This window comes from Actinomyces oris, from assembly GCF_006546825.1.
Lineage (GTDB): Bacteria > Actinomycetota > Actinomycetes > Actinomycetales > Actinomycetaceae > Actinomyces > Actinomyces oris.
Window position 1 is genome coordinate 121,260 of record NZ_VICC01000001.1, and the last position, 57,671, is coordinate 178,930.

Below are 57,671 nucleotides of genomic sequence, written 5' to 3' on the forward strand. Positions count from 1 at the left end.
TCCGCAGCCACTCCTCCCGGTGGCCACAGCCGGCAGCAGTATGGCGTCGCGGGCACAGCCGGCCCCCACGGCATGCAGAACCGCTTCAGCAGGCAGCACCGCTCCCAGTCGCAGTGGGGGAGCGGGTACTGATCCCGCCCCACCACCGCAGGGTCGGCACACGACATCACCTCGGTCATCGACACCGACCGACAGGTCAAGCACAATGCCGATATGCGGCAGCCACCTCAACCTCAGAGCAGCTCCACACCGACGCCGTCGGGCACTGACGGATACGGCCCGGCGACGCCATACGGCGTGATGCCACACGGGCCGCACGCCCCCGCGTCGCCACCGCATGCGGCCCTCACGCCGGGCCACGGCCCCCAGAGCGGGCAGCAGGTCGACTACCCCTATCTTTTCCAGGCCCAGACCGCTCCTCCGACGCAGCCGGTGGCGCCGCACCTGTCCAGCATCGGCCAGCCGGCCAGCAGTATCGTCACCAACGGCGCTGATATCGACCCCTATTCGGCCGGGCCCACTGCCAGCTTTCCCAGGTTCGCCCCCGCTCCAACCCCTAGCCCCCTCCCCATGACCCCACAGCCTTTCGCGCCGACAGCACTGGTCGGTGCGCCACCGCTCGGCGTCACCCGCACGACCGCCTTGCCCTCACCCACCCGCTGGAGGCGAGACCGGGTCATCGCCCTCGTCACAGCCCTGATCGCTTGCGGAACTCAGGTCGCATGGGTCCTCTACGACCTCCACAGGCAACCCAGATTCACCGCCCCTCCGGGTTTCACACTGAACTTCATCCTGTACTTGATGTTCTACGCGCTCGGAACGCCGGGTGTTTGGTGGTTCGTCCTTCACTTTTCGTCACTGAAGACTATCTTTGAGAATCGCCCCACCTCAGTCATGGTCGCCGCGACGTTTCAGATACTGCTCATCGACATCTTCATATTCAACGACAGCATCATTGTCACTCCGATGCCGATTCTGTGCCTCCTGACGACCGGCAGCGCCGCAATCGCCGCAACCATCATGAATCAACACACACCCACTGCGCGACCGTGGTTCGTCACACTTGGATCAGCAGTCAACCTCTTCATTCTCGTCATGGCGCTTCACCAGCTGGCGACTTCTGTGCGCTACATGATGAGCGGCATCAACGCAAGTGAGCGAACGATCAACCTCTGGATGTCGGTCTCAGCCGCACCCAACTACCGAGGAGCACCTCTCGTCAGCGGTATCATCCTCATGATCGTCACAGCCTTCATCGCAACCACCAGCCTCTACCTGGGTTCTCAGAACCATCACCGAGTGGCGTTCTCACGCATCGTCGGCGTTGCTCCATTCATCATGGCTCTCACGAACATGTACATCCTCCTCGCATATGGCATTTCCGCTACCTCCATCGGCTCGGCGCTCGGGCTGAGCAGCATGGGACAGTCGTTCCCGTATGTCCTTTTCCGAGCGTGGGCTGCATCGATCCTGCTGGGAGCCATCGCCGTCGGGATTATCGTGCTACTACACCGACACACGTCCGCCATGAAGCACACGACGCATCAGTTCACACCAGTGGCCACAAGCAGGAAACAACCCCAGTACGTGAGCTACCGGCCCTACCTGTAGGAGAAACCTCCGCCCACCACTACCTACAGTGAGCAGAGTCACTCACTTATCCCCATCCGCAGACCCATCGGTTCCGAACTCCTGGTGACGGTGCACTACGTCGGTGCACCACCACTCACCTGGCCACGTCGCCAGCCCATGTCACCAAGGAGTTCTCCCATGCGTACTCGCAAGATCGTGTCAGCCGCCCTGCTCGTTGCCGCCCTCACCGTCGGCACCGCCGCCTGCGGCTCCATGAATGCCGACAAGGACAAGATGGAGCAGACCTCCACCCCGAACGGCACCATGAGCGACGGCAAGATGTCTGATGGAAAGATGAGCGATGGAAAGACCGAGGACGGGAAGATGTCGGATGACAAGATGTCCGACAGCCCCACCTCCGGCAGCATGTCGGACGGCAAGATGAGCGACGACAAGATGTCGGCCGCCCCCTCGGCCAGCGCCATGAGCGACGGCAAGTAGACCTCACCATGACCCGAACGGGCTCCGGTCCACATTCACTCAATGAGTGCGGACCGGAGCCTTTCTGATGCCTACCCCACGAAGGTGGCGATCATGACAGGTCGGCGTACTCCTGCGGTACGTCAGCAACAGCCTGGGCTATGGGGGTGTCGCCGTCGTAGAAGGGGATGACCTTACCGATACTGGCCGGCTCGGCGAGCACGGCGGTGATAACGCGGGCGACGTTCCCACGCGACGTCGGCGCCTTCGAGGTCGGGGTGCCCTTGGGGACGCGAGCCACGGTGATGGCACCGGTGGGTTCATCCAGGGTCAGCAGGCCCGGCCCCAAGATCGTCCAGGCCAGGTCGGTGGTCTGCAGGTGTCGGTCTGCCGCGATCTTGGCAATGGCGTAGGCGCGCAGCGGGTGGTCGTCGGGAACCTCGCCGTAGGCGGTGAGGAAGGAGACCATGACGTAGCGCGTGACCCCGGCTGCGGCGGCGGCCTCCATGGAGCGGATGGCGGCGGCGCGGTCGACGGCGTCGGTACGCTCCGGGCCTCCCTTGCCGCCGGCCCCGGCGGACCAGACGATCGCGTCAGCACCGGCGAAGACCCGGGTGAGCTCAGCGACGTCGGCTTCCTCGACGGACAGGACCAGCGGGGTGGCTCCGGTGGCGGCGACGTCGGCGGAGTGGTCAGGGTTGCGGATGAGGGAGACGACCTCGTGGCCGGCGTCCACGAGCAGCGGGGCGGCCAGCAGCGCGACCTTGCCGTGACCTCCGATCATGACGATGCGGGACATAAGCGAGCCCTTTCTGTACGTTCCTGGAGCATTCGGGGCCGATCAGACACATCGCCCCGGGTGATGCCCCACTATCCACCCCACTTGCACCGTACGCGCCCCCTTCTCGCGCTGCGCGAACTGGGGCATCGCGCCGACAGCGCGCCCGTCAGTCGCGGGCGTGGACGGACACGAAGTTGGCCAGGAGCTTCCAGGAGTCGGAGACGTCGTCGAGGCGCACGCGGGCCTGGAGGTCGGCGAGCTCGTCGTCGGCGAAGTAGCCGTGACCGGCGTAGAAGCCGAGCCGGTGGGCGAGGTAGTCGCCGTCGAGCTCGGGGTGGAACTGGGTGGCGTACAGGTTGGACCCGATCCGGAACATCTGGACCGGGCAGGCCTCACCGGTTCCCAGGACGACGGCGTGGGGCGGCAGCGTCGTGACCGCCTCCTTGTGGGCGACGAAGGCCTGGAAGACCTTCGGGACGCCCGCGCAGATGGGGTCGGCCAGGCCGGCCTCGGTGAGAGTGACGTCGGGAGCGGTGACGGCCTCGCCGTAGGTGGTGTCGACGACGGCGCCCTGGTGGCAGGCGAGCGTGCCCACGCCGTAGCAGGCGCCGAAGAAGGGGAAGTCGGCCGCGACGACGCGGTCGAGCAGGCCGGAGAGCTCGGCCTCGACCCGCTTCTGGGTGGCGGACTTCTTCTCCGCCGGGGTGGAGGCGTTGAAGGGGGAGCCACCCACGAGGATGCCGGACCAGTCGTCCAGGTCGACCTGGGGCAGGGACTGAGACTCCAGGCGCAGGCGGCGGAGCGTGGACTCGTCCAGGCCGGTGCGCTTGAGGAACGCCTCGTACTCGGCGTCGGCGGGCTCATCGTCGCTGCGGGTGGCCAGGAAGAGGAAGGGTTTCACGAGATGACCTTAACGGGGGCCGGCAGCCTGGGCAGCATCCTTTTCCACGCCGTTCCCAGAATCACGTTCAGGAACCGGCCCGCAGGCTTCTGAGGATCTCCTCGACGGCGGCCAGGGTGACTCCGGAGGCCTGCCTCAAGGAGAGCTGCGCCCGCCCGAGGTTCCCACCGGCGGCCGGGGCATCGAGGTAGGTCAGGGCGGAGACCGCCACTCCCCTCGAGGCCAGGACCATGGCTTCGGCCACGGAGTCGGTCACGGCGGCGTCGGCGCCCAAGGAGACCAGAGCGCGAGACTCGGCCGGGCTCGGGCGCAGTGGCCCGGGCACGAGGGCGACAACGGAGCTGCCGCTCACGCCGCGCAGGCTCCCCAGGCGCTCGGTGAGCGTCGCGTCCCAGCCTGCCGAGACCATGCCGGGGGCCGGGAAGAGGGAACCACCCGAGACATTGAGGTGGTCGGCGACGACGCGCACCTGTCCCGGCGCCGAGCCGCCGGCCACATCACCGGAGCCGCGCAGCGGGGTGGCGCGGGTGACGAGCAGGGCGGCGCGCAGGCGGGCCCCGCTGGCGATCCGGGCCAGCGCCGTCGCACCGCGCGCGGCCCCACCCTCGTACATGCTGGTGCGACCACGGGCGACGAGGACACCGAGTCCACCGCGCTCGTAGGACACGAGCGCGTCCTCGTGACCGGGGGCGCTGGGGGCCTCAACACCGGGCAGGAAGGACAGGCGCACTCGCGCCGACGGACGCCCCCAGGCCTGGTCGAGGTCGCGCAGGAAGGCGGGCTCGGCGACGACAAGGAGGTCGTGGCGGGCGCGGCCCGTGGCCAGGAGGATGGAGGCGCCGTCGGGGTCCTCGTCCCAGATTCCTGGTGGGGCGGACTGCTGGACCATGGATTCTCCTCGGGTGCGCCCGGGGCGGGCGGTGGGACAGGGAACGATGGCCGGCGCGGGGCGCCGGTCAGGGTGGAGCGAAGTCTACGCGAAGACGCCGGTGGTCGCCGCCCGCACCCATCCCACGCTCACCAACCAAAACTTCAGAATCGACGCGGCTCCGGGTCGATTATGAAGATTTTGTCGATCTGTGTGCGGGCCAGGCGGTGCACCGAGCGGGCGGCAGGCTCGGGCGCACCTCCACGATCTACATCGTGCGGTTGAAGTAGATGCTTCCTCCGATGAAACTGACCAGCTGCAGCCACAGGACGACAACAATACCCAGCTTCATCGACCCTCCGAAGGCACCCACAGTGCAAACGACAACATTGCCGACGAGCCCGACGACGCCAGTGAGCGCCCAGGCCCGCTGCGAGGCGGCCCTGTCCCGCTCGTCCCCCCGCTTCTCAAGCTCACGGACAACGAAGGTCTCGTATCCGCGCCTCTTGGCGACGATCAGGGCGACGTAGACGAGCATCATGGCTGACGCTCCACTGGCGCCACCATAGAGAAAGCCGTTGGACATCGGGATCGTCAACGCCGCCACCCACAGAAGGGTCACGACGGCGACAACGTAGACCATGCGCCCGACGACGGGCGGCCGCGGCTTGGCGTCCTTCAGGCCCGCCCGAGCACTCGGCGTCGAGTCGGAGGAGGACGAACCGGCGGCCGCAGCGGAGGAAGGGGTGGGCGTGGGCGGCGTGAGCGGCGTGGGCTCTGACTCAGACATGGAAGATCTCCTCAACAGTGGTCTCGAAGTAGCGGGCGATGGCGATGGCCAAGGGAAGGGAGGGGTCGTACTTGCCCTTCTCGATGGAGTTGATGCTCTGTCTGGAGACACCCAGGGCGACTCCGAACTGGGCCTGGGTGAGACCACGAGCCTCGCGCAGGCTGCGCACGTCGTTATCCACGGTCTTCACCGCCCGGGGCGCGGCGAGACAACCGGCTCACGCCGCAGCCGCGTTCCGGACGGCACGCAGTCGCGGGGACAGCCACGCGACACCGACGATGGAGACACCGATCATGGCGGCGCCCATGAGGTGAACGACCAGCGGAAGTGGTCCGGCCGAGAGATGACTGGTCGCCGGGAACACGAAGCTCACCATGATGCCGGTGGGGAGGGCGCAGACGAAACTGGTTTGCTGCTGTCCGAGCTTCTTGAGGAGCTCGGACGCCTCCTCGGCACGGACCTCGGGCAGATGGCGAGCCGAGTACCGGTAGACGAGCAGGTAGAGGACGATCCCGGCGACGATGCCACCGACCACCCCGGCAACGAAGGTGACAGCGGAGGAGGTCGACGACGTGGCGGCCAGGACAGAAGGAGCGGAGACGGCGGAGAGCATGGCGATCATCCCTTGATTAGCCAATCACCCCGAGAGAGGGTGTCATGTTTGCTTGACATGTCTAGTGTGCTTGACAGGGCCGACCATGTCAAGCGTGCTTCACTCGAAGAGTCCGGGTCCCCCTGACACCCCACCCCATACGAACTCATCAACAAAAAATTCAGAATCGACGCGGCTCCGGGTCGATTCTGAAGATTTTGTCGATCTGCTTGCGAGCCAGGCGGTGCACCGGGCGCACGCAGGCTAGCAGCGCGCCACCTTCACGCAAACGTTATTGCACACAATGTGCAAGAACAAAGGAGTATCGCTTAGCATCCCACCATGGCTGAGCGCACGTACACCATTAATGCACCAATCGATCAAGTTCGATCAATCGTTACCGAGTTCTTCACTCAGGAGGGCTGGACCGTCGCGCCCTTCTCCACCGATACCCTCCAGATCACCCGCGGCAAGAAGGGCATGTCCATCGCCTTCGGCGCACTCATGGGCAGCAACTTCTATCTTTCGCAGAACCTTCAGTTCGGGACCGGCCCGCACGGTGAGACCCTGGTGCGCTACCTGTCCTCGACGGGGTCGGCCATCATCGGCGGCGCCCTGGGCATGCGCAAGGCCGTCAAGACGCACGCCGAGTACGCCGAGAAGCTCGCCGACGCCCTGCAGGCCCGAGACATCCTCATGAGCATCCGGTAGCCGCCGGCTCCTGCGCGTCTCCCCTCGTCCCTATCCCCCCACTGCGCCTCCGGTCCTCCACTGCCCGGGGGCCACCTGCTGCGCAGCCCCCTCCCCCGATCCGACGTCTGCCCCGTCCACTCCCCCACCGGGCACAATCGGGGCATGACTCGCACCGGGCCGCAGGGCCACACGCAGCCCCCGCAGACCGACCCCATCAGGGCGCTGCTCGCCTCGCCGCCGGACCTGCCTGTGGTCGAGGTGCTGCCCGAGCTGCGGGAGCTCCTCTGCCCCAGCCTTTCCGCCTCCAACGACGCCGGCGCCTGCCTGGTCCTCACCGCCCCACCCGGCACCGGTAAGACGACGCTCGTCCCGCCGCTTCTGGCCGACGTCCTTACCGACGTCCCTGCCGGCACCCCGGGGCGCGCCCAGGAACGCCGGCCGGGCCGCGTCGTCGTCACCCAGCCGCGACGCATCGCCGCCCGCGCGGCCGCCCGCCACCTGGCCGACCTCCTGGGAGAGGAGGTCGGCGGCATCGTCGGATACGCGGTGCGCGGGGAGCGGCGCGCCGGCCCGGACACGCGGATCGAGGTCGTCACCGCCGGGCTCCTCCTGCGCCGTCTCCAGCGGGACCCGGAGCTGAGCGGCGTCGACGCCGTCATCCTCGATGAGGTCCACGAGCGCTCCTTGGACAGCGACCTGCTCCTGGCCCTCCTGGCGGACGCGCGCGCCGCCCTGCGCGAGGACCTCACCCTCGTGGCCATGTCCGCCACGCTCGACGCCGACCGCCTGCGCCGCATCCTGGGCGGCTCGTCGGGCAGTTCCTCGGGCGGTGCCGCCCCACTGGTGGAGGTGCCCGGGCGCCTCCACCCCCTTGAGGAGGTGTGGGCGCCGCCGGAGCGCACCGGTCGCCTGGGGCCGCGCGGGGTGCCGCGGGAGTTCCTCGCCCACATCGCCGCCACCGTGGAGCGGGCCCTGGACGAACGCTCCGGTGACATGCTGGTCTTCCTGCCCGGGGCCCGCGAAGTCGACGACGTCGTCTCCCGTCTGCGCGGTGCGGCTCCCGAGGGCGTGGACGTCCTGCCGCTGCACGGTCGCCTGCCCGCGAGCGCCCAGGATGCGGCCCTGGCCCCGAGCCCGGCGGGGCGGCGGCGCGTCGTGGTGGCCACGAACGTGGCCGAGTCCTCGCTGACGGTGCCCGGGGTGCGGGTGGTGGTGGACTCCACGCTGGCGCGCGAGCCGCGCCTGGACGTGGCCCGCTCCATGAGCGGCCTGGTGACGGTGGGGGTCTCGCGGGCGGCCGGGGTGCAGCGGGCCGGGCGGGCGGGGCGCGAGGGGCCCGGCGTCGTCTACCGCTGCTGCTCGCCCACGGACTGGGCGCGCTCGCCGCTGGCTCCAACCCCGGAGATCCTCTCGGCCGACCTCACCGGTGCGGCCCTGGAGCTGGCCGTGTGGGGAGTTCCCGACGGCGCGGGACTGGCCTGGGTCGATGAGCCGCCGGCTGCGGCGCTGGCGGCAGCACGGGAAGCGTTGGAGCACCTGGGCCTGGCCGGCGCCGATGGCGTGACGCCCCTGGGGCGGGCGGTGGCCGGGCTGCCCGCGGGCGTGCGTGAGGCGCGGGCCCTGCTGGCGACGACGCCGGTCCTGGGGGCGCGGCGGGCGGCGCGGGCGACGGCGCTGCTGACCGCCGACCTGCGCGCGCCCGGCGGGGACCTGACAGCCCTGGCCCGACAGGTGCGCGGTGGCGGTGCCGGGTCGGGGGCGTGGAAGGCGGAGGCACGCCGACTGGAGCAGGCCTGCCGGCGCGCCACCTCAGAGCAGTCCGGGGCCCCCGAGGACCCGGGCTCCGCGAGCAGTGGACCACAGGCTCCGGGCGCAACAGAGGCAGCCGGTTCGCCGGGCACGGGCCGAGACCGGGAGACTCCCGGACGGCCCGAGGATCCGGCCGCCGCGAGCAGTGGACCGCAGGCACCTGACGCGTTGGGGATCTCCGGCTCGCCGGCCACGGGCCGGGAGGATGCGGGCCGGCCCGGAGGCGTCGGCGGGGATGCTCCCGGGAGCAGCGAGGGCGCCGGGGCGCACGACCTGGAGTCGGCGGTGGCACTGGTGGCCGGGACGGCGCAGCCGCAGTGGATCGCGCGACGTCGGGGGCCGGCCCCGCAGGCGGGCAAGGAGGCGCACTACGCGAGCGTCGCCGGGACCGGGCTGCGCCTGCCGGCGGGCTCGGCGCTGGCGGAGTCCGAGTGGCTGGCGGTGGCGGGCGTGGACCTGACCAGTGGGCGCGGCGACGCACTCATCCGGGCCTCGGCTCCCCTCGATGAGCAGACGGCCCTGGAGCTGGCCGGGGCCTGGCTGACCGAGGAGGAGCGCACCATCTGGGAGGGCGGACGCCTGCGCACGGAGCGCCTGCGCCGCCTGGGGGCCATCACGCTCACCACCACCCCGGGGCCGCCGCCGGGTCCGGCGCAGGTGGCGGAGGCCGTCGTCGCACGGGTGCGCGCCGCCGGGGCCGATGCCGGCCTGGCCGTGCTGCCCTGGGATGAGGAGGCCCTCGGCCTGCGCGCCCGCCTGGCCCTGCTGCACGAGCACCTGGGCGAGCCCTGGCCGGATGTGAGTGGTGCGGCCCTGGTGGAGCGGGCCGAGGAGTGGCTGGCCCCGACGGTGACGAGCCTGGCCGGGCAGGCCGGAGGGTCAGGCGGGTCGGGTAGGCCCGGTGAGTCGGCGGCGTCGGGCCCGGGGAGTCGCCGTTTCAGCCTGGAGCAGCTGGACGTGGCCCAGGCGCTGCGGGCGCTGCTGCCGTGGCCGCAGGCGGCACGCCTGGACGAGCTGGTGCCCGAACGCATCGAGGTCCCCTCCGGCTCACAGGTGCGGGTGGACTACACGGGGGTGGCCGGCAGGGCGGCCGGGACAGCTGGCTCGGTGGGTTCAGCAGGCCCGGCCGAAGCCGGGCAGGTGGGTCGGCCGGTGCTGGCGGTGCGGGTCCAGGAGTGCTTCGGCTGGGAGGCCACGCCGCGGATCGTGGAGGGCCGGGTGGCGGTGCTGCTGCACCTGCTCTCTCCGGCGCGCCGGCCGGTGGCGGTCACCGACGACCTGGCCTCCTTCTGGGAGCAGGGCTACCCGCAGGTCCGCGCCGAGATGCGGGGCCGCTACCCCAAGCACGCCTGGCCGGAGGACCCGTGGAACGCGCCCGCCACGAGGGGGACTGGACGGCGTCGGTAGGCGGGGGCGAAGCTCACCCCGGGCCGTCCGGGGACGGTGGGCGACGAGTGCCGCAACGGGAAACGAGTACCGCGGCGGACCGGGGCTACCGGTCCTGTCAGTCCTGCCAGCACCACTGGGGCCCGCCGAAGGGCCCCGACCCCGGGGCCGTTCACGAACCGCCCCGGCCGGCTCACCAGCCCGGAGGGCAACCAGCCGGGCAGGGGCCTCACCAGGTGGAGGCGTCCAGGCGGCTGAAGCGGAAGCCGGTGGGGTTGCGCTCGGTGTCGGGGTCGGCGTCGGGCACCACGTATCCGACGATCTGGAGGTTCCAGGTGCCGCGCCCACCCCACAGGGTGGCCGTGGTGCGGGTGCGGCCGCGCACCACCGGGAAGCCGGCGATGGTGTCGGGCTGGACGGAGACCACCTCGTGGTCGTGGTAGCGCATGGCGCCGTTGGCGATGTCGCCGAGCCACTCGACCTTGGGCTGGGGGTAGCCGGTCATGTGGGTCAGGACGCAGTAGTCGGTGAGCAGGGCATCAATCGCCTTGGTATCAGCGGCGACCATGGCGTCGCACAGGAGCGAATAGAGGTCAGCGGCCGCACGCGGCGCGATCTCGGAGGCGTGGGGGTGCGGGGCCTGAATGCGGGAACGGGACAGGGTTCGGGATTCGTGGGGACGGCGACTCATAGGCCAAGAGTACGGCCCGACGTCGAATACATGAGGGACCAAGAGCTCCGGCGGCCGGGTCGGGGCACGGGGCCGCAGCGAGCGGCAACGGGCCGCATGAGGCGGCGACTCCACGAGGGTGAGGATCTACTGGCCGGGGGTTGTGCGTACTGGACGAGCCCCCGACCCCCGTGGAGTACACCCGCCCCTCCCCCAGTGACCCCGGCCCTCGTGCAGTACAGGCGTCTCACGACGTCGAGCAGCCACCGGCCATCAACACGGGCAGCGCCGCAACCGGCAACGCGAAGGGCCCGCCGTACAGCTCCTGGCTGCTCGGCGGGCCCTCCCGTGGCGGTAGCGCTGGGATTCGAACCCAGGGTGGCTATGAACCACGTAGTAGCAGAGGGTTGCAGCACGGTCCACCCCTTTCGCTTTTCGGCACTATCTCAACGTTTCTGCTACAGCGAAGCACTAGGTAACTGCGAGTAGTTGGCGAGAGTTGTGGGCAATATGTGGGCACGGTCTATGCTCTTGGCGTGGACGAGACGTTCTGGGCTGCCGCCGGAGTCGTTGTGGCGCTGGTCGTGGGCCTTGGCGGCATCGGCTTGTCGTTGTGGAGCATCATCACTGCACGTACGGCGAACAGGACCGCCGAGGAAGCAAGCGGTGCTGCGGCTGAGGCGAACCGGCTCGCAGCGAAGGTGCATGCAGACAACCTCAAGCTGCAAGCGCCAATCCTTGTTGTGAAGACCTTCGCCCCTGGAGACACCGGAGTGCAGGTCGTGGTGCACAACTACGGCTCCGGCCCGGCAGTCTCGGTAAGCATCCGCTTCGATGACGACGACACTAACGACCGCTTCCCGCCGTTCGCACCAGGCACGATGCGGGTGATTGAGGCTGGCGGGGACGGCGTGTTCTGGGCCCCCGTCAGGAGCGATGAGTATCTCGCTCGCGTGGGTCCCGACGGCCGTATACGCATCAGGTGGGCGAATCAGCTTGGGCAGTATCAGGAGGAACGATCTGCCACGCGAGCGGCCGCCAGGGGACTCTTCAACGCGATGCTTCGTCGCAGCATGCAACAGCTTCGTGAGTCGGATGACTCTCAACACCTCGAGTCGGACGAGCACGGCCAGGACGGCACCAAGCAGAGCAGCGCGGGAGAGAGCACAGGCAACGGGACTCAGGATGTCACGGAAACTGACCACGACTCCGTCGAATCCGGAGAGACCTCATCATCCGCTCCGGCGCCGCAAGACGGGATTCCCCCTCAGCCCCTTCCTCAGTGATTCCAAGGGATTATCCGTTTCCGAGGAATCGCGAAGAGCGCGAACTGACCACCACCCCACTTCCCGACCACACGGAAGCACCTCCAGTTTTCCGCAGCATCACAGGCAAAAGTCCAAGTCTGGAGATTGCCAGACCCGTACACAGAAAAAACAACAGCATCTCACGGTAGTGGGGCGGGGTGGGGTACGGGGTCCCCACCCCGCCCACTTCCTCGAGTCGAACGTCTGTGCGACGGTTACGAGCGAGATGGCGCGCGGTGGTGTCAGCGGTAGATCTGTTCGAGGTCGCGCCAAGCGCTCTTGATCTCTTGCAACCGCTCGACGGTGAGCTCGACGCCGTCGTCCATGGTGATCCTGCCGCCGTTGGGCACGAGGCTCTGGCCGGATTCGGAGAAGGCTGGCTCTTTGACCAGGACGTTCACGGGCAAGTCGATCCCGTTATGTCCGTGCTGGACGCCGGTGTAGGCAGGCAGATCCTCGCGCACCCGTATGAGTGTGCGCTGGCGCTCGAGCAGGGCGTGTTGCTTGGACAGGTCGAGCTCGGGAACCGCGATCTGCTCGGGGACGAATCCCATGGCCCTGTTCCGGGTTTGAAGCGCCGTGATGAGACGGGGCAGCCCGACGTTGGCGTCGAACTGCGCAGCAGCGTTCCTGCACTGCGTCTCTGCCGAGTTCAGAGCTTCCTGATACGCATCGGCTGCGGACTGGAACTCAGCTCTTGCGTTGGCGATGATCTTGTCGGCGTGCTCGATCATCAGGTCGCAGAGGCGGCGGTAGCTCTCCTCGAGGGCGGCGTGGGTGGCGGTGGCGGTAATGGAGGCGGCGTGGTTCTCCCGGTGGGCCCGGTCCACATTCGGGGTGGCGTCGAGTCCCTCGGTATCGCCGGCCAGGATCTTGTTCTTGAGGGCTTGGGCGTCAAGGAGCTCGGCGCTCTTCAGGTTCTGTTCACACGCCTCCTTGCTGGCGGCGACGTGGGTCTCCTCCCACTGGATCTCGAGGGCGTCGATCTTCCTGGCCAGGGCGACGACGTCAGCCGGGAAGATCCGTTCGTCGGTGGGGAGCACGGAGATGTTCTGGCGGTCGATGGCGGTGCTGTTGCGCTGCATGGTTCTCCTCACAGGGTTGGCATGGCCGCGGCTAGGTCAGAGGCCGTGGCGGTGGTGTTCGGGGACGTGAGGCGCTTGGCAACCTGCACCGCTCCGGAGTAGGCCGAGAAGATGCGGTTGTTGGCGGCATTGACGTCCTTGGCCGTGTAACCCTCTGCGAGGAGGGCGCGGCTCACCTGGCGGGCGTAGTCGGTGACGGCTTCGTCTCCGCTTGCGAGCAGGTCGGTGGTGGTGGGGCGTCTGATGTCTGCGGCGATCTCTTCCAGGTGCCGCTGAGTGAATCGGAGTGTGGGCGGTGGTGTCATGGTGTGTTTCCTTTCAGCCGTGCTGCGGTACGGGCAGCGGGGTTGTGTGGGATCGGACGGTGTCGGTCCCCGGCATGGTCCGGGGAGCCGGCACCTACTTGGTGGTGACGTCGAGCAGCGCCGTCGTGGCGTCCTGCTCGGTGACGGCGGGGCGGGCCGCGGTGCCGGCGGCCCACATTGCTGCGGCCGTGCTGAAGCCGTCTGGGGCGCTGGCGGAGGCGGCGTTGGCGAGGGCCTCGGCGCCCAGGGAGGCCAGGGCGTCGAACTCTGCTGCGGCCTTGACGCGCTCGTTCCGGGTGGCGGTGAGGGCGTCGAGCATCTCCGTGCGTAGCCGGCGCCTGTCGGCGGGGTCGAGGTCGGCCAGGTCGGCGGCGAGCGTGGCCACGGCTGGGGCCTCGGAGATGAGTGTGAGGCCGGCGCAGCCCGTGGCTGCGAGGACGTCGAGCTGATGGCGGTGGGTGCCGCCGGTGAGGTCGTCTATGGCGTCTCGAAGGTGGGTGAAGGCAGGGGTGTTGGGTCGCACGGTGGGGGTTCCTTCCTGGTGTTGTTGGTCAGGCCCGGGCGAGAGCTCGGGCAGGTGCGCGTCGGGGTGGCGTGGCCACGGCGGCGATCTCATCGGCCCGGCAAGCGGGGCACACGCCGCTGCGGGTCAGGGGGCGGTCATGGGTCGGGCAGTACCGGTCCGGGCTGCGGTTGCGGGACGGTGGCGGCGTGGCCACGGCGGCCCGTAGCGCGCGCACCAGCAGCCCAGGACCGGCGTCGGGTGGCAGGTCACTCAGGAGCAGCTGGATGTCCCGGGCACGCCATCCCCGAGCGGTGAGCGGAGCCACCAGCATCGCCACGTCGACGCGCAGCCCGATAGCGCACCGATGGCGACGGACGACGTCGACGGCGTCCCGACTCTCGCCCGGATCCCCCGCGCTCGCGGCCCCGGCGGAGCCGGCGGCCGTTGAGGTGCTCTCCTCCCGCCCGCCGTCGTCGAGCTCGTGCCCGCGCTCCGGTTGGTTGAGGGGGGTAGGGGGGAGGGGGATTGTTTGATCTTGGTCTGATCGGAGGACATGGTGTCCTCCCTGGAGTGCAGATTTGTCCTCCCTGGAGCACTCAGAGGGGACATGGTGTCCGCCCTGGGTGGGGTTATCCACAAGCGCCGCTGGGTTCAGGGAGGACATGGTGTCCTCTCTGGCGTGGTTATCCACAGGGCTCGTGGTGGTCGGAGACGCTGTTGTGGTGTCCTCGGGGCGATCGGTACTGGCACCGATGGGGATGGTCTCACCACTGGCGGTGAGGACCTGGACGTCATCGGCACTGGCACCGATAACGGGTGGGATGGTGAGGGTGTAGCGGGGTGCGCGGTGCTGGGAGGCCTTGGCGGTGAGGGCGAGGAATCCGGTGGCCTCGAGCCGGCCCATCGCTCGCCGTACGTTGCGCCGGCTCATCCCGGTGGCTTCGGCGAGGCGCTGCTGGGGCGCCCAGGCGTCGCGCACGTCGCCGGCTCGGCGAGCCAGGACGCACGCGACGTGCCGGGCGGAGGGCTCCAGCGGGCTTGTGGGCGCCTCGACGGCGTCCAGCCACTCCCACTTGCTCGCAGCGATCGCAAGGTTCCTGCCGGAACTGCGGCGGCCACTGGCGGCTACCGCAGCAGGCCCCATCGGCAGGGCCGCGAGCGCGGGGGTGGTGGTCATGCGTCGTGCTCCTCGAGGTCTCGAGGGTCGTCGGGCATGAGGATGGGGGCGTAGACGGCGATGGTGGCCGGGGTTGTGGTGAAGGTAGGGGCGCCGTGGGTGAGGGTATGGAGTGCGGCTGTGGCTATTCGTGGGAGCTCGTCGGCGGGTAGGTCGGCGGCGGCGAGTGCCTCGATGCGGTCTGCGGTGTGGAGGTTGATGGTGCCGATGCGGCGGCGGATGCCTTCGGGGGCGTTGTCGTCCTCGACGTAGCGGATGGGCTGGGTGTCCCGCTCGATGGTGATGGCGGGCGTTGCCAGGGCGTGGGCAAGGTCGTCACGGGTGGTGGTGTCGACGGTCAGGCCGACGGCCGGCGCGACCACGTGGCATGTGGGGCGGAGAGTGGTGGGGCCTGCGGTGGCTGGTGGCCGTGGAGCGGCTGTGGGGAGGTCGAACATGGGTACGTCCTCCCATGGGGCGGGGGCTGGTCTGCGGCGTCTCATAAGGTCGCCATCTCCTGGTGGGTGGTCGCTGCTGGCTGCGTGGCGGCGGTGAGTGCTTCGAGCTCTTCGTCGAGGCGGGCGGTAGCTGGGATGGCGACACCGATGACCTGGCAGTCCTGGTGGTCTAGGTGTGGGCACTGCATGGCGACTGTCGTCCACTGGTCGGCGTGGGCGGCGACGTCGAAGGCGCATACGGCGATGGCGGGCAGGTCGGAGATCAGTAGGTCGGGGGCGACGCGCAGGAGGACTGCGTGGCCGTGCTGGATGTGGATGGTGGCGACGTCACGGAGCGCTCGCTGCTTGTGGTTGGGGAGCTCGTCGAGGAAGTACTCGGTGCTCTGCTGGCGCACGCCGAACTTGATGCCGAGGGCGTCGAGCGTGGCCATGCTGTCGACGGTGGGGCAGGCGGTGGTGGGGGTGGCGTAGTAGTGCAGGCTCATAGGGGTTGCCTCCTGGTGCGGGTTGAGGGGTTCTCCAAGGCGGGTGGGGATGGGGTGGTTGGGAACTCCGTGGGTGCCGGCCGTCGGGCCGGAGTGTTCAGCCCTGCTGCTCGCGGTTGGGGCCGCGAGCGCGGGGGTGGTGAGGGTCATCGTGGTGTCCACGTCCCTGCGGTCTGGTAGGCCTCGAGGGCACGGGTGTAGGTATCCAGGGCTGTGCGTAGGTGCTGGGCTGCCTCGGGTGAGTCGATGACGACGTCGGGGATCACGAGGACGGGGGCGTCGAGGTTGCAGATCGCGGTGATTCTCACGGGTGTGTTGACGCCGGTGCCGGGGACGGGGCCGAGGTCGGCGATGTGCTGGCCGGGGAGGCAGGCGGTGGGGTGGCACCACGGCAGGTGGCCGGTGGGGGATGAAGCCGTTGGCGTGGGCTCGGCGTCGTCGGGGTTGCCCCATCGTCCGCGGCCGTGGTCGTCGTTCGTGGTCACGGAGCTTGTCGTGGCCACGGGCGAGTCGAGTCGTCCTGAACCGGCGAGGACGTCCGGGCGGGCGCCTTCGGGGTGGGAGTAGCTGGGTGTGCTGGCGGGGGTGCAGGTGGTTGGGGGTAGCATTGTGGTGATCCGATCTACTGGCTTGGGTCAGGCCCCCGCGTTGCTGACTGGCGCGGGGGTCGTCTTGTTGGTTGTCCTGCTGCGGCTTCGGCTGCGGTGCGAGCGCGGGACGGCTGCGGTGGTGGGTTCTGGTGCTGTGCGGCCGTGGTTGAGGCGGGCGCGGATGGTGTCGAAGCCGGTGCGGCGGATCCGCCAGTGGCCGTTGTCGGGCAGCTGGTAGGCAGGGAGGAGCCCGGTGCGGCACATGGCTTCTACGGCTTGGCGGTTGGTGCGCATGATGCGGGCGGCCTCGGCGGTGGTCAGGTCGCAGCCTCGGGCGGCCTCGAGGGCGCGGGCGGCTGCGGCGTTGAGGGCGGGGGTGTCGAGCTCGTAGGCGTTGGTCAGGCCCAGAAGTGCCAGAGCCGTACGCGCATCGACGGGGTTGACGGCTGGGGCGAGGTCGGCCGGTGTTGGTGCGGTTGGGGCCGCGAGCGCGGGGGTGGTGCCGGTGGTCATCGTGGTGCGCCTGTCGGGTCAGGCGTCGGCCAGGACGCTGGCGGGGTCGGTGACGCACTCGGCGAGGTAGTTGTCGAGGTCCTCGAGGCGGTAGCGGATCTTGCCGCGTTTGCCGCCTCCGAGCTTGAGGTAGCGGGGGCCTCGGCCCTGGAAGCGCCAGCCGGCGAGTGTCTGGGGTGCGTAGCCGAGGTAGTCGGCGGCTTCCTTGGGTGACAGGGTGCCCGACAGGCCGGACAGCGGGGCAGCGGGATCAGGCATGGCAACCTCCATATCGAATGACCTGATTCGAGATCAGTGTCATACTAACACGTTTTTCGTGTTGCTCTAACATTGATATCGTGTTGTCTATGCGGTATTGCAGTCAACAGTTACGATTGCAGGGTGGCTAAGGTGGATGACGAACGCATCGGCGCGCTTGTTGCTCGCGCGCGAGCGGAAGCAGGACTGTCACAGTCGGCTTTGGCTGAACGTGTGTCCTCGACTGATGGCATGGCGTGGACCCAGACCACGGTGTGGAACATCGAGCACGGGGAGCGGGCCTTACGTGCTTCAGAGCTCCCAACTTTGGCTGTGGCACTAGGAGTGACCGTCGACCTACTCCTGCGCGGAGTCGGTGGTCCTTACACGGCTCGCGCAGCGATCCGAGACCTCAAACGGGCGCACGAAGAGCTGGGGTGGAGGCTTGCCGACTTCGCAACTGCGCGAACAGAGGTAGCAGACCTTGATGCCGAGGATGCCGAAACCCTTGGCGACCTAGATCCTGAGGATGCGAGCGCAGCGCTAGCCTCTTACACACTCCGAAGCGCCGCCGAAGTAGCAGCAACCAGTGTTTCTGAACTGTGGGCCGAAGAGAGGGCGGGTAACGCCCCTCTGACCGGTGAGGACATCTTGAACATGTGAGTCCTGCTGGCGGGGTGAACTGGGTTGTGGGCTCCCGCTGCGGGTGGTGGGGCGTGTCGTGCGCGTCCTGCTAGTGGGGGCGTGCTCGCACGTCTCCGTGAGAGGCCCACCGTCGGCCGCCGGCCCCGCTACAGGCATGGGGGCGTGGCCACGGGCGGTCCTCTCGGGTGAGGTGGCCGGCGGCTGCCTCACAGCGCCGGAGGCGGGTGGTCGGTCCCCCGCCACGGCCCGGGACTACGGCGCACGCCGCCAGGCCCGGAAGGTGCCCCGGCGCAGTCCCGGGCACCCCGCATCCCCTACCGCACGACGGCCACCCCAGTAGGCGGCTGACGAAGCTGGTGGGGCAGTCAGGAAGGGCCGACAGTGGCGACCATAGAGGCGTACAGGACAGCGAAGGGCGAGAAGCGGTGGAGGGTGCGCTACCGCACTCCGGAGCGCCGTCAGACCGACAAGCGCGGTTTCAGGAGGAAGGCGGACGCGGCGGCCTTCGCGGCGTCCGTCGAGGTATCCAAGTCCATGGGGGCCTACGTGCCCGCGAGCGCGGGGCGGGTGACGGTCGGTGACCTGTCCGGGCCGTGGCTTGAGCGGAGGCGTGGCGTGGTCAAGCCGAAGACGGCGGTGATGGATGAGTCTGCGGTGCGGGTGCACGTGCTGCCGCGCTGGGGTGGTGTGGCCGTGGGTGATGTGCGGGCCTCGGCGGTGCAGGCGTGGGTCAGTGAGCTCGTGGCCGGCGGGGCGGGGTCGTCGACAGTGCAGGCGGCGCATGGGGCGCTGCGGAAGATCTTGCAGGATGCGGTGACGGATCGGCAGATCGTCGTGAACCCGGCTGCCGGTGTGCGCCTGCCGAAGGTGGTGCGGCGTCGTCGGACGTACCTCGACGTCGAGCAGCTGGCGCGGTTGGCCGTGTGCGCCGGGGAGCTGGGGCCGGTGTTCCTGGTCCTGGGGTGGACGGGGCTGCGGTTCGGTGAGCTGGCCGGCTTGCGCGTGGAGGACGTCGACGTGCTGCGGAGGCGGCTGACGGTGCGTAGGACGGTGTCGGAGGTGGCCGGGCGGCTTGTGGAGGGGACGCCTAAGACGGCGCAGGGAATCAGGTCGGTGCCGTTCCCGGCGTTCCTGGCGCCGGTGGTTGGGGCGCAGCTGGCGGGGAAGGCACCGGATCGTGAGGCCTTCTCCTCGCCCCTGGGCGGGCCTCTGCGGGGCAACTACATCCGTCGGCGGTTCTTGGCGCCCGCCCGGGCGCTCGCGGGTACCGCTGTGGAGCGTGTGCAGGCTGCGGTGGGCGTGGCCACGAGTGCGCGGGGGCCTGTCTACGGGGAGGCGACGGTAGCGGCTGTGAGGGCCTGGCAGGCCCGTCACGGGCTGGCGGCCACGGGTGCGGTGGACGTGGCGACGTGGGAGGCGCTGGAGGCCGCTGAGGGGCTGGAGGGGCCGGCGCTGGTGCTTGAGGAGGGGGCCAGGGACTTCGGGGCTCTGACGCTGCACGATCTGCGGCACACGGCGGCGTCGTTGGCGATCAGCTCGGGTGCGAACGTGAAGGCGGTTCAGACGATGTTGGGGCACCGGTCGGCGGCGATGACGCTCGACGTCTACGCAGACCTGTTCCCTGATGACCTGGACGCCGTGGCCGGTGCTCTTGATGCTTTGGGTAGCGCCACGACGTCGGAGATTGTGGGCAATATGTGGGCAATTCGGCCCGTGGCGGTGTGATCGGCCGGGAACTAGGAAGGCCCGTCACCGCGACTTTTCGTTGCGGCGACGGGCCTTTCCCGTGGTGGCGGTAGCGCTGGGATTCGAACCCAGGGTGGCTATGAACCACACAGACTTTCGAGATCTGCACCTTCGGCCGCTCGGACACGCTACCTCGCCCACGAGGTTACACGGACGTTGCCCCGCTCCCCAACGCGACGTCCTGCGGTATCAGTCACGACCGACGTCGCTCCCGGCCGGCCCAGCGACCCCACCGAGCCCGGCAGGCCCAGCCGGCGGGGCCCCGTCAGCGGCGGTCGGCGAAGAAGGCGGTCAGGAGGTCCTGGGACTCCTGGGCGCGCAGGCCGGCGCGCACCTCAACCTGGTGGTTGGCGCGGGTGTCGCGCACGACGTCGCGCACCGAGCCGCAGGCCCCGGTCCTCGGCTCCCAGGCCCCCAGGACAAGTCGGGCCACCCGGGCCAGGACAATGGCGCCGGCGCACATGGTGCACGGCTCGAGGGTGACCACGAGGGTGCAGCCGTCCAGGTGGGAGTCGCCCAGAGCGGCGCCGGCGGCACGCAGGGCGCGAATCTCGGCGTGCGCCGTCGGGTCGTGCTCGGCCTCGCGGGCGTTGGCGGCCTCGGCCAGGACCGCCCCCTCCGGCGAGAGCACGACGGCACCCACCGGCACCTCCCCAGCCTCACCAGCCGCCCGGGCCAGTTCCAGGGCGCGCAGCATGGCGGCGTCGATGACCGGGCCGGCGGCCGGGCTGAGGGTCGGCTTGATGACCGTGCCGCCACCCCGCCCCGCGGCGACGCCCGCCCACCCGCCGGGCGCGCCGGCGTCGGAGCCCGGGCTGAACGGGCTCGGCGGCTGCGCAGAAGAAGGTGAAGACGTCACGAATTCATTATCTCGTTATAGGCTCCCGACGACATGCCCGGGCTCGGACAGTCGCCTGCCCCCGCGGCCCCCGGCGGCCCCGGCGCCGCACCCCGGGCCAGCACCCCAAGCCCCGCCACGATCCCATAGAAGCCCCCGCGAAGACCCCACGAAGAACGGAGCAGGTCGGTGAGCCGGTCCCCCGAATCGAGCGATGAGAGCGAGTCCGCGCCAGACGGCCCCTCCAAGGACTCAACCCGGCCGGCCCCGTCGTCGGACCGCTTCTCAGTGCTGCGGCTCCCCGGCGGGTCCCTCCCCGGCGCCCTGCTCGGCAAGCTGCCCGGCAAGGAGCCCCTCAACCCGGTGGTGTTCTTCGTGTCGGCCACCATCATCGCGATCGTCGCTCTGGCCGCGCTCGTCGCCCCCAACCTCGTCAAGAGCGCCTTCGGGGCGGCCGTGACCTGGACGAGCCGTTGGTTCGGCTCCTTCTACATCCTGCTCATCACGGCTGCGCTCGTCTTCATCCTGGGCCTGGCCTTCTCCCGCTTCGGGCGCATCCGCCTGGGCCCGGACAACTCGACGCCCGACTTCTCCACCTTCGCCTGGACGGCCATGCTCTTCGCCGCCGGCATCGGCACCGAGATCCTGTTCTTCGCCGTCGCCGAGCCGGTCGACCAGTACGTGCACCCGCCCACCGGCGACGCCCAGGCCATCCCCCCGGCCGCCCGCGCCCGCGAGGCCATCGTCCTGTCCCTGTTCCACTACGGCATCTCCGGCTGGGGCCTGTACGCCCTGGTGGGCCTGGCCATGGCCTACTTCGCCTACCGACGCCGCGACACCCTCACGCTGCGCTCCACCCTGCGCCCGCTGCTGGGGCGGCACACCGAGGGCGTCATCGGTGACATCGTCGACGCCGCGGCCCTGGTCGGCGGGGTCTTCGGCATCGCGGCCTCGCTGGGGGTCGGCGTCGTCCAGCTGAACGTGGCCCTCAACATCCTGTTCGGGCTGCCGCAGGGCTTCCCCACCCAGATCGGGCTGACCGCCCTGGCCGTCATCATGGCCACCGTCTCGGCCGTCTCCGGCGTCGACCGGGGCGTGCGCGTCCTGTCCACCATCAACGTGCTGCTGGCCATCGGCCTGGCCCTGTGGGTGCTCGTCACTGGTGACGCAGCCTTCCTCATCGACGCGCTCATCGGCTCCATCGGCGACTTCTTCACCCGCTTCCCGCAGCTGACGCTGGAGACCTACGCCTACAACCGCCCCGAGGACTGGCTCAACGCCTGGACCCTGTTCTTCTGGGCATGGTGGATCGCCTGGGCGGCCTTCGTGGGCATGTTCCTGGCCCGCATCTCACGCGGGCGCACCATCCGGCAGTTCGTGCTCGGCAGCCTCCTGCTGCCCTTCAGCTACATCCTCATGTGGGTGGCGATCTTCGGCAACCACGCCCTGGACCTGGTCATCCGCGGCAACGGCGAGTTCCGGGACATCACCCTGGAGCGCCCCGAGCAGGGGCTGTACTGGATCCTGGAGCACCTGCCGGGCCAGAAGATCCTCATCGCCCTGGCGCTGTTCGTGGGGATCCTCTTCTACGTCACCAGCGCCGACTCCGGCGCCCTGGTCATGGCCAACCTCTCCAGCCGCATCCGCTCGGCGCGCCAGGACGCCGCCGCCTGGCTGCGGATCTTCTGGGCAGCCCTGACCGGGATCCTCACCATCGCGATGCTCGTGGCCGGCGGCATCCCCATCCTGCAGCAGGCCACCATCGTCATGGCGCTACCCTTCTCCGGGGTCCTCATCCTCATCATGTACACCCTGTGGCGCTCCCTGAGCACCGAGGACACCTACAACCAGGCCCTGAGCCGGGCCGACCGCAACCGGGCCCTGGGCTTCAACGGCTCGGCCGCGGGGCTGGAGCAGACGCCCTGGCGCGAGCGCCTGACGCACACCCTCAACTCGGTCTCCCCCGACGAGGCCGGCAACGCCATGGAGCGGCGCATCGTGCCGGCTCTGGAGGCGGTGGCCACCGAGCTGCGCAAGGAGAACGTCTCCGCCGAAGTCTTCGTCGAGGGCCCCGAGGCGCAGGACCCCGACGACGAGCGCACCTTCCTGGGGCGCGCCAGCCTGGTGGTCTCCTCCCACCCGGCCACCGACAGCGGCGAGGAGCAGTCCAGCTCCATCGACTCCTTCCGCTACGTGGTGCGCATGGTGGTCACGCCGGTGCCCGCCTACGGCTTCGCAGTCCACGAGGCCGACGACCTCACGGTGCGCCTTGAGGTGCGCCCGCACAGCGGCGGCCAGGGCTACGACGTCGTCGACTGGAACTCCGACCAGGTGGCCCACGACGTCCTCGACCACTACGAGCGTTGGCTGGAGTACGTGGGCACCTCCGAGAAGAGCGAGTCCCGGTTCTCCCGCCGGCTCTGAGGCGCGCGCCGGCGCCCGCTGTCGGGGCTGCCCCGGCCCCGCTCGCCGTCTCCCGGCAGCCCCGGCCCACCGCCGTCTCTCAGTGCACCCCCAACACTGGCGGGGACATTCGACGCGGCCGGGTGCGTGTCGTTCCGGGCGGGTACGTTCGACGCCGTCAGGGACAGGAATCCCGTCCCCGCACGCGCAGGATGCCCCCGCCCGGGAGAAAAGGTCCCCGCCGGATGCGGCCGCCGGTAGCCAGATGCGGCCACCAGCGGCCCGAGGTCAGTCCGCCTCGACCGTGTAGGAGGCGAGGCGCTCCTGGAAGGCGGGGTCGTAGTGGTTGACGACGCCCTGCCCCTCGTCGAGGGCGGCGATGGCCCGCATGTCGGCGTCGTCGAGCTGGAAGTCGGTGACGTCGAGGTTGGTGACCATGCGCTCGCGGTGGACCGTCTTGGGGATGACGATGATGTCGAGCTGGATGAGGTAGCGCAGGGCCACCTGGGCGGCAGTCTTGCCGTGCTTCTCGCCGACGGCGGTGAGCACCGGGTGGGTGAAGATGTTGCTGCGGCCCTGGGCCAGCGGGCCCCACGACTCCAGGGCGGTGCCGTACTTGGTGTACCAAGCGCGGTTGTCGGCCTGCTGGTTGAAGACGTGGGTCTCCATCTGGTTGACGGCCGGCGGCACCTCGACGTGCTGCGCCAGGTCCACGAACCGGTCGGGGAAGAAGTTGGAGACGCCAATGGCGCGGACCTTGCCTGCGGCCAGGGCCTTCTCCATGGCGCGGTAGGTGCCGTAGTAGTCGCCGAAGGGCTGGTGGACGAGCAGCAGGTCGATGTAGTCGGTGCCCAAGCGGCGCAGGGAGCCGTCAATGGAGCGGGCGGCACGCTCCTCCCCGGCGTTGGAGATCCACACTTTGGTGGTCAGGAAGATGTCCTCGCGGGGCAGTCCGCTGGCGGCGACGGCCGCGCCCACGCCCTCCTCATTGCGGTAGGCCTGGGCGGTGTCGACGTGGCGGTAGCCGACCTCGAAGGCCTCGAGCACGGCCCGCTCGGTCTCCTCCGGCGGGGTCAGGAAGACGCCGTAGCCGATCTGCGGGATGTCGACGCCGTTGTTGAGAGTGATGGTGGGGGCGGAGCCGTTGGCCATGAGTTCTCCTTCGATGCGGTCGGTGTCAGCAACCTAGCCCCGCAGGCGGGCGCGATGTCGTCCCTTTCGCGCCGGGCCCAACTGGCACGTGTGGGCCGCCCGACGTGCGCGTGGCGCCCTGGCCCGGCCACCGACGGGGACATCCTGCACGGCCGGGGACTCTTCCTTCCCACCGGGGGCATCTCACGCGTGCGGGGACCGGAATCCAGTCCCCGGCGGCGTCGAATGCCCCGACCGGAGCAGACCGCACCCAGCCGCGCGGAATGTCCCTGGCCGCACAGCACGGGATGGGGCCTGCGGGCGGACCCGCCACCCGCGCGAGAGACGTTAGGTGTATGGCCCAGGTTTGGTCGGGGTATGCATCGGGATGCGGCGGCGCGCGGTGGCCGAAACGGCACCTACAGCGGGCCCGATGTCCAAATCGGATACAAAGAACTTGGCTGGAGTGAAACGGGCGAAACGAAACCGCATGATTCCGCGGTTCTGTTGCAGGCCCGAAGAACGCGAAGCGTCCTTTGTATCCGATTTGGACACATGCAGTCACCGCAGCGCGACTCCGGCGGCAACTCCGACGCCAGCGGTGAAGGTCAGTCGCGGGCGCGCAGCACCTGCCCCAGGCTCTGCTCGCCCGCAAGTGCCCCGGCTCGGGCGGAGACGACGACGGCCAGGCAGGTGGTCGCCAGGGTCGCCGCGCACACGAGGCCCAGCGTCGCCCAGGGGAACCCCACCACGATGCTGGCCAGCGGCCTGTGCATGGCCTCCGCCACCAGAACGGCCGTGGACAGGGTGACGAACAGGCCGAGGACGGTCGCGGCGGCGGCATGGAGAACTCCCTCGAGGACCTCAATGGCCAGGACATCGCGCTCCATGGCCCCGGCTGCGCGCAGAAGCGCGGCGTCACGGCGACGTCGGCCCGCGCTCATAGCGATGACGGCCACGCCCCCGGTCCAGGACACGAGGAAGGGCAACCCGAACACGGAGGTGAAGCCCGTGACGGTGATCTCGGAGGAGGCCGATGCCGGGCCGAAGGCGATGGCGACCAGCCCGATCGTCACCACGAAGGGCAGGACGGTGGCCGCCGAGCGGCGCGACTCCAGGGCGCAGGTGCGTCCGGCGACGTGCCAGGCGACACCGGGATCCGGAATGAGAGCAGCGAGCAGGCGCTCCAGGGCCGGGCTGATCCAGCCGCACAGGAGGCACACGAACATCAACCCACACAGGACGCCGCCGAAAAGGCTCATGAAGACGTCCTGATTCTCCCCACTGCGGATGACGAGGAACTCGGCGACCCACCCAGCCGCGGCGGCAGCAGCCCAGAACAACCGCAGGAGACCCTTGAGGACTCGTCCCGCACTCCACTGTGCTCTCTGCCCACCCGACCCGAGCAGGAGCAGGGCCTCTGGAGTGTGTGAGGCCCGTTTGGCGGCAGCTCGACCACCTATGACGAGGGTGCCGGCGCTGATGATCGCGGTCCAGATGAGGTCGGCGGGTTTCCACTGAGGCACCGCGCCGGGCAGGGCGGCCCCGTCGGAGATGAGCCGGTGCATCATGAACCGGCTGATGGGCAGGCTCAACGGCACCGCGACAAGAGAGGCAAGCGTCCCAAGGGCGAAGAGCTGGCCCTGGATGACCAGGCGAACCATGGAGGGGCTCATACCCAGGGCCTTCCACAGCCCGTGGTCGCGCTCACGCTGGGAGACCGCGAGGCTGCTGGTAGAGGACAGAACAGTCACGGCAGCAAAGACGACCCCAATGATGATAATGCCTGAGACGGATTCGGCCCCATCAATCATCATGGGGTCTCCAGCAGCCTCCGCAGCGGCGAAGGCTCCATGGGCGACCCGGAACTGACCGGCGATGGCAGAGGCGGCCACGACGGCGACGACAGCGGTCCACGCCCAGGAGCCGGCGTGGCGGCGAAGGTCGGACAGGAGCAGGCGGATCATCGGGAACCTCCGGCACCGCGGGCGGACAGGACAGCGTCGGAGACGGCAGCGGGGTCGCCCCCGGGGAGAGAGGCGACGAGGAGGCCGGCGTCCATGACAAGGACGTGCTGAGCCCGGGCGGCGGCTGCGGCATCGTGCGTCACCATGAGGACGGTGGCCGGCTTCGGGGCAGAAGCTGCGGGCACGACGCCAGGCACAGCACCGGGGCCTCCGGCGAGCTCGGCGAGCCAGTCGAGAACGGTCGCGGCGGCGACGACGTCGAGGGCGGCCGTGGGCTCATCCGCGAAGACGATGTCGGGGCGGGAGGCCAGAACGCGGGCGATGGCCACACGCTGACGCTCACCACCACTCATCTGATGAGGCAGGTGGCGGGCCTGCTCGCTCAAACCCACACGCTCGAGGGCATCGTCGACGGCGCTGCGGCTCAGGGGTTTGCGACGCAGGCGGCCGGGCAGGGACACGTTGTCGCGCGCGGACAGGGAGGTGACGAGGTTGTCATCCTGGAAGACGAAGCCGACGTGCCGAGCCCGGAAGCGGGCAGCGGGCCGGGGACGTAGCGAACTCGTCCGGGTACCGAGGAGCTGGACGGTGCCGTCGGTGGGGGCATCGAGCCCGGCGATGCACTGCAGGAGGGTGGACTTGCCACAGCCGGAGGCGCCGACCAGAGCGGTGAAGCTGCCGACGGGCAGGGAGAGGTCAACACCGTTGAGCGCGATGACATCGGCGTTGCGGCGGCCCTGGACGCGGAAGACTCGGGTGAGTCCGGCTACCTCGATGGCCGGCGGTACCTGCGGCCCCTGATGGTCGGCACTGACTGCGGCGGGATGGCCCTGACGACGGATCATGACAGCCCCCAAACCCCTGCGACCGCAAGGACGATCCAGATGAGGACGGATACCGCTCGGCTTCCCACCAGGGCGCCCAGCCCCCATCGCACGGCCGGACGCCTCAGCCAGGGCCCCACGATAATCAGCAGCGCGACCAGGACCGATGGCAGCCAGGTCCGCACCTCGGCGTCGCTCATCCTGGCCAGCGGGTCGTGCATCCAGATCGTCACCACCCCAAGCACCTCGGTGCGAGCGAGCCCTTGGAAACGGGCCGGTACCGGCGAGAGAAGGCCTGCGACGTCGACGGCGCAGGGATAGGACAGGGGCGAACGAAACAGGTCAAGGCTCATGCTCACCAGTTCACTCATCACCGGTCGCTGGCGCACTGGTACCCGCTCCCGTCTTCAAGTCGGGCCGACTCCACCTCACCCCCGGTCGAGCGCGCACCACCTCGGGAGTGCCAGCACCACCCCGGGGCGCACATGCGGCAAGTACTGGGGAGCCAGCACGAGTGCACCCCCAGGGCCGGGCCCGTTAGCGTCGTCGGCATGACCTCAGCATCATCACTCGACCCCCTCTTCCCCGACCTTCCTACGACCGCACCCATAGGGGGCCCGGAGGACAGGACCATCCCCGTTCCATCTGCTGCCGACACATCCGCAACCGTCCCATCCGCGGCAGGCCCGCAGCCCGCCCCTTCCTCGCCGGAGCGCCATCCGAGCCAGAGCCTCCGGTGGATCAGCATCATCGGCTGGGAGTTCCTGCACGCCGCACTGTGGATGCCAATGGCTGTTCTCCTCGTGCCCTCCATCCTGCTGTTCCACCTGACAGTCCCCCTGGGGGCGTCGCTGGAGCGCGCCGTTGCACGCAGACTGGGAACCGACGCTCCGTCAGGCCGCAAGGAGAACCGGCGTAGGAGCCCGTGGCTGCTGGCACGCGTCGCTCACGTGGAGTTCTGGCGCCAGGACCTGCCCCTGTGCGTGGGAGGCATGGCGTTGAGCACGGCGTCGTTCTTCCTGACCGCGCTCCTTGGAGCCCTGCTCACCGTCAGCGTGCTGGCGCCCTTCATGTCATCCTCTGAGGCCCCCATCAGGGTGGACCTCGGCGGCTCCGAGATAGCGGTATCCGGATTGCAGTCCGCCCCGCTGCTGCTACCAGTCGGCCTGATCGCCCTCAGCCTCCTTCTCGGCGCGCTCTGGGGACTGGGGAGACTACGGCTGCTGCTGGTCAAGGCGCTGTCGGGTGAACGCGAGACGCAGCGTCTCGAGCAGCTGACCGCCGAGGTCGGCCACCTCACGGCCAGCCGAGCCACCCTCATGGACGCCTTCGAGGCCGAACGCACTCGCATCGAGCGAGACCTGCACGACGGCACCCAGCAGGAGCTCGTCGCCCTCGCCATGAACCTGGGCAGTCTGCGCCTGGCCGCTGAGTCCCTGCCCGAGGACGACGCCGCCTCCACGTCCCGGACCGCGCTGCTGGAGGGGATCGATACCGCGCAGGACCGCGCGGAGTCCGCCCTGAAGGACCTGCGTGAAACGGTGCGCGGCATCCGACCGGCGGTGCTGTCCGAGCGCGGACTGGCACCGGCTCTGAAGGACCTGGCGGGACGGGCCCCGCTGCCGACCAGCGTCGTCGTCGAGGCGGAGAAGGCCGACCTGGCCCTGATCTCGCAGCCGGTGCGGACAGTCGTCTACTTCGCGGTGGCCGAGGCACTGACGAACACCTCCAAGCACGCCCGGGCCTCGCGCGCCACAGTCGCGCTGCGCTGCACGAGCGCCGGACTGAGCACCGTCATCACCGATGACGGGCGTGGCGGGGCCGACCCGGAGCGAGAGAACGCCACCGGCCTGCGCGGTATGGCGCAGCGGGTGGAATCCATCGGCGGGCGGCTGGAGGTGAGTTCTCCCGAAGGCGCCGGGACGCAGGTGACGATCACAGCACCGCTGACGCCTCCGTGGGGCACGGAGAACTCGCAGGACGGGCGGACGGACGAGCCGCAGGACGACCATCCGGCCGGGTGAGGCAGGATGTGTCCATGAGGATCCTGCTCGCCGACGACGCCGCCCTCCTGCGCGAGGGATTGGCCGGACTGCTGACCACGGCCGGGCACGAGGTCGTGGCACAGGTGGCCGACGCCGACGCCCTGCGCACCGAGGTCGGTCGTCTGGCCGCCGCCGGGGAGCTGCCCGACGTCGTCGTCACCGATGTGCGTATGCCGCCGACTGGCACGGATGACGGGCTGCGTGCGGCGATCGACCTGCGCCGGACCTACTCGGGGCTGCCGGTGGTGGTGCTGAGCGCCTATGTGGCCGGCCCCTACGTGCAGGATCTGCTCGAGGAGACCGAGTCGCCGACCTCCCCGGCCGGGCCGGGAGCTCCCAGTGCTAGCAGCGGGGGCGCTGTGGGCTACCTGCTCAAGGAGCGCGTGGGGCGGGTGGCCGACTTCCTGCACTCGCTCGACATCGTCGTGGGCGGCGGGGTGGTCATCGACCCGGAGGTGGTCTCCCACCTCATCAAGGCGGCCCGGGCCACCGGTTCCACGCAGGAGACCACACAGGTGGTGACCGGTTGCGGGACTGGTGAGGATGTGGGGGCGATGGTGGGTGCAGGATCGAGCGCGGCACCGACAGCGTCTGGTGCACGGGGGCCGGTGCCGGCCGCAGCAGCCTCATCGTCGACTCCCTCGGGTGGGATCGCGAGTGCGGCGCCGGGTGGAGCGGGCCTCGACCGGCTGACGCGGCGCGAGCAGGAGGTGCTCGAACTCATGGCGCAAGGGCTGTCGAACGCGCAGATCGCCGAACGACTGGTGGTCTCCGACGGGGCGGTGGCCAAGCATGTGGCGAACATCTTCCGGGGGCTTGACCTGCAGCCCGGCGAGGAGAACCGGCGTGTGCGAGCTGTCCTGGCCTGGCTGCGCGCCCGAGCCTGAACCTGGTCGCTCTCAGGCCTGAGCTCAGCCGTACACCCCGGGCCTGCGCCCGGCCGCCGACGGGGACATCCTGCGCGGCCGGTGACTTTTCCTTCCAGCCGGGGGCATCTCACGCGTCGGGGGACCGGATTCCTGTCCCCGGCGGCGTCGAATGCCCCCGCCCGGTGCGGACTGCACCCGGCCGCGCGGAATGTCCCCGACCGTGCAACGCGGGACGGGGCCTGCGGGCGGACCCGCCACCCATGAGAGAGACGTTGGGTGTCTGGGACCGGTTGGGGCGGGGTTGTGCATCGGGATGCGGCGGCGCGCGGTGGCCGAAACGGCCCCTACAGCGGGCCCGATGTCCAAATTGGATACAAAGGGCTTTGCCGGACTGAAACGGGCGAAATGAAACCGCATGATTCCGGGGTTCTGTTGCAGGCCTGAAGAACGCGAAGCGTCCTTTGTGTCCGATTTGGACATAACACAGTCAGCACCGCGAGATCTCAGCGGCGCCTCCGACGCCAGCGCTGCTTCCAGCCCGTCGGAGCGACATGACCCCGCCGTGGCGCGCACGAGACCAGCACGCGTTGTGACGGTGCGAACCCGGCTGCGGCATTAGGCTGTCCCCATGCGCCTCCACGTTGCCGACCACCCCCTCATCGACCACAAGCTCTCCGTCCTGCGTGACGAGAGGACACCGTCGGCGGTCTTCCGCCAGCTGGTGGACGAGCTCGTCACCCTGCTCGCCTACGAGGCCACCCGCGAGGTGCGCACCGAGGAGGTCGAGATCCGCACCCCCGTGGCGCTGGCCCAGTGCCGCCGCCTGGCCGACCCGCGGCCGATCGTGGTGCCGATCCTGCGCGCGGGCCTGGGGATGCTGGAGGGCATGACCCGCCTGCTGCCCACGGCGGAGGTCGGCTTCCTGGGGATGAAGCGCGACGAGGACACCCTGGAGGTGGAGACCTACGCCAACCGCCTGCCCGACGACCTCTCGGGCCGCCAGTGCTTCGTCGTCGACCCCATGCTCGCCACCGGTCACACCCTCGTGGCCGCCATCGACTATCTGCTGGAGCGCGGGGCGCGCGACGTCACCGCGCTGTGCCTCATCGCCGCGCCCGAGGGGGTCAAGACGCTGGAGGATGCGGTCGGCGAGCGCGCGAACGTCACGGTGGTGACCGCCGGGGTCGACGAGCGCCTCAATGAGCACGCCTACATCGTGCCCGGTCTGGGCGACGCCGGCGACCGCCTCTACGGCATCGTCGACTGACGCACCGGCCCGCCGGCCGCGTCATTTCGCCGGTTTGGGCGGGAGGCTGGTGTGTCCATTCTGTGACCTCGAGCCATAGATTTCGTTAGGCTCGGGAGACATGACGACGGGGCACTCACCTTCTGCTGGCGACTACGACGCGACGACGGCGCTCAGCAGGTTCGCCTCGCCGCAGGACCTCGAGCGGATCGCCGAGACCCGTCCCGATCTGCACTCGATCCTGGCGACCAACCCGTCGATCCCGCCTCGGGTGCGCAAGATACTGGAGCGGTCCGACGACGCCGTCGTGCGGGAGGTGCTGGCGCGCCAGGCTGGTCGTGGCGCTCAGCCGGCGCCACCAACGCCGTCTCCTGTCCCGGGCGACATCGGCCCGATGGCTCCGACGATGGCGGTGGGGGCAGCTGCTGGGACGATGGGGGCGGTGCCCCAGCAGGCGGCGCCCACCAGTTCCGGGTACGCGCAGGTTCCTCAGGAGTATGGCGGTCATCAGCTGGGGGCGTCCGGAGCGGCACCGCGGGGAGGGGCGCTTCATGGGTCCTCCGCTCAAGGGTATGGGGCCGTGGAGCCTCAGGGTCCGCAGGGCTCGCCCCCGCAGGTCTCTCAGGCGGCGCAGCCCGTTGCGGCGGCACAGGCCGTCGCGCTGCAGCCGGATGCCCAGGCGTATTCTGCGCCCTCGATGCAGGCGGCGGATCAGCCCCTGGACCAGCAGACCGCGATGCCGCCCGGGGTGCCGAGCCGGGGGCCGTCGGAACACAGAGTGGGCCTCGGCCAGGCTTATGACTCGGGGCAGGCATACGGTGCGGGTCAGCCGGTTGCACCGGCCTATGGGACACCGATGTATGCGCCGCCGGTGCAAGCCCCGAAGAAGCGCCGCCTGCTCAAGGTGGTCGCTGTCGTTCTGCCGGTCCTTCTCGTTCTGGGCGCTGGAGGTGCGGCCGCCTGGTACTTCTTGGGGCGCAGCGAGGTCTCCTTGGCATCTCCATTCGTGACCCCATCAGAGGCATGGCTGAAGGGTGCGAGCAAAGCCTGGAGTGCCGATGTCGCAGCCAACAAGGACCCCTACGTGATCGGTGGTCATTTTCTTACGCTCGACACGTCCGACGGCACTCTGACCGGCTACACACCTCTGGGCGACAACATGGAGGAGGTGTGGCAAGCGACCCTCGACGACGAGGACCTGACATCCAGCTACCGACCCACGCCGGGCTTTCAGACCTGGGGCAACAACACGCTCGTCTACAAGTCGTCCCTCATCGATATGAAAACTGGAAAAGTTTCTTCAGCCCCTTGGAAAGAGGGGAAGTCAGCGATTATCGCCGACAACATCGCCATCTCCTGCAATTCGAGCGACAATTGCACCGCCTGGGACTCCCCGGCGAAGCAGAAGTGGACACGTAAGATCCCCGGGACTGGAGAGATGTCCTCCAAAACCTACTATCGCAATGATTCCACCCTTACCAGAGGAGGTCGGCGCTACGCCTGGGTGTACAACGCCATCATCAACATCGACAACGGCGAGACACTCATCCTGGGCGGAGGCTCCAAGGTTGACTCTGACCTCACCAGCACCTTCTTCAAGGATGGTTGGGGGACCTTCGAGGTAAAGAATGGCGAGTCCGAGGCTGACGACACCGATAGCGATTCACCATGGTCAACCACGTACAAAGTGACGATATACGACTTTACGGGCAAGAAGCGGAGCAGCTTTACCGAGACAATCACATTAGACGAACAAGTTGTCATAGGCGAGAGCGAACTCATCACCGCCGAGGAGTACCGCACGTACTTCAAGGACCGGGACTATAGCAAAGCGAAACTGACATCAAAAGTCAACTCGAATGGGTGCATCACGAAACTCAAACCGAAAGATGGAAAGCCTATCAGCATCCAGCCACCCGACAACAGTAGCGGCTTATCCTACGACTGGATTTCACCACCATGTGCATCCGTCGCAACAAGCCCTCAGGGCAGCGACATCGTTAGATTGGCAACATTGGGCCGTGGCGATATCAACGGGCTGACTATGCTTATGAACATCAAGACCGGCGAAGAGATCACCTTCAATGGGATCGACTGGAAGAACGGGGATTCGCTCATCATCGCCAAGCCTGACCTCATCATCGGTTACAACAAGTTTGACGGCAAGGTCATTGGTTTCAAGCCTGCCCCCTAAGGCAGCGCCTCCTGAGTTGGCTCATTTAGTGTCGTGGTGGATGTTGTGGAGGGTTTGGGTGAGGTCGGGTGGGAGGGGGTCAGCGGCTGTGAGGGTGTGCCCGGCGATGTTGATGGTGATGGTGCGGTAGCGGCGTGTGGTGGTGATCAGGCGTCTGATGGACCAGCCAGTGGTGGTCTCCGGCCAGTGGGCCATGGCAAGGGCTGCGGTGACGATGGTCAGGTGGGCCTCGATGGACTGGCGCAGGTGGTGGTAGATGGGGCGTGCTCGCAGGTCGGACTTGAACATACGCAAAGGACTTCTCGATGTTGTACAGGCGGTGGTAGGCGCTGACGACTGTCTCGGGGTCGGGGTTGGGCAGGTTGGTGACGTAGCCCTTCCACCCGGCCAGGGTGCGGGCCCTTTTCTCCAGGTCGCGGTTGATGCTCCGGGTGGCGCCGGACAGGTGCACGAAGCGGTTGCGCTTGACGGGGATCGTTCCTGCGACGGCTTTCTCGGCCTTGGCGACCTGGGTGTCGATCCCGCGTAGGGTGCGTCGGGCTCTGTCGGCGCTGTAGCGGTAGTAGATGGTCTCGTCGCGGCGCTGGTCACTGGGGCCGGCGGGCCAGGGCTGGGTCAGGGTCAGCCCGTCGGGGACGTCCTGGTCGGGGTGGTTGTCGTGCCAGGAGCTGATCACGTGGGGGACGCGCGGGGGTGCGTGAGCCCAGCACGTAGGACAGGCCGGCCCTGGCCAGGGCCTGCTTGTTGGCGGCGCTGATCATCCCGGCGTCAGCCACGACCACCACGTCGTCGAGGTCGTAGGCGTCCATGAAGTCGTTGATCATCGGGATCATGGTGGCGGTCTCGGCCTTGCTTGCCCTTCGAAGGCCCCGGCCCGTAGAGGGAACCCTGTCTCGTCGGTGAGCAGCCCTACCGTGATCTGCGGCTCCAGGCGTCTTTCCTTGGAGAAGCCCGGCTCGCGAAAGCCGTCGGCCTTGTCGGTCCCGGTAGTACAGGGTCATACGCGTCGAACAGGACCAGCGAGGCCCGGCCGATGCGGGCGTACCCGGCCAGCAGGCGTGACAGGTTCCGGGTGAAGTCCTCAGCGGCGTAGCTGGGCAGATGACGCTTGACTGTCGCGTAGGACACCGGTGACAGGCCCGCCTCGGTAAGGACCCGCAACGAGTCCTGCTTGCTGGTCGGCTCAATCAGTCTGGCGGTAACGAGCTGGCGGAAGACCTCGTCAGCACCATCGAGCCTGTCCAGCCCCACCGCCTTCCAAGCCACCTCCAGGGCCTCCAGGAGCACTCCCATCCGGTTGGAGGCGATAGGTGCCACGCACCCCGCCCCAGCCGGTTCCTGCGGCGCAGAACCTGCGTCGTTCTCACTGTTCAGGCCCAGCAGGTCGAAGCTGAGCTGGCCGGCGTTGAGCCGTTGCCTGGCGACCTCCTTGAGCACCGCCAGCTCAGCGTCATCATGGGCCGAGCCAATGTGCTCGATGCTGCGCGCCCCCTTCCGGAAGGAGTGCACAATCTGCACCGCACGGGCCCCCGACGCCGTCCTGACCGTGCGAACGTACGGACTCATACCCCCACGTTAGTGCGCACCCCAACCCACGCAACCCCCACAATCCCAACAACAACCAGCCCCCAAGCAACCCAACCACCCCACAATGAGCCAAGTCAGGTTTCAAGCCTGCCCCCTAAGGCAGCGCCGCAGCGGCACTGATGCGGCGCTTTCAGTGACGTTCCGCATGGTCGGGCGCGGTCTACTCCAGCCTGGGACGCCTCACTCACAGGGCGCCCGGACTCCTGTCCCCGACGGCGTGGAACGCCCTCACTCTCGCAGCTCCACGCCTCCCCTGGTCAGAAGGTCGTGTACCCGCGCGGTGGAATAGCCCGATTGAGTCGAGATCTGCTGAACTGACGCCCCCTTCGCATATTCATCTGCCAGGATCCGGGCGACGTGATCCGAGAGCCAGTCGCTCATCTGCTCATTGAGCTCCACGTCCGGCAGAGAATCGATATCGCCGCCGGCGTACCCCCGCTGAGCCTTACCCTGCGGCGTGATCTCTTCATCCGACTCATTGCCCCACACGGACCAGCCCGGTCGCGCGTAGCGGGCGAACATCTCCAGGTACGGACCCGGCGAGCATGACTCAATGAGGTCGTACTGCTCGTCGGGCTTGCGGCTGTGCTCGCGCTTGCGCGTCTCGATCATATTGACCGTTGAGCGCCCCGGTGCCAACGTTCTCATCGACCCTTTGACACCGAACAGGATCGGCTCCGTGACATTGCGAAAGTAGAAGCCAACGCCGCGGCCGTCCGGTCCACCGTCCTTGCGCCGCTTCGCCCAGATAATGTTCGAGACGTAGCGGAATCCCCACGCCTGCATCACCTCCAGGCCCTCCGGAAGCAAGGCGTTGGGAACCCACAGGTACAGGTGGGCATTCGCCGCGGTCACGTCACCGACCGGGAGCTCCTTGATCTCCTGGAGGGACATCGTCCCGTACCTGCCCAGACGGCGGTGCTCGGGAGCGACCTTGCCGGTCCGATTGGTGAACCGCCACGGAGGGTCAGCCAGAACGGTCTGGAATCCTCCTTCCACCGAGGGAAGAGGAGCAATTTCCGTAGAAGAACCCAGAGCCTTGGACACCCGTTAGATGTACCAGAGATAGATCTGGTTTGTCACTCATGGATCTTTTCTGCCCGAGTGGACACCGTTCCCCGCTCCCTCCCTCTCCAATCTCGACTCTCGCGCGGCTCCCCACCGAGGTCCAGCAGGACTGGATCAGATCGCGCGCTTCCGCGGCGGCCAGAGGCGACGACGCCTCCACCACAGGCGGGGACATTCCATGCGGCCGGGTGCGGTCCGCTCCAGCCGGGGACAGTCCGCGCGTTCGGGGACAGGATTCCCGTCCCCGACGGCGTCGAACGTCCCCGCCCACACAGAAATGTCCCCATCCGCGACGACATGTCCCCACCCGCAACGACATGTCCCCGGACGCGCAGAGTGCACCCGCCCGCGGGGCTGCGCGACGGAAACATCCCGCCCCGGCGTCGCACGGCACGCCCCACCCACCACTAAAGACTTATAAATATTACTGTTTCGCGAAGTCATTCAACATAAGAGAACTCTCATGCTCACCTGTGGTCCCTCTAGGACTGGCTCGTGACAGTTGATGCATGAACACCTCACGCCGCATCCTCGCCCTGGCTCTGCTCATGCTCGTCCCTGTGGCGCTGGCGCTGGCCGCCGAGTTCATGGCCGTCGTCCCCGGCCCGCCCGCGCAGCCCAGCCCGGTCCACCTGACCTCTGCTGGTCACGGGAGCTGATGCCGATGACCACCGTGCCCTCGTCTCCTCCGCCACTGGCCGCCGACCCGGTCTCCGGCCCCTCGGTACCCGCACGACTGCGCATCGTCGCCTGGATGCTGTTCGTCGTCGCCCTGGGGCTGACCAGCATGATCGTCTCCGTACGCTCCACCCTCATGGCGGACATCTCCCGCTCCGCCAACGCCGACGTCGCCCACGAGGTCAAGGAGCTGCAGAACTTCGCCTCCACCGGCGTCGACCCGCGAACCTCCCAACCCTTCACCTCCACCACCCGCCTCATGGAGGTCTACCGGGACGGCCAGCAGCTCACCGACCGCGAGGCCGTCATCATCTACAACCACTCCACCGGCCAGGCCACCCAGGCCTCCGGCGCCTCCGCCCCGACCCTGGACCTGACCAGCACGGACCCCCTGTTCGTCAAGATGCTGCAGTCTCCGTCGGGCGCCACCTCCTACGGCAGCGGCGAGGTCCGCTGGGCCTGGGTCGAGATCGAACCCGACAAGCCCTCCCAGCACCTGTCCGTCATCACCATGAGCTTCACCGCCTCCCGCGTGGACCAGCTCAACGCCACGATCTGGCTCATGGTCGGTATCAGCGCGGCCGTCCTGGTCCTCACCGGCGTCGTCGGGCTGCTCGTGGCGCGCCAGATCCTGCGTCCCCTGCACGACCTGCGCGCCGCTGCCGCCTCCGTCTCCACCCAGGACCTCAACCGTCGCCTGCCCGTCAAGGGTCGAGACGACATCGCCGGCCTGACCGAGGAGTTCAACGGCATGCTGGACCGCCTCCAGGAGGCCTTCGACGGCCAGACTCAGTTCGTCCTGCGCGCCCACCAGGAGATCTCCGGACCCCTGGCCGTCATGGACGCGCGCCTGGCCAGCCAGCCGGCCACCCGCACCGTCCTTCAGCAGCGCAGCCAGATCGCCGAGCTGCAGCGGGTCCTCGACGACCTCCAGTCCCTCACCCAGGCCGAACGGCGCGACTTCGCCCACCTGACCCCGGATGTCGAGGTCTCCGAGCTGGCCCGCACCCTGTGCGACGACGTCGAGTCCATGGCCCCGGGCCGCTGGAGCTTCGACCTCAGGGCCCGCGGCACGGCCACACTCGACGTCGAGCGCCTGCGTCAGGCCACCGCTCACCTCGCCCGCAACGGGCTGCAGCACGGCGACGGCCCCCTCACCCTCACCATCGCCCCCAGCACCGACGGCTACGGCCGCAGCGGCCTGGAGATCTCCGTCACCGACGAGGGCCCCGGCCTGGCCGACGACGACGTTGACTGGCTCTTCGAGCGCTTCACACACGGCGAGGCCGACGGCAGGCCACGCGGCAGCGGGCTGGGTCTGGCCATCGTGCGGGCCATCGCCGACGCCCACGACGGCACCGTCTTCGCCGTCTCCGCCTCGGGCCAGGGCGCCACCGTCGGCCTGCGCATCCCGGCCGACAGCTCCTGGCGCCTCTCCTCGGACCATGATCCCGCCGTCGTCGTCTCTCCGGCCACCGCCCCCTCCTCACGCACCTCCGCGGCCACGGCACCCCGGGTGAGCGACGGTGAGCCGGCGGCCGCCCACAATGACGGCGCCCGGGACGACCGCCCCCGCGACGACCGCGCGCACGGCGACTCGGGAGAGGAGGCCGGCTCATGACCACCGCGACTGACGCCGTCGTCTCCTTCGAGACCGATGTGCCCACCGTGCGCGAGACCCTGCCGCTCTCCCTGGCCGGGAGCGGCGAACCGACCCCGGACCGACGTCTGCCGTGGCGGCGCATCGTCTCCGCCGCCCTCGCCGTGTGCCTGTGCGCGGCCGTGGGCGTGGCCGCCTGGCGCGCCGGCGGCGCCGAGGGAAGCCTGACCGTCACCGGCGCGATCACCCTCATCATCTTCATCGCCTCGGTGTGGGCCTGGGCCTTCACGAGCGTGGACGACACCTACATCTCCCTGGGTGCCGCCACCGCCCTGGTCCTCACCGGTGCCCTGAGCCCGGACGAGATGTTCGCCAGCCTCGGTGACGACACGATCTGGTTGCTGGTGGCGGCCTTCGTCATCGCCGTCGGGGTCAGCGCCTCGGGCCTGACGGGCCGCCTGGCGGCGTGGCTGGTGACCGGCACCGACCACCCGCGCATCCTGCTCCACCTGGTGACGGCCGCGATCGTCGCCACCGTCTTCGCGGCACCCTCCACCTCGGGCAGGGCCGCCCTGCTGCTGCCGGTGTACACGGCCCTGGCCGGCGCGCTGCGCACCGGGTCGGGAGACGACGACGCCCTGGCGGCCTCCCGCAAGCGGCTCGTCCACGCCCTGTCACTCATCTTCCCCACCGTCATCCTGCTGTCCGCGGTCGGCTCCTTCCTGGGGGCGGGCGCCCATCTGGTGACCTCCCACATCGTGGCCTCGGCCGGTGGACAGGAGTTCTCCTTCGCCGGCTGGCTGCTGCTGGGCCTGCCTTTGGCGGCCCTGTCCAGCCACCTGTCCACCGAGCTCATCGTGTGGCTGTTCACCCGCAAGGAGGACATGCGCCGCCGGGTGCGCGTCGACATCGCCGACCTCGCGGCGGCCTCCCCGACCCCGGTCACCGGCCCCCTGACCCAGGCCGAGAACCGGGCCGCCCTGCTCGTCGGCACGGTCGTGGTGCTGTGGTGCACCGAGGCCCTGCACGGGATCGACCCGGCCATCGTGGCCCTCATGGGGGTCCTGGTGACCTCGCTGCCCGGTTACGGCTCGGTGGCTCTGCGCAAGGCCCTGGCCAAGGCGCCCTGGTCACTGCTGGTCTTCATGGCGGCCACCCTCGCCATGGGGGACGCGCTGGTGTCGACCGGCGCCGCGAAGTGGGTGGCGACCTCGGCCTTCAACGCCGTGAGGATCCACTCACCCTGGCCCTTCATGCTGGTGGTCGTAGCGCTCTCGACGGCGTCGCACCTGGTCATCCAGTCGCGGTCGGCCCGCTCGGCCGTCCTCATCCCGATCGTCGTGGCCCTGGCGCCGGCGGTGGGGGTCAGCCCGGCCGCGGCGGCCTTCGCCTCGACCGCCGCCGCGGGCTTCTGCCACACGCTGCCGTCCTCGGCCAAGCCCGTGGCCATGTTCTCCGACATCGAGGGCATGGAGACCTTCTCCCCCGATGACCTGCGGCGCCTGTCGCTGATCCTCGGCCCCCTCATGGTGGTCCTGGTCATGGCGTGCAGCGCCTGGCTGTGGCCGCTGCTGGGCCTGAGCTGGTGAGGCCGGGCGCCCACCGCGCCCCGGGCCCGCCCCATCCCTTGAGAACCCCGCACACATCGCAACCCTGGAGGAAAGTCATGCCCACGTCCGTTCCCACCCGCATTCTCGTCGCCCCCTCCGGATTCAAGGAGAGCCTGTCCCCCGAGGGGGTGTGCCAGGCGGTGGCCGCCGGGGTGCGCCGTCTCCTGCCCGGCGCCGTCGTCGTCGAACTGCCCCTGGTCGACGGCGGTGAGGGCTCGGCGGCCACGATGGCCCGGGCCACCGGCGGCGACCTCGTCACCACCCGCGTCACCGGCCCCGTCGGTGAGCCGGTCGACTCCTACCTGGCCCGGCTGGGCGGATCGGCCCAGGGGACCTGGCTGGTGGAGATGGCCGCGGCGGCCGGCCTGCGCCTGGTGCCCGCCGGGATGCGCGACCCCGGCGCCACGACGACCACCGGTGTCGGAGAGCTCATCGCGGTGGCACTCGATAACGGGGCCCGGCGCATCATCATCGGCTGCGGCGACTCGGGGACCTGCGACGGCGGGGCCGGCGCGCTCGTCGCCCTGGGCGCCCGGCTTCTGGACGCAGGCGGCGATGAGGTCGACCCGATCGGCTCGAACCTGGCCCGGATCCAGCGGATCGAGACCTCCGGCATGGATCCCCGACTGCGCGACGTCGAGGTCCTCGTGGCCGGCAACATGCACAACCTCCTCACCGGTGAGCGCGGTGTGGCCCGCGTGTTCGGGCCGCAGAAGGGGGCGACCCCCGAGCAGGTGGAGGCCCTCGAGGCGGGCCTGGTCCACTGGGCTGGTCTGCTCACCGAGGCCTTCCCGGCCCAGGCGGCGCACCGCGACCTGCTCACCGGGCCTGGAACCGGCGCCTCGGGCGGCTTGGGGGCCGGGCTCGCCGCGGGGCTGGGGGCCAGACTGTGCTCGCGCTTCGACGTCCTCATGGATGCCGACCTGTGCGGCGTCGACCTGGATACCCAGATCGCCCGAGCCGACCTGGTCATCACCGCCGAGGGCGCCGTCGACTTCCAGACACCGCGCGGCAAGATCCCCGCCGAGGTGGGACGGCGGGCCAAGCTGGCCGGCAAGCCGGTCATCGCGCTGGCCGGTTCCATCGGCGAGGGGTCCGAGGCCGTCCACGCCGCCGGGATCGACGCCGTCATGGGCATCATCCCGGTCCCCATGGACCTGACCGAGGCCGTCTCCCGCGCCGACGAGCTCGTCAGCGACGCCACCGAGCGAGCGCTTCGCCTCATCCTCCTGGGGGCCGCCATCGCCGCCTGACCCCGCCGTCCCCGAACCGGCGGGGACATTCCACGCGGCCGGGTGCGGTCCGCTCCAGCCGGGGACAGTCCGCGCGTTCGGGGACAGGATTCCCGTCCCCGACGGCGTCGAAGGTCCCCGTCCGCAAGGAAATGTCCCCGGACGCGCGGAGTGCACCCGCCCGCGCCGTAGGCCTCGACCATGAGTGTGCGCCCTCACACCAGCCACCCGGCTCACCGCGCCTCCGGCGACCGGTACGTAGCCTTCCCAACCAGCGCAGGTCGGCCAGCAGCACAAACAAGCGGCCCCGCATCTCAGGTGCGGGGCCGCCGGAGTAGCCGCACCGGTCCAAGCCCGATGCTCGCTGTCTGGCGAAGACTGTAGTCACCATCCTTCCTGGACCTCAACCTCAGCGCGTGGTCATCGGACGTCCTCAGTTGGTGGGATACTTCTGCCCGATCCCCCATCCTGACGACGAAGAGGCCGACTGTGAGTAGAGAGACTGAGCGCGCTGCGCTTCACCGTGCGATCTGGCAGGTTGCCAACGACCTGCGCGGGAGCGTGGACGGATGGGACTTCAAGGCCTACGTCTTGGGCTTTCTTTTCTACCGGTTCATCTCCGAGAACCTCGCCGAGTACATCAACGCCGGCGAGCGCGAGGCCGGAGACCAGGACTTCGACTACCGCTTCCTGTCTCACGCCGACGCCGAGGGTGCCCGCGAGGGCATCATTGAGGAGAAGGGCTTCTTCATCGCTCCGGGGGACTTGTTCGACAACGTGCGCGAGCGAGCACCGCGCGACGAGAACCTCAACGAAACCCTCTCGCGCATCTTCAAGAGCATCGAGGCCTCGGCGACCGGCACGGGCTCGGAGTCCGACCTGCGGGGCCTGTTCGACGACGTGGACGTCAACTCCAGCAAGCTGGGCCGCACGGTGGCTCAGCGCAATGACAAGCTCACCCGGCTCATGCAGGCGATCGGGGACCTGGACCTGTCTTACGGGGAGTCCTCGATCGACACGTTCGGCGACGCCTACGAGTACCTCATGACGATGTACGCGTCGAACGCGGGCAAGTCGGGCGGTGAGTTCTTCACCCCGCAGGAGGTCAGCGAGGTGCTGGCCCGCATCACGGTCATGGGTAAGGAGAGTGTCAACCGCGTCTACGATCCGGCCTGCGGCTCGGGCTCCCTGCTACTGAAGTTCGCAAAGGTGCTCGGTAAGGAGAACGTGCGCGGAGGGTTCTTCGGCCAGGAGATCAACCTGACTACCTACAACCTGTGTCGGATCAACATGTTCCTGCACGACATCAACTTCGCCGACTTCAGCATCGCCCACGGGGACACGCTCACGGATCCGGCGCACTGGGACGATGAGCCCTTCGAGGCGATCGTCTCCAACCCGCCGTACTCGACGAAGTGGATCGGTAAGGACGATCCGGCTCTCATCAACGACCCGCGTTTCTCCCCAGCGGGTGTGCTGGCCCCGAAGTCGAAGGCGGACCTGGCCTTCACCATGCACATGCTGTCCTGGCTGGCAGTGGATGGGACGGCGGCGATCGTCGAGTTCCCGGGTGTGCTCTACCGTGGCGCCGCTGAGGCCAAGATCCGCCAGTACCTGGTGGAGCACAACTATGTCGACGCCGTCATCCAGCTTCCACCGGACCTGTTCTTCGGGACGAATATCAAAACCTGCATCATCGTGCTCAAGAAGTCGAAGCAGGACAACAACGTCCTGTTCATGGACGCCTCAAAGCAGTTCGTGAGGCAGGGCAACAAGAACAAGCTCTCGACGGAGAACCAGGAGATGATCCTGGAGACGCTCTCCAAACGGGCCGACATCGATCATGTGGCCGCACTGGTGAGCGCGGAGGCAATCAGGGAGAACGGTTTCAACCTGTCGGTGTCCTCCTATGTGGAGGCGGAGGACACTCGCGAGGAGGTCGACATCGTGGAACTCAATGCCCGGATCAAGGAGATCGTGGAGCGACAGGCTGCGCTGCGGGCGAGTATTGATGAGATCGTCGCCGACCTCGAAGGCGGTGCCCGGTGAGCCATATCGATGACCTCATCCGCGACCTCTGCCCCGACGGCGTTGAGTACAAGCCACTTGGCGAAGTCGGCCGTCTACTTGGAGGCTTGACAGGAAAAACCAAGGCGGATTTCATCGACGGTACAGCTCGGTACGTGTCGTACAAGAACGTATATTCGAACCTCGAAGTCGACGTGACCGCAGACGATTTCGTCAGAATCAGCGATTCAGAGACACAAAACACCCTCCAGATTGGCGACATACTTTTCACTGGATCCTCAGAAAACAGAGAAGAAGTCGGACTTACGTCCGTCATCACATCACTGCCCCCAGAGCCATTATACCTCAACAGTTTTTGCATCTGCTTTCGACCCACCGAAAACTTCACCCTACTTCCTGAATTCGCAAAGCATCTTTTTCGATCAGCCGCCATTCGACATCAGGTCATCAAGACAGCAACAGGCGTAACAAGAATAAACATTTCTCGCAAAAATCTCGCAAAGATACAAGTCCCCCTACCGCCAGTCGAAGTACAACAAGAGGTCGCGAGGATACTAGACCAGTTCACCCAACTGGAGGCGGAGCTGGAGGCGGAGCTGGAGGTCCGCAAACAACAGTACAGTCATTACCTTAACCACTTCTTCTCACCGAACGCAGATACACGCATGAGAACGCTCAAAGATGTGGGCCCCATTCGAATGTGCAAGCGTATTTTGAAGAGACAGACATCCCAAAAAGGCGACGTTCCCTTTTATAAAATTAAGACATTTGGTGGCACGGCAGACGCCTATATTTCACGCAACCTCTATGAGGAATACAAAGAAAGGTATTCTTTTCCGAAACCCGGAAGCGTTCTCATTTCCGCCGCCGGAACAATAGGAAGAGCCGTCCCCTACGACGGAAGAGACGCCTATTTTCAGGACTCTAATATCGTTTGGATCGAAAACGACGAAACGGTCGCCTTGAATCGCTATCTATTCTATTATTACAAGATTGCCGACTGGAAAACCGATGGCGGAACGATTAAGCGACTCTACAATGACAGAATTCTAAATACTGCCGTTCCTGTCCCACCTCTTTCTGAACAGCATCGGATAGTCGATTATCTCGACAAGTTTGACGCCCTCATCAATGACCTGACCTTAGGCCTCCCTGCGGAGATCGAGGCTCGTCGCAAGCAGTACGAGTACTACCGCGACCGCCTCCTCACCTTCCCTGAAAAGAACTGACATCATGAGCGGAAAACACATCGAGCTCTTCCTCGTTGACGGGGAGCCAGGTGGCATCACGACTGCGAACGTCTCGGGGTGGACCGGTCATATCCTCTCAGGCCCTCGCACAGCCCTCACTCGCATCCTCACTCGAGACGAGGCTCACCGCAACGGCGTCTATCTCCTGCTTGGTGACGACCCTGATGCGATCGAGAACATCGCCTGTTATATCGGGAAAACCGAGGACTTCTCTGCTCGATTCCTTGACCACAACCGCAAGAAGGAATGGTGGGACCGAGCCATCCTCGTCAGCAGCCGTGACGACTCCTTCAACGAAGGACACTGGGGCTACCTCGAAGCTCGTCTTGTCGAAATCGCTAACACTGCCAAGCGCTGTTCGCTACCCGACAACACCCAGACACCACAGCCCCGGAAGCTCTCGGAGGCTCAACAATCAGACGCCGAGGCATTCCTCGACCAGGTCCGCGGCGTTCTCCCGGTCCTCGGTGTCAGCATCGTACGCAGCACCAAGACGCTCCCCGGAAGGCAACCTCTTCCCCAGGACATCGACTCCCCCGTCTTCACGCTCGCTGTCCCCAAGCGGGACATCCATGCCCAAGCCCGCGTCATTGGGGCCGAGTTCATCATGCTGGAAGGATCCCGCGTCGTCGGGGAATGGACCAACAAGGGGAGTTCTCAGAGCACCCGTCGCGTCTACGAATCCTACCGCGCACGACACACCAAGCTTGTTGATGACGGGAGCATCGCCGTCGATGGTGTCACCGGCACCCTCACACGGGACATCCCTTTCCCCTCACCATCCACTGCCGGGTCTATCGCCACCGGTCGATCTTGCAACGGTCGTACCGCCTGGAAGTGGACAGGCGGCACCTACGGTGACTGGGAGAACCGCGACATGCCCACTGTTCCCATCTCCCCAGCAGAATCTCTCCACTCCTGACGAAAGCGTTCTCCCATGACCATTCGTGAAGCCTCGGCCATCGGCGTCGAACCGGTCGTCGTGACCAGTGAGAGCACCGTCGTCGGACTCTATGAGCCCGAGGAGACCGACCGCACCGGCTACCAGTCGGAGGCCGAACTGGAGGCGGCCTTCATCCGCCAACTGCAGGCCCAGGCCTACGAGTACGTCACCTTCTCTTCGGAGGACGAGCTCATCGCCAACCTGCGCACCCAACTCGAAACCCTCAACGACTACGCCTTCACCGATGAGGAGTGGGAGCGCTTCTTCGCCCAGTCGATCCGCACCCGCTCAGGGGGCGGGGACGAGATCGCGGAGAAGACGCGTCGCATCCAGGAGGACCACGTCCAGACCCTCATCCGGGACAACGGCGAGGCCAAGAACATCCGGCTCATCGACAAGCAGCACATTCACAACAACCGCCTGCAGGTCACCAACCAGTACGTCGTCGATACCGGCGCCCACCACACCCGCTATGACGTCACTGTCCTCGTCAACGGCCTGCCGCTGGTGCATATCGAGCTCAAGCGCCGCGGCGTGCCCATCCGCGAGGCCTTCAACCAGATCAACCGCTACCAGCGTGACTCCTTCTGGGCGGGCGCCGCCCTGTTCGGCTACGTCCAGATCTTCGTCATCTCCAACGGCACCCAGACCAAGTACTACTCGAACACCACCCGCTTCGACCACGTCACCGAGTCCACTCGGGGCAAGCGCGAGTCCAAGGCCGCCAACTCCGACTCCTTCGAGTTCACCTCCTGGTGGTCCGACGCGGCGAACAAGCCGATCACGGACCTGGTCGACTTCACCCGGACCTTCTTCGCCAAGCACACGCTGCTGGCTCTACTGACCCGCTACTGCGTTTTCACCACCGCGCAGAAGCTGCTGGTCATGCGGCCCTACCAGATCGCCGCGACCGAGGCGATCCTCCAGCGGATCCTCACGGCGTCGGCCAACAAGCAGACCGGCACCGTGGCAGGCGGCGGCTACATCTGGCACACCACCGGCTCGGGCAAGACCCTCACCTCCTTCAAGACCGCCAAACTGGCTGCCGGGATGGAGGGGATCGACAAGGTCATCTTCGTCGTCGACCGCAAGGACCTGGACCACCAGACCATCAAGGAGTACAACCGCTTCGCCGAGGGGACGGTCTCCGCGAACCAGTCTACCAACCAGCTGAGCAGGCAGATCAACGACCCGGATACGAGCATCATCGTCACCACGATCCAGAAGCTCTCCAACTTCGTGGGGCGCAACCGTAAGCACGCCATCTACACCGGGCACGTCGTCCTCGTGTTCGACGAGTGCCACCGCAGCCAGTTCGGGGACATGCACACGGCCATCACCAAGGCCTTCCGCAACTACCACCTCTTCGGGTTCACGGGCACGCCGATCTTCGCGGCGAACTCCGGCTCCAGCGGGAACGTTCAGCTGCGCACCACCGCGCAGGCCTTCGGCGACCAGCTGCACACGTACACGATCGTGGACGCGATCCGAGACAAGAACGTGCTGCCGTTCCGCATCGACTACATCGACACGATCAAGATGCCCGACGCTGTGCGCGACGGGCAGATCAGTGGCATCGACACCGAGCGGGCGCTGCTGGCGCCCGAGCGGCTGGCCCAGGTGGTGGGTTACATCCGTGAGCACTTCGACCAGAAGACGCGGCGCAACTCCTCCTACACGCTGGGGCAGAGGCGGGTGCTGGGCTTCAACTCGCTGTTCGCGACGGCGTCGATCCGGGCGGCGCGCGCCTACTACATGGAGTTCAAGCGGCAGCAGGAGGGGCTGGCCTCGGACCGGCGCCTGAGCGTCGGCATCGTCTACTCCTACGCGCCTAACACCGATGCGCCCGGTGAGACGCTGGCCGATGAGGCCGTGGACCCCTCGCAGCTGACCGCCGACGACCGTGCCTTCCTCGATGAGGCGATCCGCGACTACAACGCGCAGTTCGGCACCGCCTACGACACGAGCGCGCAGGGCTTCGAGGGCTACTACGAGGACATCTCTCGGCGGCTGGCGGAGCGGACCATCGACCTGGTCATCGTGGTCAACATGTTCCTCACCGGGTTCGACTCCAAGACGCTCAACACTCTGTGGGTGGACAAGTCGCTGCGCACGCACGGGCTCATCCAGGCGTTCTCGCGCACGAACCGGATCCTCAACTCGGTCAAGACCTACGGGAACGTGGTCTGCTTCCGGGACCTGCAGGAGGACACCGATGAGGCCATCGCCCTGTTCGGCAACAAGGCCGCCGGCGGGCTGGTGCTCCTCAAGCCGTACAAGGAGTACCTGGAGGAGTATCTGGAGAAGATTGGCGAACTGCGGGCCAGGTTCGAGCCGGGGCAGATGATCGCCTCGGAGGCCGAGCAGAAGGAGTTCATCCGGCAGTTCGGGAAGATCCTGCGGCTGCGCAATATCCTGGCGAGCTTTGACGACTTCGGAGACGACGACGTCATCGGCGAGGCTGAGTTCCAGGACTACCGCAGCGTGTACGTGGACCTGTATACCGAGATGCGGCGGGCGGCCAACGTGGAGAAGGAGGTCGTCAACGACGACCTCGTCTTCGAGATCGAGCTGGTCAAGCAAGTGGAGGTGGGAGTCGACTACGTCCTCATGCTGGTGGAGAAGCACCGCGAGGAGGCGGGCGACGGCGAGGACAAGGAGATCCCGGTGGAGATCCGCCGGGCAGTGATGTCCAGTCCCAGTTTGCACAACAAGCGGGACCTCATTGAGGAGTTCGTGCACGCGGTGTCAGCCTTCGGGGACGTGGACGAGCAGTGGCGGGCGTTCATCGAGCAGCGGCGCAGCGAGGAGCTGGCGGCGATCATCCGAGATGAGAAGCTGCGCGAAGGGCCGGCGAAGGCGCTGGTGGAGGCCGCACTGCGGAACGGGTACGTGCCCACCGAGGGCACCGCGATCACAAGAATCCTGCCGCCCACCCCCAGATTCCGCAGCTCTGCCGGCGACAGCCACGACGAGAAGAAGCGCCGCGTCCAAGCCGCCCTGGCCGCGTACGTTGAGAGGTTCCGGGGATTAGGCGGCGGAAACAAATAGCAAATTTCTAACAACAAAACTCAACACGGCAGCAACTTCTTCAGAAACAGTTTCATTAGGAACTTATTTCACCTTCAAAATACTCAACCCCAGCCGGAATACACATAAAGCAGCAACAAGTATTATTCTCTGTGAGTTACTCACAGAAGTTACAAACTATCATGTTTACGCAGACCAAAAGTTACTTTCGCCTCGTCATAAACTAGTCGGTTAAGTTCTCCATATCATCGACTATCAACGCAGGAGTTTCAGATGCCTTCAAAATACTCTAAAACGAAAGCCGTTTCGCGTCGTCGACTGTTCTTTAACGCGGGGAACGGAAAATTCTACCACATTCTTTCACTGTTTTTTAATGGCGACGGCGGATTTCAAGTAGTTCCCACTTGTCCACGAGCGGATGCATGGACGCTTGGCGAGATTCTCTGCGACTCTGCCGCACATTCTTTTTCTACCTACCCACGGAACTATCGCATTCGCGGAGATCTAGAACCAGGAAATCCTCTCAAACTTCACTACCACAAGAGTGGATTGGTTGAGATCCGAGGACAAAAAGAACAATCCAATCTAGTTGAGGTCCGCCAGTGGAAGCAAAGTCTCACGACTCTAACAAACATGCAAATTTTTTCATATACTATACTGGACTGGCGTCGCCTACCGTCATTCACTTCATGTGAACACGTAGTGAAGCGCGGAGACCTGCAAGTATGGACCGAAAAAAAGCCGCCTCACTCTACACTACATCTTGCTGCCACCTATTATTCTGGAAAACAGGCAAGAGAGCTAATGCAATCAGCTAAAGGCACACGCGAAGGTTTCTATGTAAAACTCAACTCGAAGAAGACGCTTCCATTCTTCCCGCTTTGGCCAGCAGGCCTTGAAGGAGGTATCATTATTCACTGGACAACAGACCTTCGTGCCGATAGGTCAGACCTTACCGCAGTCTCTACGCTGGCTAGCGGAACATGGAAACAATGTAGTTCAGAAGGTGAGAATTTCATTGTCGCAACTAGAGGGTCTGGGTTTCCATCACTCTCAGTGCTAAATAACAGACTAGTGAACATAATACATTATTCTTCAGACACTTCTGACATGAAAATAATTACTCGCAGTTGGAACAAAGGGACATCGAGACGCGTAACAGAGATTAAAGAGGAAGAAATAGCTACCGCGAAGGATGTCGCTGGGTTTGAGAGCGATCTCAGTTAGGTTACTTAACTAATCGCACCAAATTTAAGCGATGAGCCTTACTCGCCGCCGTGAGAATCGTTGAAATCTATCCAGACTGAAGGATAACCACCTCATCCTTCGGACATAACTCGGACATCCCTCGCTCCTTCTCTTTTCTCACAATATTGGGGACATTCCGCGCGGCCGGGTGCGGTCCGCTCCAGCCGGGGACGGCCCACGCGTTCGGGGATAGGATTCCCGTCCCCGACGGCGTCGAATGTCCCCGTCCGCACGGAAATGTCCCCGGACGCGCGGAGTGCACCCAGCCGCGACGACACACGTCTCAACCGCCGCTCTTGTACCAAGCGACGGCGATTTGGACGCGGTCGCGCAGGTGGAGCTTGGCCAGGATACGGCTGACGTTGCGGCGCACGGAGGCGGGCTGCAGCACGAGCCGCTCGGCGATCTCCTCGTTCGACATGCCCTCCGCAATGAGTCGGGCCACGTCGAGCTCCCTGGGCGTGAGCACCCCGAACCGCTCCCGCAGCCCCTCGCGCTGCGCCCCAGACAGCGCCCGTGGAACCCCACGCGCGATAAGTTCCTTGGTGACGCGCGGCGTCAGTACGGCATCGCCCTGAGCCACCGCCCGCACCGCCTGAGCCAGCTGCGCGGCGCGCACGTCCTTGAGCAGGAACCCCGAGGCCCCCACCTCCAACGCCCCGAAGGCGTAGTCGTCCTCGTCGTAGGTGGTCAGCACCAGGACCTTCACCGTCGGGAACCGCCGCGCCATCGCCCGGGTCGCGCTGATCCCGTCCATGCTCGGCATGCGCACATCCATGAGCACGACGTCGGGCAGCCCCGTTGATCGGTTCAGCCGCTCCAGGACCTCCAGCGCCTCCTGCCCGTCACCGGCCTCCGCCACTACGTGAAGGTCCGGCGCCTTGCGGATCATGAGCGCCAGCCCCAGGCGCGCGTAGCGCTGGTCGTCCACGATCATGACCAGCGTCGGCCTCAACCCCTCCGATTCCACGCCCATGCCTCAGCCCTCACCGCGAGTTCTCGGCACCGTTGCCGTCACCAGCCAGCCGCCGTCGGACTCGGGCCCCCAGTCCAGCGATCCTCCCACAGCCTCGACCCGGTCCTGCAGCCGCAGCAGGCCCGTCCCTTCCGCAGGTCCACCACGGCGGCCATCGTCCTCCCCGCCCCTACCGCCTGAGGAGCCGTCGTTGCGAACTGTCACCGTGACAGCCGACTCGCCGTGGTCCCAGGACACCTGCACCTGCGATAGCGCGGGGGCGTGCCGCACCGCGTTGGTGAGCGCCTCCCGGGTGAGCGCGAAGCACAGCTCGGCCTGCCCGGCGTCGTCGGCCCGCTGCCCGGTCTCGGTGAAAATGACCGTGACGCCCAGTGACCTCACCCGGCCGACGACGCTCCTGATCTCATCCCAGGTCCGGCGCCCGGCACCGTCCCAGTCCAGTGAGTCCGCCGGCTCATCCTCGGCGTCGGCCAGGGCCCTCACCGCCCGGCGAGTCTGCTCCAGGCACTCCCGCGCCACCTCGTTGATGCCGCCGAGCGCCTCATCGATCTCCGGGTCGGCCCCACCGGCCAGCCCCTCGGACAGGGCGATGATCGTGGTCAGGCCGTGCCCCACGGAGTCGTGGAGCTCGGCGGCGATATCGGCCCGGTTCACCGCGCGGTCGCGCTCGGCCCGCAGCGCCCGGAAGCGCTCCCGCTCGGCTTTGGCCCCGGCTTGCGCCGCTCGCCAGTTCGCGACACTGCGCGCCATCATTGCCGCGATGACCGTCAGCAGAACGGCGACCACCTGGCTGAGCCACTCCTCCATCAGGACCTCGGGCGGGGCCACCAGGACCGCACTGGCCGTCGCCATAAGGAAGGCCGCACCGATCACCGCGAGGTGCTGCCACAGCGGGAGCCGGCTCACCGCGCTCCCCAGCGCCACCAGCACCGGGAAGAGAAAGAAGTTGTTGAGCCCCAGCGCCGAGGCCACCACATACACGGCACACTCAGCCAGAAAGACCGCCAGCGCGTACCTGCGTCGCGCAGTAAGGAGCGCCGTGGACCCCATGACCGCCACGATGAGAATCGCGAAGCCGATTCTGGTTGGAGCGATCCCTGCAACCAGGTCGCCGTCGCCGACACGGCCGGTCAGCACCGCGCTACCGATCATGCCGCCTTGGTAGGTGGCGCACAGGATGAGGAGCAGCGTGGACAGAATGCCGGGGCCGGCCTGCGCGGGCGCCGGCTGGCGCACCCACTCCCCCAGCGTCCGCCAGTCGACCCGCACCCTCATGGCCGACGACGAACCGCGCTCTGCACCGGACACCGGTGTCCCTCCTCCCCCGTTGCGTCCGTACCCTACGCCCCGAGATCTGAACCCGGACCGCAGCCGGCGGGCCGCGAGCGGCCAACCCACTCGGTCCTAGCGATCTGCTGCCCCTCCCACCTCCGGCCCATCGTCACTCGGCCGCCAGGACGGCGCCGATCGGGGTCCGGGTGGCGCCCGGGATCGGAGCGAGCAGCACCGCGGTCAGGGTCAGGAAGGACAGGAGGGCCACGAGCAGCACTGGCCCGACGCCGGGGCGCACTACCAGCGGCATCCCCGCCCTGGCGTAGAAGAGGGACTCGCCGGCCGTCGTCACCACCAGTGGCACGAGCGAGATCAGCAGGGCCGTCCCCACGTACAGTGCCGCCTCGACGACCACTTGCCGGAGCACGCCCCGCACCGTGCTCCCGGCGCAGCGCAGCACCGCGAGCTCACGCTGCCGGGACCGGGAGGACATGCCGACGACGGCCACGGCCCCCAGCAGCGCCGTCACCCCAAGGATCGCCGCCAGCACCAGTGAGTCCACCTGGTTGATCGCTACGTTCAGGTGCGCCGCCTCCACCACTGCCTGCACCGTGGCGAGACTGGTCGTGAGTGCCCCGGTGAAGGAGATCGCCAGGGCCAGCAGGCCGATGGCACTCGCCGACGACTCGCTGCGCCACAGCGCCGAACGGCGCGCAATGAGCCACGGCCCACCCAGCCGTACCAGCGGCGCCGACCACAGCCTCAGCAGCCCCGGGATGAGAACGGGTGCCAGCATCACTACAAGGACCGCGAGCAGGAGGGAGGCCAGGATCGCCTGGCCACCGCCTGTCGGCCATCCATCGATCTTCCTTCCGGGCGGAGCCAGGAAGGCGACGAGCAGCTGTCCCGCGCATACGAGCGCCCACACTCCGGCCAGGATTCGTCGCCCCACACCCATGCGGCGTCGCCCACCCGGGGCGGCGTCGCGAACTGCCTCCACGGCGGGCGTTCTCACCGCGGCGCGTGCCGGGCCCACGGCTCCCAGGAGCGCGACGGCGACCACAACCACCACGGTGAGCAGCAGCGTCGTCGGTGTCTGGGCGACCTCGATCCGCCCCATACGCGCCGCTGCCAGGCGGGTGAGCACCGAAGCGAAGGGCTGGGCCGCCACCTGCCCCAGCAGAGTCCCAGGCACACAGGCCACTAGGCCCAGCACCGCCACGGTGGCGAGGACGGCGGCGAGCACCTGCCGGGGCCGGGCGCCGGCCAGCCGCCACAGGGCCCAGTTCGTGCGCAGTGCCTGCACGCAGGACTGCCCGACGACGGCCACCACCGGGACCGTCACCATCGCCGTATAGAAGGCGACCGAGACACCCGGAGCCGTGAGCTCGGCCGGGTCCACGCCCGCCGCCCGCGCCGCGGCGACGACGTCGGGTCGGGTGACAGTCATGCGGTGCACCAGGCAGACGTTGACGAGTCCCGCGGCCAGAGCCAGCACCGCCACCGTCCCCGACCAGGCCCGCCACTGGGTAGCCAGGGCACGCAGCGTGTAGCGGGTCATGCCGCAGCTCCCGTCTGGTTGACGGCGGCCAGCAGCTCGTCGGGGGTGGCGCCGCGGCGGCGGTCGACGATACGGCCGTCGCGCATGATGAGCACGCTCTCGGCCAGGGCCGCGGCCCCCAGGTCGTGCGTGACGAGGATGACGGCGGCCCCGTCGTCGGCCAGGCGTCGCAGCTCGGCGAGCACGAAGGCGGCCGAGCGGGTGTCGAGGGCCCCGGTGGGTTCGTCGGCGAAGACGACCGGTGGACGGCGGTAGAGGACCCGTCCCAGGGCGACGCGCTGCTGCTCGCCGCCTGAGAGCGTGGTCGCGACCGCGTTGGCGCGCGGCTCCAGTCCCAGCCCGACCAGGACTTCCCGCACCCGTGCCGAGTCGGGGCGCCGGCCGGCCAGGGTGTCGGAGATCGTGATGTTCTCCCGCACCGTCAGGTAGGGCACGAGGTTGTAGGCCTGAAAGACGAAGCCCACCCGGTCGCGGTAGAGCTCGGACACCCGCGCCGCCGGGAGCCCGCCGAGGTCACGCCCCATGAGCGAGACGCGCCCCGACGTCGCCGGCTCCAACCCAGCCAGGCACAGCAACGCCGTGGACTTGCCCGAGCCGCTGGGACCGACCAGCGCCGTCAATTGCCCTGGCATCATGGCGCAGGAGATGCCGTGCAGGATCTCAATCGGTTCCCCGCCGGGGGTCGGGAAGGACTTGTGCAGATCGCGCGCCTCCACAGCCGGCGGAGCGACCGAGCGCCCGGTACCGGCGGCACCGCCCTCCCCAGCCGCGCCGCCCGGGCGCCCGAGGCCCCCGGTTGTGCGTCCCCGCACTGGTTGAGCCAACCGGTCCGACTGTGTCCGTTCACGTCGAGCTGCCATGGCCCTGCGCCGTCCTCTCCCCTGTGAATCCGCCGGTATCGCTGGACGCCGTCGGACGCCCGCGGTTCAACCTAGGCGGCCACCTCGGCTCCCGGGCCCACAGACCGCGAACTGTCCACAGATGATGACAACCGGCCCCACGGGCAGTGTGGCGGGGGACATTCCACGCGGCCGGGTGCGGTCCGTTCCAGCCGGGGACAGTCCGCGCGTTCGGTGACAGGAATCCGGTCCCCGACGGCGTCGAACGTCCCCGTCCGCAAGGAAATGTCCCCGGACGCGCGGAGTGCACCCGCCAGCACCGCATGCCCTCGCCTCACCACGCCGCGCGCACTCAGCCGCCACACCCGCCCGAGCCACGCATCCGCCCACCCGCGCACCCAACCCCGCCCGCACTCACACGAAGGGCCGGTCGCAGTCGGCCTCTCGACCAACCACAACCGGCCCCGCGCACGGCCCCGTAACAGGCCCTCAGCCGCAGCCTGACGACGTCAGAACGCCGCGACGACCGCTCCGTCGGGCCAGGTCTTGTTGATGTAGTCACGCAGCTTGTCGTCGTTGAGGAGCTTGGCGAGCTTCTTGAGGTGCTCGTTGTCCTTGTCCTCCTTGCGCACGACGAGCTGGTTGGGGTACTCCGAGTCCTTGCCGCCCTTCTCCAGGACGAGCGCGTCCTTCTTGGGGTTCAGCCCGGCGTCGATGGCGTAGTTGCCGTTGATGACCGCGGCCTCGGCGTCCGGCATCGACTTGTAGACCTGGGCGCCGTCAACCGTGGTGAACTTCAGCTTCTTGGGGTTGGAGGTCACGTCGGTGTCGCTAGGCAGCTCGGCGGACTTGTCCAGCTCAATGAGCCCGGCCTGGGCCAGGAGCTTGAGCCCACGCGCCGTATTGGCCGGGTCATTGTTGAGGACGATCGTGCCGCCCTCCTTGATCTCCTTGACGTCCTTGTAGCCCTTGGAGGTGTAGATACCCATGGGCTCGATGTGGACGTCGGCGATGGAGACGAAGTCGTAGCCCTTCTCCTTGTTCTGCTGAGCCAGGAAGTTGGGGGTCTGGTAGAAGTTGGCAGCCAGCGAGCCGTCCTCCAGCGAGGAGTTGGGCGTCTGGTAGTCGTTGATCTCCTTGATGTCCAGCTTGATACCAGAGCCCTTGGTGAGGTTGTCCTGAACCCACTTGAGGATCTCGACGTGGGGCTTGGGGGTGGCACCGATGGTGATCGTGGCGGTGTCGCCGTCGACCTTGATGCCCTTGACCTCGCCCTTACCGGACTTGGAGCAGGCGGCCAGGGTGAGGGCGGCGGCGGTGGCCAGGCCACCGGCGATGACGGTGCGCCGGGAGATGACGGAGGACATGGTGGTTCCTTTCGCGGGGCCGGGCGGCCCCCAGTGACGGGAGAGAGGAAAGTCTTGAACAGTGCTGGGGCCGACGGCGCAGCCGCCCGGTTCCAGGCGGATGAGCGCCTACCCGGCTGGTGATCGCCTCAGCGGTGGTTCACCAGCCGGCTGAGCATGTCGCCGACCAGCTGGATGATGCCGACGATGCCGACAATGACAACCACGGTGATGACCATGACGTCCACCTGGTTGCGCTGGTACCCGTACTGGATGGCGAGGTCACCCACGCCGCCACCGCCCACGGCGCCGGCCATGGCGGAGTAGCCCAGGAGGGTGATGATGGTGACGGTGGCCGACTGGATGAGGATCGGCAGGGCCTCGCGCACGAGGACCCCCCAGGTGATCTGCTGCCCGGAGGCCCCCATCATGAGGGCGGCCTCGACCTTGCCGCGGTCGACGTCGTTGATGGCCGTCTCCACCAGGCGCGCGTAGAAGGGGATCGCACCGATGGTCAGCGGCACGCAGGCCGCCTGCCACCCCAGAGAGGTGCCCACGAGCAACCGGGTGAGCGGGATGAGGGCCACCATGAGGATGATGAAGGGCATGGAGCGCCCGATGTTGACGATCTGGGAAAGCACCCAGTACAGGGTCGGGTTGCGGAACTGGCCCCGCTTGCCGGTGGAGACCAGGGCCAGCCCCAGCAGAAGCCCGAGGATGACTGTGACGGCCCCGGAGACGAAGGTCATCGACAGGGTCTCCACGAGGGCGTAGCCGAGCTTGTTCTGGATGGCCGGGTTGTCGAACCAGGTGCGGCTGCTCGGCGCGGCGGCGGCCTGGCTCAGCGGAAGGAGGATCGAGTTCATGAGCGGACCTCCGCAACAATACCGGCCTTGCGCAGGGTGCTCACGGCCTGTTCGGTGTCGGACGCGGGGACGGTGACGGCCAGGCGCCCGATCTGGGCCTGCCCGATCGTCTCGAAGACGCCGGCGGCGATGTCCCCACCGAGCTCGGCCACCATCGACATGAGGGCGACGGCGGCCGGCTGGCCCGGGTGGGCGGTGATGGAGACGTCGATGACGCTCTCGCCGTTGGCGACGGCGGCCTCGGGCACCTTCGGGAAGGGCACGATCTCGCGCGAGAGCCGGGAGTCGACGTCGAGCACGATGTCCTCCAGGCGGCCGCTCTCCACGATCTTGCCGGCCTCGAGCAGGCTGACGGAGTCGCAGACCTGGCGGACCACGCTCATCTCGTGGGTGATGATGATGACGGTCAGGCCCAGGGTGTCGCGGACGTTCTTGATGAGGTCGAGGATGGAGCGGGTGGTCTCCGGGTCCAGGGCGGAAGTGGGCTCGTCGCACAGCAGGACGGCCGGGTCATCGGCCAGTGCCCGGGCGATGCCGACGCGCTGCTTCTGGCCGCCGGAGAGCTGGGAGGGGTAGGAGCCGCCGCGGTCGGCCAGGCCCACGAGGTCGAGCATGCGCTTGACGACCGGGTGGCGCCTCCCGCCGGGGACACCCGCGAGCGCCAGCGGGTAGGCGATGTTCTGCGCCGTGGTGCGCTGGTCCAGGAGGTTGGCGTGCTGGAAGACCATGCCGATGCGACGTCGGGCCTCGCGCAGCTGACTGGACGACAGGGCGGTCATGTCCTGGCCGGCGACGCTCACGTGGCCGCTGGTGGGGCGCTCCAGGGAGGTCAGGCAGCGCACGAGCGTGGACTTGCCGGCCCCGGAGGTGCCGACGATGCCGTGGATGGAGCCGGCGGCGACGTCGAGGCTGAGCCCGTCCAGGGCGCGCACCTCCTTGCCGCTGCGCAGGCGGTAGACCTTGTGGACGTCGCGCAGGGAGATCATGGGCTCGCTTGGAGAGCCGGACACGTCACCGTCTTCGGACCGGCCGGACTCGGCGGTCGACTGTTCACTGGTTGTCACGTATTCCTCCATCGTTCCTGGCGGAAGCACCCGCACCATGAAGGGGGTTGCTGCAATGTCGTCGAGCCAGGTCTCTCGGTTGCTCTGGATGGCCACCAGTAACTTACGCAGCGCCGCCTTGGCGACGCAAGCGAGGCCACCTTCAAGGGACCGAGGTCACGCCCACATCGACGGCATTCCCGAAGTACGAGACGAGCCGAGCCGGGCGGGACGGGGCGGTGCGACCCGGGTTGCACGGGGCCCACTGGCCGGCCCGCTTTCGGCCCGGGCCGTTCGGGCCCCACTGGCCGGCCGGCTTTCGCTCCGCACGTGCGCCCCACCCGGCCATCACCCACCGCTCAGCCCGGACCTCAGTCCGCCCGCCGCCAGCGCTCCCGCAACA

51 protein-coding genes, 1 tRNA gene and 1 pseudogene (1 of these 53 only partly in view) are annotated in these 57,671 nt (G+C 67.8%); 22 read left to right on the forward strand and 31 right to left on the reverse strand.

The window, feature by feature from the left end; all coding sequences use genetic code 11:
• From FK267_RS00560 to FK267_RS00570, 3 genes are all read left to right on the forward strand, one after another.
• Positions 1 to 132, forward strand: the final stretch of a protein-coding gene (locus tag FK267_RS00560) for an annexin A7 (RefSeq protein WP_141405807.1). The gene continues 1,317 nt to the left of window position 1, outside the view; only the last 132 of its 1,449 coding nucleotides appear in the window; its start codon lies off the left edge, out of view; its stop codon occupies positions 130 to 132.
• An 81-nt stretch (positions 133 to 213) separates the two neighbouring features.
• Entirely contained in the window at positions 214 to 1,611 is a 1,398-nt protein-coding gene (locus tag FK267_RS00565) for a hypothetical protein (RefSeq protein ID WP_141405808.1), read from the forward strand.
• Between the two features lie 159 nt (positions 1,612 to 1,770).
• The gene (locus tag FK267_RS00570; protein WP_141405809.1) at positions 1,771 to 2,073 is read left to right on the forward strand and encodes a hypothetical protein; all 303 of its coding nucleotides are present in this window, start codon (positions 1,771 to 1,773) and stop codon (positions 2,071 to 2,073) included.
• A 91-nt stretch (positions 2,074 to 2,164) separates the two neighbouring features.
• On the opposite strand, the gene FK267_RS00575 is transcribed toward FK267_RS00570, so the two are convergent.
• From FK267_RS00575 to FK267_RS00600, 6 genes are all read right to left on the reverse strand, one after another.
• The gene (locus FK267_RS00575) at positions 2,165 to 2,851 is read right to left on the reverse strand and encodes an SDR family oxidoreductase (RefSeq protein WP_009406653.1); all 687 of its coding nucleotides are present in this window, start codon (positions 2,849 to 2,851) and stop codon (positions 2,165 to 2,167) included.
• Between the two features lie 148 nt (positions 2,852 to 2,999).
• A complete protein-coding gene (locus FK267_RS00580; RefSeq protein WP_101559011.1) occupies positions 3,000 to 3,734 on the reverse strand; it encodes a glutamine amidotransferase in 735 nt (244 codons plus the stop codon).
• Positions 3,735 to 3,801: 67 nt separating this feature from the next.
• A complete protein-coding gene (locus tag FK267_RS00585) occupies positions 3,802 to 4,623 on the reverse strand; it encodes a nucleoside phosphorylase-I family protein (RefSeq protein WP_101559012.1) in 822 nt (273 codons plus the stop codon).
• A gap of 247 nt (positions 4,624 to 4,870) precedes the next feature.
• Positions 4,871 to 5,392 carry a hypothetical protein gene (locus FK267_RS00590; RefSeq protein ID WP_232622456.1) on the reverse strand — a complete coding sequence of 174 codons (522 nt, stop codon included), beginning with the start codon at positions 5,390 to 5,392 and terminating at the stop codon, positions 4,871 to 4,873.
• Positions 5,385 to 5,573 (reverse strand): helix-turn-helix transcriptional regulator, encoded by a 189-nt coding sequence (locus FK267_RS00595; protein WP_141405810.1) that lies wholly within the window; start codon positions 5,571 to 5,573, stop codon positions 5,385 to 5,387. Before FK267_RS00595 ends, FK267_RS00590 begins: the two co-directional genes overlap by 8 nt.
• A 36-nt stretch (positions 5,574 to 5,609) precedes the next feature.
• Positions 5,610 to 6,014 (reverse strand): PTS sugar transporter, encoded by a 405-nt coding sequence (locus FK267_RS00600; RefSeq protein ID WP_141405811.1) that lies wholly within the window; start codon positions 6,012 to 6,014, stop codon positions 5,610 to 5,612.
• A gap of 312 nt (positions 6,015 to 6,326) precedes the next feature.
• Between FK267_RS00600 and FK267_RS00605 the strand changes: the two genes are divergently transcribed.
• Both FK267_RS00605 and FK267_RS13730 read left to right on the forward strand, forming a co-directional pair.
• A complete protein-coding gene (locus FK267_RS00605) occupies positions 6,327 to 6,695 on the forward strand; it encodes a hypothetical protein (RefSeq protein WP_141405812.1) in 369 nt (122 codons plus the stop codon).
• 144 nt (positions 6,696 to 6,839) lie between these two features.
• Entirely contained in the window at positions 6,840 to 9,893 is a 3,054-nt protein-coding gene (locus FK267_RS13730) for an ATP-dependent RNA helicase (RefSeq protein WP_141405813.1), read from the forward strand.
• 208 nt (positions 9,894 to 10,101) lie between these two features.
• On the opposite strand, the gene FK267_RS00615 is transcribed toward FK267_RS13730, so the two are convergent.
• Positions 10,102 to 10,563 (reverse strand): nuclear transport factor 2 family protein, encoded by a 462-nt coding sequence (locus tag FK267_RS00615; protein ID WP_075378011.1) that lies wholly within the window; start codon positions 10,561 to 10,563, stop codon positions 10,102 to 10,104.
• A gap of 515 nt (positions 10,564 to 11,078) precedes the next feature.
• Here FK267_RS00615 and FK267_RS00620 point away from each other — a divergent pair.
• The gene (locus tag FK267_RS00620) at positions 11,079 to 11,828 is read left to right on the forward strand and encodes a hypothetical protein (RefSeq protein ID WP_141405814.1); all 750 of its coding nucleotides are present in this window, start codon (positions 11,079 to 11,081) and stop codon (positions 11,826 to 11,828) included.
• A 263-nt stretch (positions 11,829 to 12,091) separates the two neighbouring features.
• Here the strand turns inward: FK267_RS00620 and FK267_RS00625 are convergent, their stop codons facing one another.
• The 9 genes from FK267_RS00625 to FK267_RS00665 form a co-directional block, all read right to left on the reverse strand.
• Positions 12,092 to 12,934, reverse strand: a complete 843-nt coding sequence (locus FK267_RS00625; RefSeq protein WP_141405815.1) for a hypothetical protein — start codon at positions 12,932 to 12,934, stop codon at positions 12,092 to 12,094.
• An 8-nt stretch (positions 12,935 to 12,942) separates the two neighbouring features.
• Entirely contained in the window at positions 12,943 to 13,239 is a 297-nt protein-coding gene (locus FK267_RS00630; RefSeq protein ID WP_141405816.1) for a hypothetical protein, read from the reverse strand.
• A 94-nt stretch (positions 13,240 to 13,333) separates the two neighbouring features.
• Positions 13,334 to 13,762: a hypothetical protein gene (locus FK267_RS00635; RefSeq protein ID WP_141405817.1), complete on the reverse strand. Its 429-nt coding sequence runs from the start codon at positions 13,760 to 13,762 to the stop codon at positions 13,334 to 13,336.
• A gap of 28 nt (positions 13,763 to 13,790) precedes the next feature.
• On the reverse strand, positions 13,791 to 14,921 hold the full coding sequence (locus tag FK267_RS00640; protein ID WP_141405818.1) for a helix-turn-helix domain-containing protein: 1,131 nt from the start codon (positions 14,919 to 14,921) through the stop codon (positions 13,791 to 13,793).
• On the reverse strand, positions 14,918 to 15,358 hold the full coding sequence (locus tag FK267_RS00645; RefSeq protein ID WP_141405819.1) for a hypothetical protein: 441 nt from the start codon (positions 15,356 to 15,358) through the stop codon (positions 14,918 to 14,920). The genes FK267_RS00640 and FK267_RS00645 overlap by 4 nt, the downstream gene beginning before the upstream one ends.
• Positions 15,359 to 15,399: 41 nt before the next feature.
• Positions 15,400 to 15,843: a hypothetical protein gene (locus FK267_RS00650; protein ID WP_141405820.1), complete on the reverse strand. Its 444-nt coding sequence runs from the start codon at positions 15,841 to 15,843 to the stop codon at positions 15,400 to 15,402.
• Positions 15,844 to 15,989: 146 nt separating this feature from the next.
• Positions 15,990 to 16,451: a hypothetical protein gene (locus FK267_RS00655; protein ID WP_141405821.1), complete on the reverse strand. Its 462-nt coding sequence runs from the start codon at positions 16,449 to 16,451 to the stop codon at positions 15,990 to 15,992.
• 27 nt (positions 16,452 to 16,478) lie between these two features.
• Entirely contained in the window at positions 16,479 to 16,946 is a 468-nt protein-coding gene (locus FK267_RS00660; RefSeq protein ID WP_141405822.1) for a helix-turn-helix domain-containing protein, read from the reverse strand.
• An 18-nt stretch (positions 16,947 to 16,964) separates the two neighbouring features.
• Positions 16,965 to 17,204: a helix-turn-helix transcriptional regulator gene (locus FK267_RS00665; RefSeq protein WP_141405823.1), complete on the reverse strand. Its 240-nt coding sequence runs from the start codon at positions 17,202 to 17,204 to the stop codon at positions 16,965 to 16,967.
• A gap of 123 nt (positions 17,205 to 17,327) precedes the next feature.
• Between FK267_RS00665 and FK267_RS00670 the strand changes: the two genes are divergently transcribed.
• Both FK267_RS00670 and FK267_RS13530 read left to right on the forward strand, forming a co-directional pair.
• On the forward strand, positions 17,328 to 17,846 hold the full coding sequence (locus FK267_RS00670) for a helix-turn-helix domain-containing protein (RefSeq protein WP_170198561.1): 519 nt from the start codon (positions 17,328 to 17,330) through the stop codon (positions 17,844 to 17,846).
• Between the two features lie 414 nt (positions 17,847 to 18,260).
• Positions 18,261 to 19,553, forward strand: a complete 1,293-nt coding sequence (locus FK267_RS13530; protein ID WP_141405825.1) for a tyrosine-type recombinase/integrase — start codon at positions 18,261 to 18,263, stop codon at positions 19,551 to 19,553.
• A gap of 65 nt (positions 19,554 to 19,618) precedes the next feature.
• Here FK267_RS13530 and FK267_RS13370 read toward each other — a convergent pair.
• Both FK267_RS13370 and FK267_RS00680 read right to left on the reverse strand, forming a co-directional pair.
• Positions 19,619 to 19,707 (reverse strand) — tRNA-Ser (locus FK267_RS13370).
• Positions 19,708 to 19,839: 132 nt separating this feature from the next.
• On the reverse strand, positions 19,840 to 20,433 hold the full coding sequence (locus tag FK267_RS00680) for a nucleoside deaminase (RefSeq protein WP_198498113.1): 594 nt from the start codon (positions 20,431 to 20,433) through the stop codon (positions 19,840 to 19,842).
• Between the two features lie 168 nt (positions 20,434 to 20,601).
• Here FK267_RS00680 and betT point away from each other — a divergent pair, with 168 nt between their 5' ends.
• Positions 20,602 to 22,836, forward strand: coding sequence for a choline BCCT transporter BetT (gene betT, locus FK267_RS00685; protein ID WP_141405826.1), 2,235 nt, complete (start codon positions 20,602 to 20,604; stop codon positions 22,834 to 22,836).
• Between the two features lie 267 nt (positions 22,837 to 23,103).
• On the opposite strand, the gene FK267_RS00690 is transcribed toward betT, so the two are convergent.
• The 4 genes from FK267_RS00690 to FK267_RS13535 form a co-directional block, all read right to left on the reverse strand.
• A complete protein-coding gene (locus FK267_RS00690) occupies positions 23,104 to 23,967 on the reverse strand; it encodes an aldo/keto reductase (protein ID WP_141405827.1) in 864 nt (287 codons plus the stop codon).
• A 587-nt stretch (positions 23,968 to 24,554) separates the two neighbouring features.
• Positions 24,555 to 25,913, reverse strand: coding sequence for an FtsX-like permease family protein (locus FK267_RS00695; protein ID WP_141405828.1), 1,359 nt, complete (start codon positions 25,911 to 25,913; stop codon positions 24,555 to 24,557).
• On the reverse strand, positions 25,910 to 26,758 hold the full coding sequence (locus FK267_RS00700; RefSeq protein WP_081386032.1) for an ABC transporter ATP-binding protein: 849 nt from the start codon (positions 26,756 to 26,758) through the stop codon (positions 25,910 to 25,912). Before FK267_RS00700 ends, FK267_RS00695 begins: the two co-directional genes overlap by 4 nt.
• Positions 26,755 to 27,096, reverse strand: coding sequence for a hypothetical protein (locus FK267_RS13535; RefSeq protein WP_249039327.1), 342 nt, complete (start codon positions 27,094 to 27,096; stop codon positions 26,755 to 26,757). Before FK267_RS13535 ends, FK267_RS00700 begins: the two co-directional genes overlap by 4 nt.
• Positions 27,097 to 27,525: 429 nt before the next feature.
• Here FK267_RS13535 and FK267_RS00710 point away from each other — a divergent pair, with 429 nt between their 5' ends.
• From FK267_RS00710 to FK267_RS00725, 4 genes are all read left to right on the forward strand, one after another.
• Entirely contained in the window at positions 27,526 to 28,761 is a 1,236-nt protein-coding gene (locus FK267_RS00710; protein ID WP_232622458.1) for a sensor histidine kinase, read from the forward strand.
• A 14-nt stretch (positions 28,762 to 28,775) separates the two neighbouring features.
• Positions 28,776 to 29,669, forward strand: coding sequence for a response regulator transcription factor (locus FK267_RS00715; RefSeq protein WP_141405830.1), 894 nt, complete (start codon positions 28,776 to 28,778; stop codon positions 29,667 to 29,669).
• 610 nt (positions 29,670 to 30,279) lie between these two features.
• On the forward strand, positions 30,280 to 30,918 hold the full coding sequence (gene upp / locus FK267_RS00720) for a uracil phosphoribosyltransferase (protein WP_003788190.1): 639 nt from the start codon (positions 30,280 to 30,282) through the stop codon (positions 30,916 to 30,918).
• Between the two features lie 100 nt (positions 30,919 to 31,018).
• Positions 31,019 to 33,091, forward strand: a complete 2,073-nt coding sequence (locus FK267_RS00725; protein ID WP_141405831.1) for a variant leucine-rich repeat-containing protein — start codon at positions 31,019 to 31,021, stop codon at positions 33,089 to 33,091.
• 21 nt (positions 33,092 to 33,112) lie between these two features.
• Here the strand turns inward: FK267_RS00725 and FK267_RS00730 are convergent.
• Positions 33,113 to 34,657 (reverse strand): annotated as a pseudogene (locus FK267_RS00730) (IS1634 family transposase).
• A gap of 249 nt (positions 34,658 to 34,906) precedes the next feature.
• Entirely contained in the window at positions 34,907 to 35,725 is an 819-nt protein-coding gene (locus FK267_RS00735) for an MT-A70 family methyltransferase (protein ID WP_141405832.1), read from the reverse strand.
• A 530-nt stretch (positions 35,726 to 36,255) separates the two neighbouring features.
• Between FK267_RS00735 and FK267_RS13375 the strand changes: the two genes are divergently transcribed.
• From FK267_RS13375 to FK267_RS00775, 9 genes are all read left to right on the forward strand, one after another.
• Positions 36,256 to 36,405, forward strand: coding sequence for a hypothetical protein (locus FK267_RS13375; protein WP_170198562.1), 150 nt, complete (start codon positions 36,256 to 36,258; stop codon positions 36,403 to 36,405).
• 5 nt (positions 36,406 to 36,410) lie between these two features.
• Positions 36,411 to 38,045 carry a sensor histidine kinase gene (locus tag FK267_RS00740; protein WP_141405833.1) on the forward strand — a complete coding sequence of 545 codons (1,635 nt, stop codon included), beginning with the start codon at positions 36,411 to 36,413 and terminating at the stop codon, positions 38,043 to 38,045.
• Entirely contained in the window at positions 38,042 to 39,613 is a 1,572-nt protein-coding gene (locus FK267_RS00745; RefSeq protein WP_141405834.1) for an SLC13 family permease, read from the forward strand. The genes FK267_RS00740 and FK267_RS00745 overlap by 4 nt, the downstream gene beginning before the upstream one ends.
• Positions 39,614 to 39,690: 77 nt before the next feature.
• A complete protein-coding gene (locus tag FK267_RS00750) occupies positions 39,691 to 40,887 on the forward strand; it encodes a glycerate kinase family protein (protein ID WP_141405835.1) in 1,197 nt (398 codons plus the stop codon).
• 468 nt (positions 40,888 to 41,355) lie between these two features.
• A complete protein-coding gene (locus tag FK267_RS00755; RefSeq protein WP_141405836.1) occupies positions 41,356 to 42,915 on the forward strand; it encodes a type I restriction-modification system subunit M in 1,560 nt (519 codons plus the stop codon).
• A complete protein-coding gene (locus tag FK267_RS00760; protein ID WP_141405837.1) occupies positions 42,912 to 44,123 on the forward strand; it encodes a restriction endonuclease subunit S in 1,212 nt (403 codons plus the stop codon). Before FK267_RS00755 ends, FK267_RS00760 begins: the two co-directional genes overlap by 4 nt.
• A gap of 4 nt (positions 44,124 to 44,127) precedes the next feature.
• Complete coding sequence (locus FK267_RS00765) at positions 44,128 to 45,066, forward strand: GIY-YIG nuclease family protein (RefSeq protein WP_141405838.1); 939 nt, start codon at positions 44,128 to 44,130, stop codon at positions 45,064 to 45,066.
• Between the two features lie 15 nt (positions 45,067 to 45,081).
• A complete protein-coding gene (locus FK267_RS00770; protein WP_141405839.1) occupies positions 45,082 to 48,138 on the forward strand; it encodes a type I restriction endonuclease subunit R in 3,057 nt (1,018 codons plus the stop codon).
• Positions 48,139 to 48,390: 252 nt separating this feature from the next.
• Entirely contained in the window at positions 48,391 to 49,344 is a 954-nt protein-coding gene (locus tag FK267_RS00775; RefSeq protein ID WP_141405840.1) for a hypothetical protein, read from the forward strand.
• Between the two features lie 304 nt (positions 49,345 to 49,648).
• On the opposite strand, the gene FK267_RS00780 is transcribed toward FK267_RS00775, so the two are convergent.
• The 7 genes from FK267_RS00780 to FK267_RS00810 all read right to left on the reverse strand — a co-directional run bounded on the left by FK267_RS00780 (position 49,649) and on the right by FK267_RS00810 (position 57,385).
• Positions 49,649 to 50,341 (reverse strand): response regulator transcription factor, encoded by a 693-nt coding sequence (locus FK267_RS00780; RefSeq protein WP_075378015.1) that lies wholly within the window; start codon positions 50,339 to 50,341, stop codon positions 49,649 to 49,651.
• 3 nt (positions 50,342 to 50,344) lie between these two features.
• Positions 50,345 to 51,649, reverse strand: coding sequence for a sensor histidine kinase (locus FK267_RS00785; RefSeq protein WP_232622459.1), 1,305 nt, complete (start codon positions 51,647 to 51,649; stop codon positions 50,345 to 50,347).
• Positions 51,650 to 51,782: 133 nt separating this feature from the next.
• Positions 51,783 to 53,174 (reverse strand): FtsX-like permease family protein, encoded by a 1,392-nt coding sequence (locus FK267_RS00790; RefSeq protein WP_141405841.1) that lies wholly within the window; start codon positions 53,172 to 53,174, stop codon positions 51,783 to 51,785.
• Positions 53,171 to 53,890, reverse strand: coding sequence for an ABC transporter ATP-binding protein (locus tag FK267_RS00795; RefSeq protein WP_075378020.1), 720 nt, complete (start codon positions 53,888 to 53,890; stop codon positions 53,171 to 53,173). The genes FK267_RS00790 and FK267_RS00795 overlap by 4 nt, the downstream gene beginning before the upstream one ends.
• Positions 53,891 to 54,522: 632 nt before the next feature.
• Positions 54,523 to 55,380 carry a MetQ/NlpA family ABC transporter substrate-binding protein gene (locus FK267_RS00800; RefSeq protein ID WP_075378021.1) on the reverse strand — a complete coding sequence of 286 codons (858 nt, stop codon included), beginning with the start codon at positions 55,378 to 55,380 and terminating at the stop codon, positions 54,523 to 54,525.
• Between the two features lie 128 nt (positions 55,381 to 55,508).
• Positions 55,509 to 56,225: a methionine ABC transporter permease gene (locus tag FK267_RS00805; protein ID WP_075378022.1), complete on the reverse strand. Its 717-nt coding sequence runs from the start codon at positions 56,223 to 56,225 to the stop codon at positions 55,509 to 55,511.
• The gene (locus FK267_RS00810; protein ID WP_141405842.1) at positions 56,222 to 57,385 is read right to left on the reverse strand and encodes a methionine ABC transporter ATP-binding protein; all 1,164 of its coding nucleotides are present in this window, start codon (positions 57,383 to 57,385) and stop codon (positions 56,222 to 56,224) included. The genes FK267_RS00805 and FK267_RS00810 overlap by 4 nt, the downstream gene beginning before the upstream one ends.
• Positions 57,386 to 57,671: the final 286 nt, after the last annotated feature.

What these genes read in the sequence shown, in the direction of transcription:
- FK267_RS00645 (WP_141405819.1), bottom strand. Translation starts at nt 15,358, where the DNA reads ATGTTCGACCTCCCCACAGCCGCTCCACGGCCACCAGCCACCGCAGGC.
- FK267_RS00605 (WP_141405812.1), top strand. Translation starts at nt 6,327, where the DNA reads ATGGCTGAGCGCACGTACACCATTAATGCACCAATCGATCAAGTTCGA.
- FK267_RS00800 (WP_075378021.1), bottom strand. Translation starts at nt 55,380, where the DNA reads ATGTCCTCCGTCATCTCCCGGCGCACCGTCATCGCCGGTGGCCTGGCC.
- FK267_RS00715 (WP_141405830.1), top strand. Translation starts at nt 28,776, where the DNA reads ATGAGGATCCTGCTCGCCGACGACGCCGCCCTCCTGCGCGAGGGATTG.
- FK267_RS00690 (WP_141405827.1), bottom strand. Translation starts at nt 23,967, where the DNA reads ATGGCCAACGGCTCCGCCCCCACCATCACTCTCAACAACGGCGTCGAC.
- FK267_RS00615 (WP_075378011.1), bottom strand. Translation starts at nt 10,563, where the DNA reads ATGAGTCGCCGTCCCCACGAATCCCGAACCCTGTCCCGTTCCCGCATT.
- FK267_RS00790 (WP_141405841.1), bottom strand. Translation starts at nt 53,174, where the DNA reads ATGACCCGCTACACGCTGCGTGCCCTGGCTACCCAGTGGCGGGCCTGG.
- FK267_RS00740 (WP_141405833.1), top strand. Translation starts at nt 36,411, where the DNA reads ATGACCACCGTGCCCTCGTCTCCTCCGCCACTGGCCGCCGACCCGGTC.
- FK267_RS00725 (WP_141405831.1), top strand. Translation starts at nt 31,019, where the DNA reads ATGACGACGGGGCACTCACCTTCTGCTGGCGACTACGACGCGACGACG.
- FK267_RS00590 (WP_232622456.1), bottom strand. Translation starts at nt 5,392, where the DNA reads ATGTCTGAGTCAGAGCCCACGCCGCTCACGCCGCCCACGCCCACCCCT.
- FK267_RS00665 (WP_141405823.1), bottom strand. Translation starts at nt 17,204, where the DNA reads ATGCCTGATCCCGCTGCCCCGCTGTCCGGCCTGTCGGGCACCCTGTCA.
- upp (WP_003788190.1), top strand. Translation starts at nt 30,280, where the DNA reads ATGCGCCTCCACGTTGCCGACCACCCCCTCATCGACCACAAGCTCTCC.
- FK267_RS00780 (WP_075378015.1), bottom strand. Translation starts at nt 50,341, where the DNA reads ATGGGCGTGGAATCGGAGGGGTTGAGGCCGACGCTGGTCATGATCGTG.
- FK267_RS00745 (WP_141405834.1), top strand. Translation starts at nt 38,042, where the DNA reads ATGACCACCGCGACTGACGCCGTCGTCTCCTTCGAGACCGATGTGCCC.
- FK267_RS00700 (WP_081386032.1), bottom strand. Translation starts at nt 26,758, where the DNA reads ATGATCCGTCGTCAGGGCCATCCCGCCGCAGTCAGTGCCGACCATCAG.
- FK267_RS00630 (WP_141405816.1), bottom strand. Translation starts at nt 13,239, where the DNA reads ATGACACCACCGCCCACACTCCGATTCACTCAGCGGCACCTGGAAGAG.
- FK267_RS00750 (WP_141405835.1), top strand. Translation starts at nt 39,691, where the DNA reads ATGCCCACGTCCGTTCCCACCCGCATTCTCGTCGCCCCCTCCGGATTC.
- FK267_RS00660 (WP_141405822.1), bottom strand. Translation starts at nt 16,946, where the DNA reads ATGACCACCGGCACCACCCCCGCGCTCGCGGCCCCAACCGCACCAACA.
- FK267_RS00575 (WP_009406653.1), bottom strand. Translation starts at nt 2,851, where the DNA reads ATGTCCCGCATCGTCATGATCGGAGGTCACGGCAAGGTCGCGCTGCTG.
- FK267_RS00565 (WP_141405808.1), top strand. Translation starts at nt 214, where the DNA reads ATGCGGCAGCCACCTCAACCTCAGAGCAGCTCCACACCGACGCCGTCG.
- FK267_RS00625 (WP_141405815.1), bottom strand. Translation starts at nt 12,934, where the DNA reads ATGCAGCGCAACAGCACCGCCATCGACCGCCAGAACATCTCCGTGCTC.
- FK267_RS00710 (WP_232622458.1), top strand. Translation starts at nt 27,526, where the DNA reads ATGGCTGTTCTCCTCGTGCCCTCCATCCTGCTGTTCCACCTGACAGTC.
- FK267_RS00600 (WP_141405811.1), bottom strand. Translation starts at nt 6,014, where the DNA reads ATGATCGCCATGCTCTCCGCCGTCTCCGCTCCTTCTGTCCTGGCCGCC.
- FK267_RS00770 (WP_141405839.1), top strand. Translation starts at nt 45,082, where the DNA reads ATGACCATTCGTGAAGCCTCGGCCATCGGCGTCGAACCGGTCGTCGTG.
- FK267_RS00650 (WP_141405820.1), bottom strand. Translation starts at nt 15,843, where the DNA reads ATGAGCCTGCACTACTACGCCACCCCCACCACCGCCTGCCCCACCGTC.
- FK267_RS00805 (WP_075378022.1), bottom strand. Translation starts at nt 56,225, where the DNA reads ATGAACTCGATCCTCCTTCCGCTGAGCCAGGCCGCCGCCGCGCCGAGC.
- FK267_RS00570 (WP_141405809.1), top strand. Translation starts at nt 1,771, where the DNA reads ATGCGTACTCGCAAGATCGTGTCAGCCGCCCTGCTCGTTGCCGCCCTC.
- FK267_RS00640 (WP_141405818.1), bottom strand. Translation starts at nt 14,921, where the DNA reads ATGACCACCACCCCCGCGCTCGCGGCCCTGCCGATGGGGCCTGCTGCG.
- FK267_RS00585 (WP_101559012.1), bottom strand. Translation starts at nt 4,623, where the DNA reads ATGGTCCAGCAGTCCGCCCCACCAGGAATCTGGGACGAGGACCCCGAC.
- FK267_RS00695 (WP_141405828.1), bottom strand. Translation starts at nt 25,913, where the DNA reads ATGATCCGCCTGCTCCTGTCCGACCTTCGCCGCCACGCCGGCTCCTGG.
- FK267_RS13730 (WP_141405813.1), top strand. Translation starts at nt 6,840, where the DNA reads ATGACTCGCACCGGGCCGCAGGGCCACACGCAGCCCCCGCAGACCGAC.
- FK267_RS00655 (WP_141405821.1), bottom strand. Translation starts at nt 16,451, where the DNA reads ATGCTACCCCCAACCACCTGCACCCCCGCCAGCACACCCAGCTACTCC.
- FK267_RS13375 (WP_170198562.1), top strand. Translation starts at nt 36,256, where the DNA reads ATGAACACCTCACGCCGCATCCTCGCCCTGGCTCTGCTCATGCTCGTC.
- FK267_RS00775 (WP_141405840.1), top strand. Translation starts at nt 48,391, where the DNA reads ATGCCTTCAAAATACTCTAAAACGAAAGCCGTTTCGCGTCGTCGACTG.
- FK267_RS00765 (WP_141405838.1), top strand. Translation starts at nt 44,128, where the DNA reads ATGAGCGGAAAACACATCGAGCTCTTCCTCGTTGACGGGGAGCCAGGT.